The 56,504-nt window shown below is 58.2% G+C and carries 55 protein-coding genes and 1 CRISPR repeat array (1 of these 56 running past the window's edge); of the genes, 16 read left to right on the top strand and 39 right to left on the bottom strand.

Annotated features, from left to right (window positions below; all coding sequences use genetic code 11):
• Positions 1 to 1,304: direct repeats of the CRISPR family, unit length 36 nt; unit sequence GCTTCAATGGGGCCGCGATCAATTGATCGCGGAAAC; it reaches 7,058 nt to the left of the window's first position.
• A gap of 185 nt (positions 1,305 to 1,489) precedes the next feature.
• From cas1 to LAP85_05050, 7 genes are all read right to left on the bottom strand, one after another.
• Positions 1,490 to 3,268 (bottom strand): CRISPR-associated endonuclease Cas1, encoded by a 1,779-nt coding sequence (cas1, locus tag LAP85_05080; GenBank protein MBZ5495754.1) that lies wholly within the window; start codon positions 3,266 to 3,268, stop codon positions 1,490 to 1,492.
• Between the two features lie 4 nt (positions 3,269 to 3,272).
• The gene (cas2, locus tag LAP85_05075) at positions 3,273 to 3,563 is read right to left on the bottom strand and encodes a CRISPR-associated endonuclease Cas2 (protein MBZ5495753.1); all 291 of its coding nucleotides are present in this window, start codon (positions 3,561 to 3,563) and stop codon (positions 3,273 to 3,275) included.
• Positions 3,564 to 3,666: 103 nt separating this feature from the next.
• Complete coding sequence (locus LAP85_05070) at positions 3,667 to 3,900, bottom strand: hypothetical protein (protein ID MBZ5495752.1); 234 nt, start codon at positions 3,898 to 3,900, stop codon at positions 3,667 to 3,669.
• Positions 3,901 to 4,130: 230 nt separating this feature from the next.
• Positions 4,131 to 4,565: a type II toxin-antitoxin system HicB family antitoxin gene (locus LAP85_05065; protein ID MBZ5495751.1), complete on the bottom strand. Its 435-nt coding sequence runs from the start codon at positions 4,563 to 4,565 to the stop codon at positions 4,131 to 4,133.
• 11 nt (positions 4,566 to 4,576) lie between these two features.
• Entirely contained in the window at positions 4,577 to 4,747 is a 171-nt protein-coding gene (locus LAP85_05060; protein MBZ5495750.1) for a type II toxin-antitoxin system HicA family toxin, read from the bottom strand.
• 143 nt (positions 4,748 to 4,890) lie between these two features.
• Positions 4,891 to 5,157, bottom strand: coding sequence for a BrnA antitoxin family protein (locus tag LAP85_05055; GenBank protein MBZ5495749.1), 267 nt, complete (start codon positions 5,155 to 5,157; stop codon positions 4,891 to 4,893).
• A complete protein-coding gene (locus tag LAP85_05050) occupies positions 5,129 to 5,422 on the bottom strand; it encodes a BrnT family toxin (GenBank protein MBZ5495748.1) in 294 nt (97 codons plus the stop codon). Before LAP85_05050 ends, LAP85_05055 begins: the two co-directional genes overlap by 29 nt.
• Before the next feature lie 88 nt (positions 5,423 to 5,510).
• Between LAP85_05050 and LAP85_05045 the strand changes: the two genes are divergently transcribed.
• The 3 genes from LAP85_05045 (at position 5,511) to LAP85_05035 (ending at position 6,752) form a co-directional block, all read left to right on the top strand.
• Positions 5,511 to 5,804: a hypothetical protein gene (locus LAP85_05045; GenBank protein MBZ5495747.1), complete on the top strand. Its 294-nt coding sequence runs from the start codon at positions 5,511 to 5,513 to the stop codon at positions 5,802 to 5,804.
• Positions 5,805 to 6,174: 370 nt separating this feature from the next.
• Positions 6,175 to 6,492 carry a type II toxin-antitoxin system RelE/ParE family toxin gene (locus tag LAP85_05040; GenBank protein ID MBZ5495746.1) on the top strand — a complete coding sequence of 106 codons (318 nt, stop codon included), beginning with the start codon at positions 6,175 to 6,177 and terminating at the stop codon, positions 6,490 to 6,492.
• Entirely contained in the window at positions 6,489 to 6,752 is a 264-nt protein-coding gene (locus tag LAP85_05035) for a type II toxin-antitoxin system Phd/YefM family antitoxin (protein ID MBZ5495745.1), read from the top strand. Before LAP85_05040 ends, LAP85_05035 begins: the two co-directional genes overlap by 4 nt.
• Positions 6,753 to 7,158: 406 nt before the next feature.
• Here the strand turns inward: LAP85_05035 and csx3 are convergent, their stop codons facing one another.
• The 14 genes from csx3 to LAP85_04965 all read right to left on the bottom strand — a co-directional run bounded on the left by csx3 (position 7,159) and on the right by LAP85_04965 (position 23,246).
• Entirely contained in the window at positions 7,159 to 7,437 is a 279-nt protein-coding gene (gene csx3, locus LAP85_05030; protein MBZ5495744.1) for a CRISPR-associated protein Csx3, read from the bottom strand.
• Positions 7,438 to 7,447: 10 nt separating this feature from the next.
• Entirely contained in the window at positions 7,448 to 8,647 is a 1,200-nt protein-coding gene (locus LAP85_05025; protein ID MBZ5495743.1) for a DUF1887 family protein, read from the bottom strand.
• Positions 8,644 to 9,756, bottom strand: a complete 1,113-nt coding sequence (gene cmr6, locus LAP85_05020) for a type III-B CRISPR module RAMP protein Cmr6 (protein ID MBZ5495742.1) — start codon at positions 9,754 to 9,756, stop codon at positions 8,644 to 8,646. Before cmr6 ends, LAP85_05025 begins: the two co-directional genes overlap by 4 nt.
• Positions 9,740 to 10,114 (bottom strand): type III-B CRISPR module-associated protein Cmr5, encoded by a 375-nt coding sequence (cmr5, locus tag LAP85_05015; protein MBZ5495741.1) that lies wholly within the window; start codon positions 10,112 to 10,114, stop codon positions 9,740 to 9,742. The genes cmr6 and cmr5 overlap by 17 nt, the downstream gene beginning before the upstream one ends.
• 27 nt (positions 10,115 to 10,141) lie before the next feature.
• Entirely contained in the window at positions 10,142 to 11,062 is a 921-nt protein-coding gene (gene cmr4, locus LAP85_05010) for a type III-B CRISPR module RAMP protein Cmr4 (protein MBZ5495740.1), read from the bottom strand.
• A gap of 5 nt (positions 11,063 to 11,067) precedes the next feature.
• Positions 11,068 to 12,273: a type III-B CRISPR module-associated protein Cmr3 gene (locus tag LAP85_05005; GenBank protein ID MBZ5495739.1), complete on the bottom strand. Its 1,206-nt coding sequence runs from the start codon at positions 12,271 to 12,273 to the stop codon at positions 11,068 to 11,070.
• A 3-nt stretch (positions 12,274 to 12,276) separates the two neighbouring features.
• Positions 12,277 to 14,058 (bottom strand): type III-B CRISPR-associated protein Cas10/Cmr2, encoded by a 1,782-nt coding sequence (cas10, locus tag LAP85_05000; protein ID MBZ5495738.1) that lies wholly within the window; start codon positions 14,056 to 14,058, stop codon positions 12,277 to 12,279.
• Positions 14,055 to 15,374, bottom strand: coding sequence for a type III-B CRISPR module RAMP protein Cmr1 (cmr1, locus tag LAP85_04995; protein MBZ5495737.1), 1,320 nt, complete (start codon positions 15,372 to 15,374; stop codon positions 14,055 to 14,057). The genes cas10 and cmr1 overlap by 4 nt, the downstream gene beginning before the upstream one ends.
• Before the next feature lie 726 nt (positions 15,375 to 16,100).
• Positions 16,101 to 16,850 carry a type I-U CRISPR-associated protein Cas5/Cas6 gene (gene cas5u6u, locus LAP85_04990; GenBank protein MBZ5495736.1) on the bottom strand — a complete coding sequence of 250 codons (750 nt, stop codon included), beginning with the start codon at positions 16,848 to 16,850 and terminating at the stop codon, positions 16,101 to 16,103.
• A complete protein-coding gene (gene cas3, locus LAP85_04985) occupies positions 16,847 to 19,159 on the bottom strand; it encodes a CRISPR-associated helicase Cas3' (protein ID MBZ5495735.1) in 2,313 nt (770 codons plus the stop codon). The genes cas5u6u and cas3 overlap by 4 nt, the downstream gene beginning before the upstream one ends.
• On the bottom strand, positions 19,134 to 19,850 hold the full coding sequence (gene cas5b / locus LAP85_04980) for a type I-B CRISPR-associated protein Cas5b (GenBank protein MBZ5495734.1): 717 nt from the start codon (positions 19,848 to 19,850) through the stop codon (positions 19,134 to 19,136). Before cas5b ends, cas3 begins: the two co-directional genes overlap by 26 nt.
• Before the next feature lies 1 nt (position 19,851).
• Positions 19,852 to 20,919 carry a type I-B CRISPR-associated protein Cas7/Csh2 gene (cas7b, locus tag LAP85_04975; protein MBZ5495733.1) on the bottom strand — a complete coding sequence of 356 codons (1,068 nt, stop codon included), beginning with the start codon at positions 20,917 to 20,919 and terminating at the stop codon, positions 19,852 to 19,854.
• A gap of 52 nt (positions 20,920 to 20,971) precedes the next feature.
• Positions 20,972 to 22,891, bottom strand: coding sequence for a TM1802 family CRISPR-associated protein (locus tag LAP85_04970; GenBank protein MBZ5495732.1), 1,920 nt, complete (start codon positions 22,889 to 22,891; stop codon positions 20,972 to 20,974).
• 136 nt (positions 22,892 to 23,027) lie between these two features.
• Positions 23,028 to 23,246 (bottom strand): hypothetical protein, encoded by a 219-nt coding sequence (locus LAP85_04965; protein MBZ5495731.1) that lies wholly within the window; start codon positions 23,244 to 23,246, stop codon positions 23,028 to 23,030.
• A 381-nt stretch (positions 23,247 to 23,627) separates the two neighbouring features.
• Between LAP85_04965 and LAP85_04960 the strand changes: the two genes are divergently transcribed.
• From LAP85_04960 to LAP85_04950, 3 genes are all read left to right on the top strand, one after another.
• Complete coding sequence (locus LAP85_04960; GenBank protein MBZ5495730.1) at positions 23,628 to 23,828, top strand: type II toxin-antitoxin system HicB family antitoxin; 201 nt, start codon at positions 23,628 to 23,630, stop codon at positions 23,826 to 23,828.
• Positions 23,829 to 24,165: 337 nt separating this feature from the next.
• Positions 24,166 to 24,372, top strand: a complete 207-nt coding sequence (locus LAP85_04955; GenBank protein MBZ5495729.1) for a hypothetical protein — start codon at positions 24,166 to 24,168, stop codon at positions 24,370 to 24,372.
• Positions 24,369 to 24,641 (top strand): hypothetical protein, encoded by a 273-nt coding sequence (locus tag LAP85_04950; GenBank protein MBZ5495728.1) that lies wholly within the window; start codon positions 24,369 to 24,371, stop codon positions 24,639 to 24,641. The genes LAP85_04955 and LAP85_04950 overlap by 4 nt, the downstream gene beginning before the upstream one ends.
• A gap of 249 nt (positions 24,642 to 24,890) precedes the next feature.
• Here the strand turns inward: LAP85_04950 and LAP85_04945 are convergent, their stop codons facing one another.
• From LAP85_04945 to LAP85_04925, 5 genes are all read right to left on the bottom strand, one after another.
• Positions 24,891 to 25,112 carry a hypothetical protein gene (locus LAP85_04945; protein ID MBZ5495727.1) on the bottom strand — a complete coding sequence of 74 codons (222 nt, stop codon included), beginning with the start codon at positions 25,110 to 25,112 and terminating at the stop codon, positions 24,891 to 24,893.
• Positions 25,113 to 25,161: 49 nt separating this feature from the next.
• Positions 25,162 to 25,422, bottom strand: a complete 261-nt coding sequence (locus tag LAP85_04940; GenBank protein ID MBZ5495726.1) for a hypothetical protein — start codon at positions 25,420 to 25,422, stop codon at positions 25,162 to 25,164.
• 201 nt (positions 25,423 to 25,623) lie between these two features.
• The gene (locus LAP85_04935; GenBank protein ID MBZ5495725.1) at positions 25,624 to 25,869 is read right to left on the bottom strand and encodes a hypothetical protein; all 246 of its coding nucleotides are present in this window, start codon (positions 25,867 to 25,869) and stop codon (positions 25,624 to 25,626) included.
• Positions 25,870 to 25,951: 82 nt separating this feature from the next.
• Positions 25,952 to 26,161, bottom strand: coding sequence for a DUF2283 domain-containing protein (locus tag LAP85_04930; protein MBZ5495724.1), 210 nt, complete (start codon positions 26,159 to 26,161; stop codon positions 25,952 to 25,954).
• A gap of 441 nt (positions 26,162 to 26,602) precedes the next feature.
• Positions 26,603 to 27,967 carry a TIGR02584 family CRISPR-associated protein gene (locus LAP85_04925; GenBank protein MBZ5495723.1) on the bottom strand — a complete coding sequence of 455 codons (1,365 nt, stop codon included), beginning with the start codon at positions 27,965 to 27,967 and terminating at the stop codon, positions 26,603 to 26,605.
• A 216-nt stretch (positions 27,968 to 28,183) separates the two neighbouring features.
• On the opposite strand from LAP85_04925, the gene LAP85_04920 reads away from it, so the two are divergent.
• Positions 28,184 to 28,411 carry a hypothetical protein gene (locus tag LAP85_04920; GenBank protein ID MBZ5495722.1) on the top strand — a complete coding sequence of 76 codons (228 nt, stop codon included), beginning with the start codon at positions 28,184 to 28,186 and terminating at the stop codon, positions 28,409 to 28,411.
• Complete coding sequence (locus tag LAP85_04915) at positions 28,387 to 28,821, top strand: type II toxin-antitoxin system VapC family toxin (protein MBZ5495721.1); 435 nt, start codon at positions 28,387 to 28,389, stop codon at positions 28,819 to 28,821. Before LAP85_04920 ends, LAP85_04915 begins: the two co-directional genes overlap by 25 nt.
• 182 nt (positions 28,822 to 29,003) lie before the next feature.
• On the opposite strand, the gene LAP85_04910 is transcribed toward LAP85_04915, so the two are convergent.
• From LAP85_04910 to LAP85_04880, 7 genes are all read right to left on the bottom strand, one after another.
• A complete protein-coding gene (locus LAP85_04910; GenBank protein ID MBZ5495720.1) occupies positions 29,004 to 30,014 on the bottom strand; it encodes a WYL domain-containing protein in 1,011 nt (336 codons plus the stop codon).
• A gap of 609 nt (positions 30,015 to 30,623) precedes the next feature.
• Positions 30,624 to 30,974 (bottom strand): type II toxin-antitoxin system PemK/MazF family toxin, encoded by a 351-nt coding sequence (locus LAP85_04905; protein ID MBZ5495719.1) that lies wholly within the window; start codon positions 30,972 to 30,974, stop codon positions 30,624 to 30,626.
• Positions 30,971 to 31,201, bottom strand: coding sequence for a ribbon-helix-helix domain-containing protein (locus LAP85_04900; protein MBZ5495718.1), 231 nt, complete (start codon positions 31,199 to 31,201; stop codon positions 30,971 to 30,973). The genes LAP85_04905 and LAP85_04900 overlap by 4 nt, the downstream gene beginning before the upstream one ends.
• Before the next feature lie 410 nt (positions 31,202 to 31,611).
• The gene (locus LAP85_04895; protein MBZ5495717.1) at positions 31,612 to 31,941 is read right to left on the bottom strand and encodes a type II toxin-antitoxin system PemK/MazF family toxin; all 330 of its coding nucleotides are present in this window, start codon (positions 31,939 to 31,941) and stop codon (positions 31,612 to 31,614) included.
• Entirely contained in the window at positions 31,938 to 32,177 is a 240-nt protein-coding gene (locus tag LAP85_04890) for a hypothetical protein (GenBank protein ID MBZ5495716.1), read from the bottom strand. Before LAP85_04890 ends, LAP85_04895 begins: the two co-directional genes overlap by 4 nt.
• A 78-nt stretch (positions 32,178 to 32,255) precedes the next feature.
• The gene (locus tag LAP85_04885) at positions 32,256 to 32,666 is read right to left on the bottom strand and encodes a type II toxin-antitoxin system VapC family toxin (GenBank protein ID MBZ5495715.1); all 411 of its coding nucleotides are present in this window, start codon (positions 32,664 to 32,666) and stop codon (positions 32,256 to 32,258) included.
• Positions 32,659 to 32,910: a type II toxin-antitoxin system PrlF family antitoxin gene (locus tag LAP85_04880; protein MBZ5495714.1), complete on the bottom strand. Its 252-nt coding sequence runs from the start codon at positions 32,908 to 32,910 to the stop codon at positions 32,659 to 32,661. The genes LAP85_04885 and LAP85_04880 overlap by 8 nt, the downstream gene beginning before the upstream one ends.
• A 300-nt stretch (positions 32,911 to 33,210) precedes the next feature.
• On the opposite strand from LAP85_04880, the gene LAP85_04875 reads away from it, so the two are divergent.
• Positions 33,211 to 34,692, top strand: coding sequence for an SEC-C domain-containing protein (locus LAP85_04875; GenBank protein ID MBZ5495713.1), 1,482 nt, complete (start codon positions 33,211 to 33,213; stop codon positions 34,690 to 34,692).
• A 254-nt stretch (positions 34,693 to 34,946) separates the two neighbouring features.
• Here the strand turns inward: LAP85_04875 and LAP85_04870 are convergent, their stop codons facing one another.
• The 3 genes from LAP85_04870 to LAP85_04860 form a co-directional block, all read right to left on the bottom strand.
• Positions 34,947 to 35,687, bottom strand: a complete 741-nt coding sequence (locus LAP85_04870; GenBank protein ID MBZ5495712.1) for an outer membrane lipoprotein-sorting protein — start codon at positions 35,685 to 35,687, stop codon at positions 34,947 to 34,949.
• Positions 35,688 to 36,069: 382 nt separating this feature from the next.
• Positions 36,070 to 38,043, bottom strand: a complete 1,974-nt coding sequence (locus LAP85_04865) for a protein kinase (protein MBZ5495711.1) — start codon at positions 38,041 to 38,043, stop codon at positions 36,070 to 36,072.
• Positions 38,044 to 38,161: 118 nt separating this feature from the next.
• Positions 38,162 to 38,311, bottom strand: a complete 150-nt coding sequence (locus LAP85_04860; GenBank protein MBZ5495710.1) for a hypothetical protein — start codon at positions 38,309 to 38,311, stop codon at positions 38,162 to 38,164.
• Positions 38,312 to 38,764: 453 nt separating this feature from the next.
• Between LAP85_04860 and LAP85_04855 the strand changes: the two genes are divergently transcribed.
• The gene (locus LAP85_04855; protein ID MBZ5495709.1) at positions 38,765 to 41,467 is read left to right on the top strand and encodes a PAS domain S-box protein; all 2,703 of its coding nucleotides are present in this window, start codon (positions 38,765 to 38,767) and stop codon (positions 41,465 to 41,467) included.
• 71 nt (positions 41,468 to 41,538) lie between these two features.
• On the opposite strand, the gene LAP85_04850 is transcribed toward LAP85_04855, so the two are convergent.
• Complete coding sequence (locus LAP85_04850; protein ID MBZ5495708.1) at positions 41,539 to 42,312, bottom strand: response regulator; 774 nt, start codon at positions 42,310 to 42,312, stop codon at positions 41,539 to 41,541.
• A 381-nt stretch (positions 42,313 to 42,693) separates the two neighbouring features.
• Here LAP85_04850 and LAP85_04845 point away from each other — a divergent pair, with 381 nt between their 5' ends.
• The 6 genes from LAP85_04845 to LAP85_04820 all read left to right on the top strand — a co-directional run bounded on the left by LAP85_04845 (position 42,694) and on the right by LAP85_04820 (position 51,176).
• On the top strand, positions 42,694 to 44,703 hold the full coding sequence (locus LAP85_04845) for a PAS domain S-box protein (protein MBZ5495707.1): 2,010 nt from the start codon (positions 42,694 to 42,696) through the stop codon (positions 44,701 to 44,703).
• A 22-nt stretch (positions 44,704 to 44,725) separates the two neighbouring features.
• Entirely contained in the window at positions 44,726 to 45,940 is a 1,215-nt protein-coding gene (locus tag LAP85_04840) for an HDOD domain-containing protein (protein MBZ5495706.1), read from the top strand.
• Positions 45,937 to 47,142: a response regulator gene (locus LAP85_04835; GenBank protein ID MBZ5495705.1), complete on the top strand. Its 1,206-nt coding sequence runs from the start codon at positions 45,937 to 45,939 to the stop codon at positions 47,140 to 47,142. The genes LAP85_04840 and LAP85_04835 overlap by 4 nt, the downstream gene beginning before the upstream one ends.
• Complete coding sequence (locus tag LAP85_04830) at positions 47,139 to 47,699, top strand: response regulator (GenBank protein MBZ5495704.1); 561 nt, start codon at positions 47,139 to 47,141, stop codon at positions 47,697 to 47,699. The genes LAP85_04835 and LAP85_04830 overlap by 4 nt, the downstream gene beginning before the upstream one ends.
• A gap of 357 nt (positions 47,700 to 48,056) precedes the next feature.
• Complete coding sequence (locus LAP85_04825; GenBank protein MBZ5495703.1) at positions 48,057 to 49,334, top strand: aminotransferase class V-fold PLP-dependent enzyme; 1,278 nt, start codon at positions 48,057 to 48,059, stop codon at positions 49,332 to 49,334.
• Between the two features lie 201 nt (positions 49,335 to 49,535).
• Positions 49,536 to 51,176, top strand: a complete 1,641-nt coding sequence (locus LAP85_04820; GenBank protein ID MBZ5495702.1) for a DUF2817 domain-containing protein — start codon at positions 49,536 to 49,538, stop codon at positions 51,174 to 51,176.
• Positions 51,177 to 51,948: 772 nt separating this feature from the next.
• On the opposite strand, the gene LAP85_04815 is transcribed toward LAP85_04820, so the two are convergent.
• Positions 51,949 to 53,826, bottom strand: coding sequence for an ABC transporter permease (locus tag LAP85_04815; protein MBZ5495701.1), 1,878 nt, complete (start codon positions 53,824 to 53,826; stop codon positions 51,949 to 51,951).
• A 59-nt stretch (positions 53,827 to 53,885) separates the two neighbouring features.
• Positions 53,886 to 56,285 (bottom strand): hypothetical protein, encoded by a 2,400-nt coding sequence (locus tag LAP85_04810; GenBank protein ID MBZ5495700.1) that lies wholly within the window; start codon positions 56,283 to 56,285, stop codon positions 53,886 to 53,888.
• Between the last annotated feature and the right edge of the window lie 219 nt (positions 56,286 to 56,504).

The following is a 56,504-nucleotide window of genomic DNA, read 5'->3' as shown; positions in this document are numbered from 1 at the left end:
TCGTGGCGGGGATTGGGATAAAATGTCTGAGGAAGCTTCAATGGGGCCGCGATCAATTGATCGCGGAAACCGAAGCCCAGGCTTTTGACTTGCTCGATTTGGTCGCGCTTCAATGGGGCCGCGATCAATTGATCGCGGAAACCTCTAAGACAACTTGCCGATATCTTGGTTGATGCGGCTTCAATGGGGCCGCGATCAATTGATCGCGGAAACTTGCAAACCTCCCTTTGATCCAAATGAAGCCAGAAAAGCTTCAATGGGGCCGCGATCAATTGATCGCGGAAACTTGGGAATCGGTAGCACAGGCACGTTGGGGCCATTCGGGCTTCAATGGGGCCGCGATCAATTGATCGCGGAAACCCGTCAGCGCCTTGCCGCTCCTGATCATGCCTGACGTGCTTCAATGGGGCCGCGATCAATTGATCGCGGAAACCCGGCTATGCCGTCGCAACTCCAGCACGACACCGTTAAGCTTCAATGGGGCCGCGATCAATTGATCGCGGAAACCCGTCGGAGGAATGCGCGAGATAGCCAACTCCGCCAAGCTTCAATGGGGCCGCGATCAATTGATCGCGGAAACTATATAGCCAAAACCTGACAGGCTCGACCAGAGAGAGCTTCAATGGGGCCGCGATCAATTGATCGCGGAAACGTCCAAGGCCGAAGCTGGATCTCTAATACTTGATTAGCTTCAATGGGGCCGCGATCAATTGATCGCGGAAACTCGCGGCGGGAGAGGCTCCTGGCGTGAGATGTATGACGCTTCAATGGGGCCGCGATCAATTGATCGCGGAAACTCAAGGATTGCTATTTGCGGTCGCAGACGGCTGTCGAGCTTCAATGGGGCCGCGATCAATTGATCGCGGAAACAAGCCCCTACCACATCGGAACTCAATTACGGGCTGAAGCTTCAATGGGGCCGCGATCAATTGATCGCGGAAACGTGGGACATGATAGCGGGAACGGAGACGCCGTTTCCGCTTCAATGGGGCCGCGATCAATTGATCGCGGAAACAAGAGCGCACAGGCGGCGCTTGACAAGGGGCGCAATGCTTCAATGGGGCCGCGATCAATTGATCGCGGAAACCGGTCCCGGTTGCCTGAATCGTTTACGGTGCGACTATGCTTCAATGGGGCCGCGATCAATTGATCGCGGAAACAACCGGCAATGCGGGAACGCTGGTCCTGGCTGGCAAGCTTCAATGGGGCCGCGATCAATTGATCGCGGAAACCACGCACCTGGGCCGCCGCCTGAATACGAAAATCCTGCTTCAATGGGGCCGCGATCAATTGATCGCGGAAACAGCATCTCGCGCAAAGCTCGAATTGTCAAGGATCTGAGTTCTGGGTTCCGAGCAGGGCCTTCGACCGCAGCAGAAACCTGCTTCCAGATCGCTCGTAGGTCGCATAATCCTTTGATTTCCCATACAAATCCGGGGTGCGAGCGCCCCCGCCTGTTTCTTCGACACCCCGCCGCTCGCATCGGATCTCAGCGGGTTACAAAAACAGGATACGCGCCGATCTCACCCTGCAAAAACCGCGCCAGCAAGCGCGCCTGAATCTCCAGCAACCGCCGATAACTTACCCGGTAATCGAAAATCGGGTGGGTTACCAGGCTATCCATCCTCAACTCGTATGCCTGGAGCAACCCTTTCCGTCCCGCAGCAGTGAGCGAAACTGCCGGTCCCGCTGCCACGAAATCTTTTGGCCGGACCATACGATTGTTGATCGCGCTCAGGACTACCGACTCGCCGATCAGCGGCCGGAATGGCTCCATGAGATCCAGCGCCAGAGCCGGCCGTCCGAAGCGAGGCTGGTGATAAAACCCCAGCATTGGATCAAAGCCCACGGCGTAGCAGGCAATCGTACAATCCTTCGCAAGAAGGCTGTATGTGAACGATAACAGCGCGTTTACAGCATCGCGCGGCGGCCGGCGGTTTCTCTGCGAAAAGTCGAACTTGAACTGGCTGGGGACGTCAGGGTCGTCCTCAGCCTTGATCATGCCCGCGAAATCACCGAAGTAGAGGCGCGCACCGTTGCCCTCGATCCCCAACAATTCTTCGATATTCTCGGCTACTTCCGCCCTTTCTGCCATCGATTTCATCTGCTGGAGCGTGACCGCCTTGGGCTCGATGTGATTCCTCTGCAGCATGATTCTCTGGTTACGAATTTTGCCGGCCACCAGCTTCCGGGCCAATGCCAGCACAAACCATTCCTGCTCCGCAAGGCTGTACTGGGCTTTGCGCAGGAAGACGTTTTTTGTGTTCAGCCCGGTGGTGATGCCGTAAAACCAGCCGCCCTGGGAAAAGTAGCAGACGGGAACATCGGCATAGCAAAGCGTCTGGATCGCCTGCGTGGAAAGCTGGATGTTGCCCATCAGATTGAGCTGCGAAATCTCGCCGATCCGGATCTCCTGTTTGAGGGCATCCTTCTCCCGCACCTGAAGCACTTCTCCGGACTTTCCCACGCGCATCCCCTGCGTGTTCAGATACGCCGGCCGGAGATCGTCCCTGGGGGCGATTAACCGGCGTATTGCGGGACTATCGGAGGCATGGACCGCTGCCAGCCCGCCGCCTCCGAACAACAGGAGCTGGGTCCCATTGCCAGGCTGCAGGGAGGTGGACAGGCCGATGGTTTCATCGGGCAGGCAGATCCCAGCCAGCGAGCAGCCCTGGCATTTCGGCGAATCCTCAAGGGGCGGCGGAATGCGCCCGTTCGCAGCTGCCGCGCGCGCTTCTCCGATGAGGCGTACGGTCTCAGCCATCAACGCCTCGTCGAAGGCGACACGCACCCTCTGTTTCGTCTTGAAGTAATAAACGAGGCCTTCTTCGCAGCGGTAACCGTTGTCGCGCAGGACCAGTCCCTGCGCCGCCAGCTGGATCTTGTCGGCAGGCCACAGTTCAATGCCTTGGGCGGTTTCGCGCGGGGTGCCGTGCTTGTAGTCGACCGGCGTGACCAGCCCGCCTGCGGCTTCGACCAGGTCCATGCGCGCGATCACGCCATTGCTTTCGCTCGACAGCGTGACCGACCGCGAGCGGAGCGTGTCATCGCCCAGATCCTCCGGCACAGGGAGCCCCGTAGCCTTTTCGTCCACATGCCTGTGCTGGTTCTTGCCCTCGATGGTATCGACGCTCTCCTCAAAGATACCGTCGACCCATTCATAGAAGAACAGCCGCGGGCAATAAGAGAATTCGTTGAGCATGCGCGCCGGCAGATAGTCAGGCAACGCGCTCCGGCTGCTTTCCCCGCGCTCTGCAGGCGATTCCATGGCGTCACACCACGATACAGGGGCTGTCGATGGCGGTATACGGCTTGCCGAGGGCGGTGATCACACGCTCGCCGCGCCCTTCGGCCGGGCCAAGGTTCACGAACAGCACCTGATCTTCCTTATGATCGATGATCGCGTTGAGGTCTGCCCGGCATTTCGCCAGGTCGATCGGCGTCATCTGGCACTCAAACACCGAAAACTGGAGGTGATCCCCGTAGGCGCGCATTTTCTTGAATACCATGCGCAAACGCTTGTCATCGCAGATGTCATAGCAGACCAGGTAACTTGCGCGCATATACGGTTTATCGGCATTTCTCGCGCTTTGAATTGCACTATTAAGAAGGATTTGGTTCGAGCCGGGCACACCACAGGCCTAGATCGGTCGTGTGCCTGTCGACTCAATGGATCGGGATGATTTCTCCCGCCCAGAGCCGGCGGAGGAACTCCGCCCAGGGGAGAATTTCGATTCCGTCCTCGGTATTCCGCGCGCGCGGCGCCCGGCGGACGACAATGGACCGCTTCAATCGAGTTTCCTCCTTGAGCGCCCTGAGCCCCCGCAGGTGGTTCGAAGACGGCCGCTCCGTCGATTTGGCTTCCACGGCAACTGCCCCGTCGGCAATGACGAAGTCCACCTCAAAGCCCGACGCCGTTCTCCAGTACGCGATTGGATAATGAAGCCCGGAATAGCTCGCATGGCAGCCGATAAATCCATTGTCTGTTAATCATGTATATCGAAACTGCCGCTTTCGATTATCATATGGGCAAGCGGTAATGCCATGCAGGCTCTCCGATCTTATTTCCCGACTCCTCTCCCGTTCCCAATCTCGATCGCCTGCCGGGAATGATGTGGGCCCGAAGATGATCAGGCAGCTCGATAGCCCACGATCAGTTGCCTGCCCAAAGCTTCCAGAGCGCCTTCGATCCGGTCGATCCGGGAGTTGTGCCGCGGATCTAACATGCGCCGAACCTCCTTCTCATCGCACTTCAACCGTTTTGCCAACTGCACTTTTGTCAGGCCCGTCTCCTTCATGGCGAGGAACATCGCAGCCTTGGCGGCCATGAGGGCTGGCACCGGGATTGGATACTCTCCCTTGCGCATCCTGGAGGGTTCGGGAATCGACTCCTCCAGCCTGATTCTCCCGGCAATGGCTTCCGCGATACAATCGGCGGCCTGTGCGACTGCGTCGGCAACATCTTCGCCTTGAGTGACCGCTTCGGGAAGATCACGAAAGGTAACCGTGAACCCCCCGGCCTTCCGGTCCGGTTTCAGGGTTGCGGGATAAGTGAAGCTTCTCATGACATGTCTCCCTAAAACAGGTCGGATTCTTCTATGCCCAACTGCCTGAGCATGGCATGAAGAGTGCCGGCCTTGAGTTCGTCCTTGAGGTTCCGAATGATTGTTCTCCGGATTCCGAGATAGATCGTGCCATGGCTTCCCTTGCCTCGTTCCGCGATGTAATGGCAAGGCACATCATTCATCCGTGCATGCCTCCGCAATGGGCGGAGAAATTCGGAGCTTTTCCTTTGTGCCTTGGCGGACACAGGTGTTCGATTGTCAAGGAAGAGAATAGGGTGTCGGTGTCGGGCGGATATTTGAGCGCGAAATCCTCGAGGCTGTGAATCTACAATGCCCTTTGTAAGAGGGCTTCGTTGATGATGGTCTGATAGCCGACCCGTCGTTTACGGGCTTCTCGCCGCGCCCACGCGAGCACCTTCGGGTGCAGGCGGATGGTGGTGGGCTGGTACTTTTCCGCATCCGCCTTCGGCGGCCTGCCCCGGGTTTGTCTCAGGACGCCGGTCTTTTCCTCGATCGCTTTGCGCGCGGCAGCCAGTTCGCGGGGCGTTACGCGCCTCGCCTTTTCAAAGGGGAATTCTTTTGTATTCTTCATGACGCCCCCTCTCCCGCCTGCTTGCGCGCCGAGCGCTGATTCTCCTGCGGACACGGTCGTGTTCCCGTCTGGTGAATACAACTACGAGAATGCCATCATCCGATTCGCCGATAAGCCACTCCCTGCACTCGCCGGCCGTGGAGTGCTTCTCGTCGCAGGCGACCAATCCGTACGGGTCATCAAAAGCGGTGATTGCCTGGTCAAAGGTGACACCATGCTTTCCCGCGTTGAGTCGCGCTTTCGCGTCATCCCACTCAAATCGCATATTTATTGTATGTACTGAAAGTACGCGCCGTCAAGCAAAGACGGCCTCAGAAGATCCGCTGCTGTCACCGGATCGGGCAAAGCCGAACATGGCGGCATGCGCAGCAGGAATCGTCGTTTGTTGCCGGCCGCCCCCTTCCATCCGGAAGCGGGGGCAAAGGCTGGTGCCGGTCCCGCTCTGGCTGGCGCCGCGCCTCGCCCTCTATGTCGCCATGCGCGAGCGGCGTATCGGCAATAGCGCACTGGCACGGAGACTGGGGTGCAGCGAAACCGTCGTACGGCGCATGCTCGATCCCGAGCATCATAGGAAACCGGAAAAGCTCCAGGCTGCCCTGGAGGTGCTGGGCAAGCGGCTCACCATGGCAGTCGGAGACGCCTCCTGACGCAAAAGCACAGCCCCCTGCAATCGGAATGACCTCATTGGAGCTTCTTCGAGCTCTTTGAGCGTTTGAGCTCACTCTGTCCCGAGCCGCATTGCCTCATTGTTGTTCTCCAGGATCCGGCGGTCTCATGGGCATGGGTCGTATGACGGGCTTGTGCATTGACTGAAAGGCCTCGATATGTGCCCGCGGTTTGACGGATCCCTCGAGATCCCATGTTGTTGCCTCGAATTGCCTTCAGGGCTGGCCGTCCGACGGATAAACCGTTCGGTGAATGCGGAACAGTGCCCCGCAACCCTTTTTCCCGGGCATTATGGCCGCCGTAAGTTTCCTGCAATTGACAGGAGCTCGATCCATGACCATAATTATAGTCATGGCGACGCGATACGAGCTGGTGTACGCCGAAGCGGCGCTCAGACATCTGGCTGCCATTGAGCGCCGGCATCACTCGCTCATCCGGCGCGCCATCGAGCAACAGCTTCGATACGAACCGGATGTTCGCACTCTAAATCGGAAGCCACTGATCAAGCCATCCCGATTTGGAGAGGCATGGGAGCTTCGCTGCGGGCCGGATAACCGGTTCCGCATTTTCTATCGGGTCGAGGAGGATTCGTCCCGCGTGCGCATCTTGGCGATTGGGCTGAAAGCCCGCGCGAAGCTGTACATCGGCGGAGAGGAGTTTGCAACATGACTATAGCTTCGTTGGCGGAGGTCAAGGCCCGCCTCAGCGCCTATGTCGAATCGTCGAAGAAGGCCCCGGTCGTTGTGACCAAGAATGGGAAGCCGGCAGCCGTGCTGATATCCATCAGCGACGACGAAGAGCTTGAAAGCATCCTGTTGGCCTGCTCGCGGCGTTTTCAGCGCCTGCTGGAACGGTCGAACCGGCAGATCGACAAGGGCAAAGGGCTGCCCCATGACGAGTTCTGGCGGCGTGTACGGAAGGGGGAGTGAGGCGTTGTTGCGAGGATCGTCCCTTTGCCGCCGGTCCTCCTGCACGACGGTCAGGCGTTGGAAACGCCGGATTAAAACGCCCCCATGCCACAGGTCTTTTCCTCAATCGCTTTGCGGGCGACGTAACGCGGCGAAATGACCCATGGGGATCGGAGCGTTTCCCATGGTTGGCCGGGTATGAGGGTGACCTTTGGAATCGACAAATCGCAGAAGACGCCGCAGCAGGCAAACTGGACTGGTTCGTCAGAAATTGGTCGCAGCATCAAGGCACCCGACGAACCTGCACGCAATTCGTTAAGGTCTTGCAGATTCGGGTGACAGGATACGCAATTCCCGGATTCACGTCGTCGAATATGCTCGTTCTTGCCGGCAATTCGGCTGCTGCGTAGCTGGTCCCCTGGACTTCCTATGACAGATCGGGCGGGTGCGTATCCACAACCTGTCCCTCGCGATATTCGGGGTCATGCGACGCGACGACGACGGCGCCGAGGCGCGGATCGTAGACCGCAACTGCCGCCGCAGGCGATCCGTGCAGCCGATGCAAAGCCATGCCATAGCGCCAGATCGGCGCCCTCCCCTCGATCACCACGACGGCGCCTTTCGAAATCTCCGGCAGCGGCGGCAGCGGTTCGTCAGGGCGAATCGGGTGGTCAACGCCGATCGAATAAAAAACGATCTCAGCCATGGCGCATTCCTCAATTTTCTTCCTGGGGATCGAAAAAGAACCGGCGTGTTAACTCAGAGTCGGGATTGCCGGCCAGTTGCCGGATCTGATCAGCTACAAGAACCCGACAACCATAGAGATCGGCCCGGTTGCGGATCGCGGGTTTGAGCTTGCCCGCTTCCAATACGTTCGCGGACGTCGTTGCGAGGTAAGAGCGCACGCGCAGCGCCCTGAACTGGCGCACCGCCGCTTCGATTTTGTATAAGGCGCCCGCGTCGGGATCGTGTTCCTGCGCGCCGGACTTACATTCGATCATGGCGAGGCCGTATTCCCGCATAAAGGTGATATCGAATTCGTTGTCCGCTGATGCTCCCACCTTCCCCGGGCAAATCCCAAGACGGATATCCCAGCAATTCAACGCTGGGGCATGACGTTCGAGCAGACCAAAAAGGAAGGCCTCGAGCCAGCCGCCGGTTAAAAACTCGACGGCATGTTTGTCCAACCTGCCTTTGAGCGCATTGCCGGCGAATTGCAGATCGAAGCAGGCCCGGACGGCGTCGCAAACCTCGGGAGCGGCGGGGCCAAATTGTTCGGGGAGCATATCCAGCCCTTTGTCACGCGCGCGATTCCATTGCTTTCTTTTTTCTTCGGGCGAGCCGCTGAAATGAAGCAGCCTCGGTGCGGGATCGGAAGCGGCGATCAGTCGGGCGCAATCCCACCACATGCGGGCACGGTTTTCGGATTGCCTCACCGCTTCATCCGCCTTGCGGGATTCGAATCCATACCCTGCCAGGAACTCCTTGATGGGTGGACGATAGATACAGGTTTCCGCGACCTGTCCGTCAAGCCCCAGGAAGACGTTCGGCGCCGGGAGATTTACATAGATAAGACGGGCGCCGACCGCGTTGAAGAACTCGTAAGCGGCGATCGACATGGGCTTGTTGCCGCCGGTAAGATTAGCGATCCATTCTTCGCCCGGGCATCTTGCGAACGCTTGTCGCAAGGCATGGCGTATCGCGGCCAGGTCATCCTCTCGTTCGAGTTGCTGGACATAGCAATTATCCCCAAAATCAAGTCCGCCAAGCTTCAAAGCTGTAAGGAAGTAATTCGATGTCTGCTTCCGCTTCATCACGGCGGATTCCACCAGGACAAGCCTGTCGGGCCGAAAGTGGTGCACCGACAGCAGGTTCGGCACATGCTGATCGGAAAGGAGACAGAGAAGCACTTTCATCGGCGGCTCCCTCTTTCTCCTCTGGAGGAGCGCCCTTGTTTCGGCGCCGGCTTTCTCAGGGTCAGCATGTAGGTATCCGCTCCGACATTCGCCACCCATACCTCGACGGATTCGCCGACTGCCGCATTCGGTGGAAATTCCGGCTTGCCAAAGTGGCCGATCGTACCATCCTCTGCTTGGAACCGGACCTTGCCACGACCGGCTATGTCTTCTATGCGTTTGACCCGGATTCGATCGCCGCGCTTGTAGCGAATTGCCGCCGGTTTGCTGTTCGGCTTTTGCGGAATGTAACTCGCTGCTTCTCCTGAAAGCTGTGCCGTTGACGGACGAAGTCGTCCATAACCGCTCGACGTCTTCCCCCCTACGCCCCAGTTCGCAAGCGCCTCCTGCAAAAGATCGAGAGCGAGTTGTGCCCACTTCAGCCCATCCTCGCTATCCACATCGGCAGCAACAGCAAAATGGAAATTGCCTGATACGGACAGGAATTGGATTGGGTTCGGATCGTCGAAGTCGCTGGGAGGGTGATTCTTTCCTGAGTAGTATTCGCCATGATGTGGAGTCATTACATCGAGAACAAGCCCGAGATTGTCCCGGCATGTTAACGAGGCAGGATCGATCCAGGCGTCATAAAAGATGATATGCCCCGAGTCAAGTTCCGCGCCAAAGAGGATTTTGTAGGATTCCCCCCGCTTGTTAAATTTCGATTCGGCCTCTCCCCACACCTGGTCGCAATAATGTGCGGCAAGACCTTTAAGTGCGGAGCCGGGGATGAGAGGCACTCCATAGGTGTGGTGTAGCGTGATGCCGGTTTCCAGCACGTTGTCAGCGCCAAGCCCAATGATCAGTCGCCCCTGAACGGAAAGGACGGTCCGCCGCGTCGACGGCGGCAGGTTATCATGCCATTGCTGAAAGAAATGCTGATACAGCCGACCGGCTGTCGCGGCTGCCTGTCGAGTGTCGTCCAGAAGTTTGCGCTTGTCGTCTTGATGATCTGTCTTGTCCTGACCTGAGTTGCCGATCCGCAGGTAGCGACTCAGAAGCAGGCCTGGGTGAGATACTCTGGGGTTCCCTCGGTTCACATCGACGACGGCGTTACGACAGGCTTGCATCGGCGCCTCCGTTCTCGCTGTCCAGCAACGCTTCGGCATATCGTTTCAGCCACCCTGCCGCCTGAAGAGCCCTGCGGCTGAGGCGCAGGTATTCCGGCACGGGCGCCTTCCGACTGCGCTCGCCAAGGCCGCTCTCGCCCAGCACGGTTTCGAGATCACCCACAAATCCGGTGTGCTTCTTGGCGACTGCGAATGCAAGGGCCTGCGCCAGTCCGCAGGCATGGATCAGTGAGGGGAAGCGCTTGGCAAAGCTGCAATACTCACCGCGGCCGGATTCGTCTCTACCGCGATTGCTGATGCACTGGTAAGCTCGTTCAGCCCATTCCTGGCTGCATGTCTTTATTTGCCTGCTTTCCATGGATCCAGCTCCTTCTCGATATCGAGTTCACGCACAGAATACGCAGCGCACCTGCCCGCGCCCGACGGTGGCCTTGCCTCCAATTTGAAGAGGCGGCTTTTCCACCGTGGAACAAAACCTGTCCAGCAGGTCTATGGGAGCTGGGATTTGGCCGCCGTTCGACCCGAACACGCGGTCGCACCAAACCAGCCCGCAGAGAATCGATTCGGCGGGCAGCGCTTCTTCATACCAGAGGGCGCCGCTCTTCACCGTCTTGGTTTCTTCGTTGATGCGCACCCGGGCCGCAACCTCGGTGCCGGTCTCACAAAGGAAATTAAACACGTTATCCGGAACGACGGCGAAACGGGCCTCAAAGATCTTCTGCCAGTCGGCATCGGTGAAGAGCCATTGGGAAAGCTTGCTTGACCAGGCTTTCGTTACGGGACAGTCGCGGGCCCGGAAGTCCAGGTCTTCGAAGAATACCCGATCCTGCCCGTCCGTAAGTTCGGAACCCGCGACCAGAGGCAAATGGACATGGTCATCGGCAGGGTCGATGGGAGCCTGCAGTTCCTCGTCCTCTTTCCCGGCCGCTTCGATGTCCCGGTACAAACGTCTGAGCGCCATGGGCGAGCTGCACCAGGCGAAGGTCCCGTAAAGGCTCCGCACCGGCAGGCACACCAGACGGGCGTCCGTGAAAACCAGTGAGCCGGAGTTCGATCCTCCCTCGGACCTTTCACCCGGATCGGCAATTCCGAAAGCCGCTCGGTAGAGGTGGTCATCTAGTCGTTTCTTTTCGGTCGCATTGTGGTGATCGGCTATCACGCCCTTGACCGTGGAACCGGGAACAAGCGGCCAGTTTGTGACTTTCTCCCGCATGATCGGAAGGTCGATGTAGCCGAGACCGCGTCCGGCGCCGACGTGCAACGGCGTCAAAGCGTGCAGCCAGTACAGACGAGTGTTATTTGCCATAATTGTTACGCTCCTGATTTCGGCGCCGGCGTTCGTTCCCAGACTCCCCAGAGAGTCAGGCCGAACCCGTCGCGTCGGTCCTGTTCATCGTCACAGACAGACTGCAGCCAAAGGCGGGACAAATCGCTTGCCGCGCCTCCGATGATTTTGAAGAAATAGACGCTGCCGGCCGGCACCGCCCGGCGGACGGGCTTGGGGCCGACGCGGCCAGCTTCGAGTGACCAACCGGAGATGGCTTTCCAGCGTTCGATAACCGCACTGACAAGACGAAGCCGCAGAGTCGAATTGGGAGGACTGCCCTCGAGACCGTCCGGGCCGTCGTTGAGCCATCCCGGCTTCCACCCCTGTGCAAAGATCGCCGGAGTTGCGATAACCATGCGTACCTTGCGGCTTTCGGCAAGAGCTCTGTTGATTTCGACAGGGCAGTCCCACAGCCTGGCTGCGTGCTTTTCATCGGAATGCAGCCAGCGAACGAGCCGGCGCTCGCCGCCGAGTGGGTGGAGTGAGTCCAAACCATCCAGAAATCGACGCCAACTCTGATCGGCAATCACACGGACCGCCAGAGGCCATGGTTCCGCGGATCCGCGCCGGGTCAGGTCGAGACCCGCGGAAACAAAGATTCTCTCCTCGCATCCCACACCTTTGCCGGAGTCCATTTGGACGTGAATACGTTCGTCTCGTTCCGCGGCATTGAGAAATCCGTCACATGAATCCGTACCCGGAGAATCTGGCGGAAAATCGAAATTCCGGCCGCCAGGATCGAGCAACCATTGCTTCAAACGAGCCGTCGACCAGAATGCCGGCGCGTTCCCCGGTTTGAAATCCTCACCATCGTAATCAAGCATCGCGGGGGATAGCCCCTGGGGGAGGTTGCATCCTTCTCCATCAGCCGGATCCGCCGGTCGCATGGCGAGTGCTTTGCGCCGGCCTTCCTGTTCCTGCACAAGACTATCCAGGGGCCGCGGGCAGAACAGCTCGTTGCCGATCAGAGGCATCGGGCCCGCGATGGAAATCTGTTTTAGACCGTCAACCATGACAGGGTCGAAGACGCCGCCCGCTTCTTTACCCAGCATGGTGCGGAGGGAACCAGCCAGAACTGAGGGATAGAGCCAACTCAGCGATCGCATGCGGTTCCCCTGGCGTATTCCGAAGGGACGGCCGTCCCGGGCAACCACAGGATCGCGGGGAGTCAATGTAAGGAAGTTAGCCATGCATCACCTCGTCCCTTCTTCCATCCGAGCGGATTCCAGATTTGGCTCGGCGAGATTTTGGGCGACAAGCAACTCTGCGGAAAAGCGCAACAGGCCCTCCGCATCTGTTGCAGCCCGCAGTTGCGCCAACAGTAACTCCTGTTCTGCTTTCCAAACCTGTTTATGGCTCAGCAGCCTGGCGCAGTCTGCCTGAAGCGCATTGGAAAGGGTATCTTTTGACGACCAGGACTTGTAAGTCGAAGCCAGCTCTCGAACATCGTAGGGCAGTTTTTGGGGCAGGCGGCGCGTCTGGAATAGCCCGGCCCATCGATCCAACCGTCGTTCCAGCGACGAGTCGCCCTCCTGCCAGCGCTCCCTGACTCCGAAGAAAACACCACCGCGGGGATGTACGTGCACGGCCAGCCCGTTGCGTCCGCCGAAGTGCTCGTTGCCCGGAGCCCTCGAGGTAGCTCTCTTGGCGGCCAATTCGGCACCCCTGGCGTAAGCTCTCAAATCCTCGAGCGGCTCCATGAAGTGGGCAATGGCAATCCCGACCGAGATATTCGGCGGGCCGCCGCTGACAGGGCCAAGCAATTCTTCGAACCGATCCCGAAGCGTGCGGGCACACTTCAGACATTGATCCAGCGGGAGAAATGCCAGGACGTCGTCGCCGCCCGCATATATGCAGACGCCGCGTAAATCTTTGACAATCGAGCGAGCCGCGGCTGCGAATTTCGAGAGCTGTCGCGATAAAACCCTGTGCTCGTCGGGAGTCCTAAGCCTGGAGAGGATTGCTCCGATGCGATCGCCGTCGGCCACGACGACGGCAAGGTATGGATCCGGTTTGCCAAAGCCGTCCTTCACCCGGGATTTGGTGAGATCGCCCACGATTCTGGTGAGTTCCGAAAGTCGAGCCCTTTCGACGCCAGCCTCAACCGCGATGGATGCGTGACGGTCTATATAGACTGCCGTGCCTTCGTATGGGAAATCCGAATAAACGGGGTCTTGAACCCGGCTGAGAATGCCAGGTGCGAGCTTCTCACACTCGGCCGCCAGTTGTTGTTTCGGCAGATCAGCCAAACGGCGAAGCCACGGATCGGCGGCGATGCGCGCGACCGAGGGGTAGGATTGGACGCCGGCTGCGAGCCGTTTGGCAAGTCCGATCGCATCCAATTGCTCCCCCTTGGAGAGTCGAAGACGGGCGGAACCTTCCACTCCTTTTTTCAGCACGGTTTCGCGAGCGCCGTCGAGGGAAGACTTGGGAACCCGGCGCATTTCCGCACTCAGCCGCGGCTGCTGAAAGTCGCGACAGGATTTGCGGGCCGAGAGCAGCCGCATGACGCGAGCGCGAGCCCTGGCATAGTCACCGCCGAGCGGAAAAGGAACCCATGCCGAATAGAACTCGATGACATCATCAAGCTGGTCGTTCCAGATATCGCCTCGAACCAGGTCGGCCACCTGACGGCGGGCATCTTCGGCAAATTCGCGCCAGCGCGCACCGGCGGCGCACTTGGCCTGGGCGGCCGCCTCGCACGGATCTATCCCCTGCGGAATGAGCGCCAGGATTACGTTCGCCACAAGGAGCTTCGAATCTGCACCATCGGGTGTCGGCTGCAAATCCGTTTCATTATCCGGGGCCGGAAAGATAAGTGCATCCATGCCGGCGATCTCCTGAATTGCCAGCGCCGCTGCCTTGCTGACTTCCGAAAGCATGTGGGACCCAAACCACAGGTCCCGAGTCCGCCTCGCCGCGGCAATAAAGTCCTGCACTGGCCCGATGTTGATTGCAAGGAGGTGTCCGGTCATAGCTCAACCTCCTTGTAGCCATTCTCCCCGGCATAAGCCAGAAACGCCTCTATTGCTGAGCCATCGTTCGAACGAGCCGCCATTCCGGCCCGGGGCGGCCCCATGGGAGAGTTTGGATAAGTTGCGAATTCTGCATTGCATATTGAGGTTCGAGGAAACGTGCCGATCGATGCCGCATCCGAAACCAATTGCACTGCAGATGGTCGAGGCGCATTCAGCAAAAGGATGAGTGGGAACGCCTGGTCGGGATCGATAGCGAGGGGCTTGAGAATGAGAGGGCTCGCCATTCGAGTTTTGGGATTTTCACCTACGGTTGGGTGAATCTCGGTGTCTGTCGGATCGAGAGGGGCCAGTTCACGTGACGAGAGCCTTGAATCCTTGCGCGGGCCGTCCTTGAAATGAAAGACGATCGGCATTCCGAATTCAGCCCGCGGAAACGCCTCATTCGGCATTTGGTTGGCCGACTGGTGACGGCGACTGCGGCATCGTGTCGCATTACGGATGGATTCCGCCTCGGGCCAACGAGATCTTCCGGGCCGGTTTGCCTCAGTTCCGGGATTTCTCCCAGTACCAGGGCCCTGCCTGAAGTCGCGCAGAAGTCTGATGATGTCGTTCCAGACTTCAAATGGAGAAGAAGACTTAGGTCCGATCCAAAACCGGCCCAGTTTTGCCCACAATGGCGGGATGGTGGGCCCGGTCGCCTTATGCTTCGCACAACTTTCTTTGAGCCATTCCAGGATATCGGTCCTGTTCGCATCTGGTGGGCTTACCTGCGCGCACCAGAGTGCTCCGCATCCCCGGCGAGTGCGAGCCCCGATGCCCCCAAAGTTCATCCAGGCCCAGATCGAAGCCTCCAGATCATCCTTCACCTCCGCCGGGAAAGTGAACCGCAGCATGAATCGGGCATCGTGGACGCCTTTGCCGATGCCGCGCTCAGCACTTTGGAATGGGAACAGAGCATACGCTGGATAGCCGGGCCGAGACCGAGGGCATGGTTCTACCCTGCCTTTATCTCGAAGTGAGACTTCCACGATAATCGGGCTGGGATGCTCGGTGTCTCCCCAGACTCCAACCTCACGCTGATGAAGATCCGGCGGCTCAGTGAAGCCGGCACCGCGGCACGCCCGCCACCAGAAGCGCAGCTGGCCGCGAATTGTCGGTGGCCGGATCAATGTCACGGGATCCGCTTCCCCAGGGATGACACCTCCGCCGAACATGGGGGTAACGAGGGTAATATCGTATTCGAGCCGATCCAATCCCCGCCATGCGTTGCGGTCTTGGGGCGGCGTCGGACATGCAGCAATCTTACGTGTCATCGTGCATCTTCCTTCAGAGTTGGTTTAATGCAAGGATTTCGAATGACCGTGAATCACTTCACGGCCAGTTCTGGTACCACCTCATGAACCGCTCGAGTCCGCGCTCGTGCGGATTTCTCTGATGGACGCGAAGGTTCGAGCACCGAAATCACATCTGGCCAATGCGGCGCGTGGTAGGTGCGGAGATAATCGTGGTTGAGAGCGAGCTTGGCCCAACTGGGCCACCATTCGGCGGACATCCGGTCTCTCACGATCCAATGATGCGCATCGTTGGGCACCCGCTGCACGAACCCGTGCTTCTCCCCCCAGCCTCTGACTGAACCTTCAGAATGCAATGTCAGCTTCATCCTCCGTTCGCGCCGTCGCCGCTTAAAGTCATCGGGCGCGAGCGCAGGTCGGTTGCGCTTGCGGAGACGAGAATGATCCTTCATGTCGTTGCCAATTGATTCTTAAGATATCAAATACATCCGCTGACGCCCTTTATTATGTCACCAAACCGGCATACCCCATCAGCCGGCCAGCCGCGCACTGACAATCCCAGGTTGATTACCGCGCGGCGCTGCTGTGCTCAGCGCTTGTATCCGTGGGGCTGACGCGGACCCTTCAGCTCTGTCGCGATAAGTCATCCCTCGATATCTGCACAAGCCCGGGCATTAGCGAGCCCAGCGTCGTTGATTTGGAGTCTGATCATGATGGCCTGTACCCGGGTCCGCTATCGGTTTCTGTTCATTGTTCATCCGCCGAAAGCGTGACTGGCACAAACAGGCCGAGGCCGAAGTGGCAGGAGTGCCCGAGGGCGACGGGCCCGCAGATTGGCTTTTCCGTATGCAACTTGCCGGTAAACGCCAGTCGATTGGACAGCGAAAGCCCGTTGTTCGCGTTCCGTCTAGCCATCCGCACGCGAATGTCACCCCAGCGAGCGAGATGTATGTCCCCGGGCTCGCAATTTGCGACCTGTTCTAATTCCTGGCGAAGCTGGTTTTCTGGAGCTAGATGACGCTTCCCATGTGTTCCCCAAAATCGACGCAGCGGTACATAGGGCGTTGCGCTAACCCACCGGGACGCAAGTTGCCGGAAACACTGGTCATCGGCATCAGAAAGTTCCAGGCAAATCCTGGTGGAAGGACCGTTCCACTGAAGTGCCCTCACAATTCTCAGTGCCTCCAACTCTTCCCCGGAAAAGCGCAGATATGGGCTCACGACAACAATTCCGATAAGTGCTCCGTCCGTAGTTGGTTGAGGCAAGTAGTAGGCGTGATGATGGCCCTTGTCAGGTTGGCCATTTGGTTGATGGCCCGCCAACAGGAACGAGTCCCTGCTCCCGGTAATTGCATGAAAAGCGGACAATGCTGCCGCGCGGAATGCTTCAGCCACCGCGACGGTGGAACACACCGGTGGTCGTCCCCTAGTAAAGGTAAAACGAATTATGTGACCCGAGGGCTGGGTGAATTCTGTAGCAGGTTTGAGAAGGCTCATCGGTTTCTCTTCCATCCGGTCGTTGTGTCGTAATAATCGGACGAAACTGACTGTGGGACGTAAACATAACCAGACCGGTCATCTGGTTCGGTTTGATATGTGTGTTGCCGCGGAATTTCCACCACCCGTTGAGCCAGCTCATTGCGCAGCGTCCGCAGCCGCTTTCGCCGGGCAATTAAGTCAGGCAGTTGAAGGGCCGCTGTCTGTTGCTTCCATACGCGTTCATCCGATTCGTCAGTTTCCACAAAGTGGGCGATTCGGTTTGGAGCGTCGTAGATAAGTTGTACGGCTTTGGCGTCCCGATCTTTGTCTTCACCTTCTCCGCGCAAAGCCGCAAACTGCATCATCCGCACAGCCTCCAGGATCTTTTTAGCTGCGTCGTGGCCCAAACGGTTCTCCAACCTCTCAAAATACTGGTTCACGAGATTGCGCAGGTCTGGCTCGCGAAACGACGTTCTGTCCTGGAAAACTTCTCGTGCTAGGCAAATGTGAACGCGCCCATAAACGATAACTCCGCTGTTGCCCTCTAAATCGAAAACATGGACTATCCCGCGACGGCCATTGCCATGCCGGTTGCATCGTCCTGCTGCTTGGACGATCGCATCGAGCGGAGCCAAGGCCCGGAATACGACATCAAACGACAGGTCTACGCCGGCTTCGACCACTTGGGTGGCCACGAGAATATGAGGCTGGCGGCAAGTGTTCAGCTGTTTCAGAATTTCAGTTCGGTCCTTAGGGCGTAAATTGGTGGAAAGGTGAAAGAGCCGATATTCACGAAGATTGGGCGCCTTCGCCAATGAAGCGTACAGTTCGAGAGCCTCTCTTACGGTGTTTAGAATGATCAAACATGAACCATTATCGTTCTTGCACAACTCGGTGGCAATCTGACGCGCTAAGTCTTCCACGGTCAGCGGAATAGTGGCATCGACATACACGTCATAGCGGTCAAAGACCGTCACAAACTCCGGCGACTCAACACCGATTTCTTCTCTCTCCAATTGCGAGAAAAGCGCTGGCTGGGTGGCAGTAACCAAGAGAATGTCTGTTTGAAACCGTTGGCTGAGCGACTGAAGCGCTACCCTCAATACCGGCCATAGCTCGGCTGGAAATGCTTGGACCTCATCCAGAATTAGGATTGACCCGGCCAACTTGTTAAACCGCCGGGCATTAGCGGACGTGGCATGGAACATTGCACCAACGATCTGTACGAAGGTCGTGCAGATGATGTCGGCGCGCCAACCTTCAACCCAACTTCGAGCCAGTGATGCCTCGCCACCTCGTTCAATCTGTCCCGGCTCAGCAAGATGGTGATGGACTGCAAGCGAGCTCTCATCGACCGTACCATCGCCCCAGAGCTTGAGGATAACCGCCACGTTCTGGTCAATGATGCTCGTGAACGGGAGCGCGTAGATAATCGGGCAACTCCTCAGACCCTTCTTCGCGCGAGCTTGCCGACGGGCCAATGCCCAGCCCAGTGCGGCGAGTGTCTTTCCTGCCCCAGTGGGAACGGTCAGAGTCCAAAGGTGACCCAAATTCGCCGGACGATCATGGACGTGGGCGACCGCTGACGTATAAACTCGGTTCCTTGCAGCCGCAACCACAGGTTCCGTCGTCGCACCAAAATTCCCGCGGCAGCGGAATGCGGCAAGATGTTCTAATGAGAGTTGTGGCGGAGCGTCGAAGCTTCCAGCGGCATATTTGGCCGCCGAATCACGGTCGGCTTCGATGAGGCGGCCAAAGTCGCGAATCGCCGTTTGAAAACGCACCATCGCCTCGACATCGGGACAGGGCTGACGCAGCGCATTTTTCGTTTTCACTCGAAGCTCAGTCAGGCTATGACTGTCCAGAACGGGACGGGATATCGACCCGCCAAGACGTTTCACCAACCAACCTGCGATTCCCTCAACGTCCATCGATCCTAGTTGCTTGTGCAACCTGTCTAGAGTGCGCTGATCAGGGAGGGTTATTCCATCGAACAGGTCGTCCAGACTCCCATGGTGGCGACGGACAAAGAGAATAGCCAGCGCCGCCTCCACAGGTGTCATACCTCTCCCTGAGGCAACGATCGGCTTTATAACCTCCATCAACCAAAACGCTCCGATTTCGGCATGACGGCTTAGCTCCGGAGGGATCTTCTTTCCATGTAGGTATTCGTTGAAAAAGCTCGTAGCCTTACCGACATCATGGAACAAACCTGCGCATGCGAGCCAATGCGCATCGTCAAGACCGAGCCTGTTCCTCACGTCCAGCAGATGATCGATTAACAATCGCCCGGGGTGAGATTCACAATGCAGAAAAGCAAGTACCATCAACTAATCTCCAATACGTCGTCAACGACGCCTGGATGGAACGTCCCGAGGTATCAATCACGTAAGCCTCGTATCGAGTCACTTGGCGGTTGGGTTGCATAACAGCTGGCAGACGTATCCGCTGGTAAACCCCTTCCGTGTTCCAACGGATTTCGTCTTGCAAGTCATCCGAGCGCACAGGCGAGACGAATTCCCGATGCTCCTTGTCGTTGGAGACTTCCTGCGCCTCTACAATTTGGACCTCATCTCCGAACCAAGCGATCATCCAGGCAAGTCCCAGACAGGGGGTGTAACACGACTCGCCCTGGTTCAGCGATGCCGCCAATTGATGACCGAGCGTGGGATGGCTGAACATCACCCGGTAGCGAGGCTGCCGCACGACCTCATATCGCATCGTTGTGCGAGGATTCACAGCTTTGAGCCGAAAGGTCGGGTTTTGTTTCGTATCCACCAGATTGATGGAGACCTGTCCTGTGCGAAGAGGGTTCAGGATCTGCAATCCGAACACCGCTTCGCTATCTTGGAAGTGTTCTAGTGACTCGTTCTTTGGCAAGCCAAGAATTGCCCCGACTAGTCCACACAGCGCCGTCCGTGGCGGAATGGGATACGTCAGAGCGGTAGTGATCGCGTATTGCCGCCGAAAGTGCGCCATGTCGGACGCCACATCGAAAACCACAAAGTCTCTACCCATCTCAATCAAACTCCAGCTTCTCTGCATTGCATCCCAGAAACGTCCATTTGGCGTCCTGTTCCTGTGGCTCCTGCGATAGCTTCAGAAGCTTGTTCCATGCGAACCGGATTCGCGCAATCCTTTCCTTTCGACCCGACAGAACCTTGCCCAACTCTGTGATGTCAAGCGTGACTTGGGTGACATCACGGAGCGCTTCATCGCGGATTTCGCAATCCCCGTTCGCACTCGGCTCGCCAATGGTCACCCCGCCATCTTTTCCCCGTTTCAAGTCTAAGAACTGGTCGAGACGCCCGACATAGTGCTTTGAATGGCCATCATCGTACTCCACGAGCACCAGTAACAAAGGGCGCTGCCCGATTTTTGACCGAGTGATCAGGCTCTTCGTCCCGTACCAGATCGCCTCGTAGAGTCTTTCCGCGTCCTCGCTCGTGAGCTTCGTGGTTTCTGCTGCCTTCTGGTTCACAATTCCATAGATCGCGATCAAGCCATACGGCAGGTTATATTCCTCGCGAAATGTCTTCTGTTGTGCGCCTTGGCCGGAAGCGAACGCACCCGTTCCCTTGATGAACCGCGGCTCAACGCGATGCAACGTTGTTCCCATGGCAAATTGCACAGCGCCGGTGAGTGTAACGCTTGAGTCCTTTCCTTCCTTCTTGAGCCCCGATACCGGTATCGTGGCGCCAAAAAGACGGATGTCAATACACTGTGCGATGACTCCAGCCTCAATAAAGTCCCGTTTCTCGAGAACATTTTTGACGTCCTTTTTGGCGTCCTTCGAGAGTTGCTCAAAGAAGTCCTCTGCGCGGTCCTTGCCTTCTTGAATTGTGCCGTCGGCTTTCTCGATCTGGCGGCAAAAGATCTCTTCTCCGCAATAATCATGCAAATAGTCACGGATTGTCCGTTTCAGACGGACATCGGATACCTTGGCTCGCCCCGCCTCCAAGTCCATCCTGGGCCGGTTCTCGTCATTTGGATCGCCATTCGGATTGGCGTCGGCAATGTCATACACAAATAAGATCTCGGTACGTGTCGTGATGGGTTCTGGCTTCTCCGTTTTCGCCGCTTCCATGATGTTTGGTTCTCCTTTCATTGAGGTTAGCTGGTTTGGGGTTCGTAGGTATCTACGCAAACCGTGGTCGCAATGTATGGCCCAAGGCAAAAAAATAGGAAATCTCATCGGTAGATAACGGCCACTGGTCCGGGGTCGCTGCCAGTGCTGCCGCAGCAAACTCCAACAAGGCACTCACTTTCGGTTCCTGCTTTTCTCCGTATGCCTTCGCCTTATCCTTCGCCGCGACAAACAGCCCGCGAACGTCCGATTGATCGAGGCGAAACCCCTTCAGCTTTCCCGAAAACGGAGTCGCGCCACGCACATCCTTCTGTATTTGCTCAATCCCGCTGCAACATGCACCCACCAAGAATGCTGCTTGCGGCGCGGGATCGGTTCGCAGCTTGCCCGACCCCAGGTCGAGCACTTTGCGCACTCGCTCGGCCTGCTCGGAATCACCGTAATCGACTTGCATATCTTCTTGTCTCCTCTCTGTGTTTGGATCTGTCAACGTTTCGAAAAAGAGAATCGTGCGAAACAAATCAGCGAGACGAAATTGCCAGTCAGGTAACCTTTTCTTGTCGATAATGCGCACTCTGTTCTGTCGATAATCATCCTGAACCCATCGCATGCCGACTTGAAGCAGCCGACGCGTCGAAAGCGGTCGCAGTTCCAATGCCGCCCGTGTCGCAGCCAAGAAATCATCATCAAAAGTGCTACCCCCGTGTGCGGCTGGGAAAACGCTGCGGAGTGAACCAAAGGTGAATTGGCCTTTCGTGAATGAAACTGGACTTGTTTCATCGAGCCACGGATGGCTATCCACGACGTCTTTGGCGTCAAACAGCTTTCGGAACCGGGTCGGCAAAAGTCCTGAGACATACAAAGCAGGACGGAAAGACTGCGGATCGGGTTGATAGAACAGCAAATCTACTTGCAGGAGATTCTTTTCTTGGGATACCACGTAAAACAACTCGTCCTCTGCAGCAGTCAACCGGGATTTGGCGGTTTTGTTGATCCGTGCATTTATCAGACTGTCCAAGAACTCGTACGCCATGGTCAGCGTTGGCCGCAAAGGCGATGGCAAGAGCAAGTACTTGAAGCCGTAGTAGTCAAAAGCCAACTCCTTCTTCACGCGCTCCCCGGCAAAATCCACTTTGTCGCAGCACTCCCTGCAAGCTGGGAAGTTGCGCCATGCCGCGGACGGATCAAACCCCCCCGACACCGAGCCTGGCTTGTCCAACGTGTAAACTTTGAACTGCTGGATTTGAAGCAACCCTGAAACTTCAGTGTTCGCCTTCCCGCAGATACTGCATTGCCCGATTCCCTGCACGGCACCCTTGATACCCTTCTTGCTTGTGGCGGACTCCTTCCCTGATCGCACCAACGACTGCTGAAACGCGGAATAGTCGCCGACACGTTTTAACTCCTTGTTACCTTCCTGCCACGCAACCGAAATGATTGCGGGCAGGGAAACAACGGATGTTTTTTTCGCCACAGGCGGGTTGCATTGTTCAATCTTCTCCCGTAGGGCGACACGATTCTCCATGTTTGGCTTGCCTTCCCCGGCTGCAATTTTCAACCAATCCCGAATCTTCCCAAGATGACTGATCTCTGATTCAGGCAGATCCACGCCCCTATCAACCGCATCCCGGATGCTTTCCGACAAACGGAATAGTTTCTTTCTGATCTCTTCCAGGAGTGCCGCCTGATACTCCTTATCGCCGTGTCCCTTCACACCCCGCAATCCGGACGTTGGTGTCGCATCCCAGCCATTGGGTGGCCCTTCGCGGTAGAGGTAGGTTCGGCGTTTCACCGCATCGCATTCCTCGACCTGAATCCGTTCGAAGCCTTTGTCGCAGAAAATCAAGAGAAGCACGGTCTTCGTCCGGAATTTCGCGACCGGGTCACGCAAGTATTGCGCAACAGAATCACTAGGCCGGAGTCCCTCTCGGTCCCTGTAAAACACACCGAGTTCGGCAAACTGATGGATCATGTTAACGGCCTCCTAAGGATTACCGCACCCGCACATTGCCGCGTCAAACGATCGACTCTCAGCCGCATCTTGAAGCAGGCTGAGATCTGCTTCGCTCTACCATCTCGGCGCCCAGATCATCCGAGGCGCCAGGACCTCACATATCAAACAGATCCGACATCATTTTCCGCGCGGTTTCCTCATCGAGTTCCTGCAGCTGCGGGAACCAGAGATCTTCGAGAGCAGCGGCGGACTCGGCCCATTTCTTGAGGTAGGAGCGCGCCGCGTCCAGCTGCCGGGAATATATCTCGGTGCTTTCACTCACTTCTGGGCCGGCTATGACAGATTCGCGTTTGGAACGCTCCCGTTTGCTCATTATGCTCCGTACTCCGGATATCCTGGCGCGATGACTATATTATCGCGCAGAACGTCTTCGTTTAGTCCTCCATTGTGTCCGTAGAGGCTTTTCACTGTTGCGAGCCTGTCTCTCTCGGATTTCAGGCTTGTTCGACCGAGTCCACCGCGGAAGTCGGGAAATGAGGCCGATGAGATCCTCGTGATTTCGGATCCCGCAGTCCGGAGAGTCAAAAGGATTTCCCTCTCACGATATTTAAAAAATGGCAAAAACCCAGCTCGAACAACTCCTTCGAGCTGTTGTAGAATTTCGATGAACCGTTTCGATAGGGCAACGAAAAAACGCCTCCGCGACGAGCGGTCGCCGCCCGATTGAACATTGTTACAGCTGAGTAATCGCCGCATGCGCTTACGCATCATTTTGGAGCCCGCTGACGAAGGCGGATACACCGTTTTCGTTCCGTCCCTGCCCGGGTGCATATCCGAGGGGGACACCCTTCAAGAAGCACGCGACAACATCCGGGAAGCCATTGCTCTCTATCTGGAACCCGCGGAGGAACTGCCTGTGCCCGAAGGCGCAATGGTCGAGGAAATTGTACTGTAGTTCGACCCATTCCAGGGTTGCAGGCACTGCGGTTCGGTTTCCCCAATTTCTCCTCGATAATCCAATCTGGTACATCAGGTTTTTCAGATCGAGCTCTCGCCAAGAGCGCCGGCCGCGCCATCAGTCTAAAAAGCGGGAGTGACATCCGAGGTCATTGCCTTTTGCTTTTATTTTGAATGTCGACTGCGTGATACGGACAGATCCTGAATGTTACGGCTGACTGCCCCTCAGGGATCGGCAGTCCGAGTCTCCGGGCCAAACCCGTGCCCAGTGCGCGAGCATCGGCGCTGCAGGAAAGATTCCTGAGTCGATTGGGCATCGGGGATATTTTGGATCGATGCGAAACATCGAAGAAATCCAGGCCGAAATCGAAAGACTGGCGCCCGACGAGGTGGAGCGCCTGGCCGAATGGTTCGCCGAATACAGGGCGCGCGCCTGGGATAGCCAGATCGCTGAGGATGCACGGCCAGGTGGCCCGTTGCGCCGCTTGATCGACAAGGCCAAGTCCGACTTCCATGCAGGGAAAACCCGCCGCCTGCCGTGACCAGTCACGCGAACGAGACCTTCTGGGTAGCCAACAGAGCACTCACACCGCAAATCCGTACTCTGGCCCGCAAGCAGTACCGGCTTTGGCGCCGGAACCCCTTTCACCCGTCCCTTTATTTCAAGAAAGTCGCTGACGACATGTGGTCTTTACGGATCGGCAGGCGCCATCGGGCGCTCGCCGCCTGCAGCCTACCTGCTGTCGGTCTTGGCTCCGATTGCGTCCTGGACCTGACTGTCACCCTCGCCGCCTCCGCGGAAATCGCGTGATACTGAACTGCTAATCCGCCGCATAACGTTGGGGCTCGGTGCGCAACTTTTTGCACGTGCGTCCTCAACGGCTCCCAACGGCCAGCATCATTGGCGCTATGCGCAAAATAGGTAGTCGTATCAAGGGGCATCTGCCCAACCTTATTTCTAACGCCTCTCGTCTTGCTACTTCCCGGATTCGCGTAAAGGCACAATCAACTCTCTCGATCAGTTCCTGATCTGTTATCTTCAATAACTCCATTCGCTTGATTAGATGCTGGGCGCTATGTCCACTTCCAGTAAACCTCGGCCCTTTCCCGTCAGCCTGTACTTTTGCTTGCTGCTCCGGGGTTTGTCGGGGACGGTCATCTCGACGAGGCCCAGATCCAGTGACGGCTGGAGATATCGGACGCGGAAATTTGCCTGGCCCTTCAACCGGAGGGCGTCCTGAGCTTGAGAGCGAGTCAGGGGCGACGCTTGGAGGACCTCCAAAAGCCTCCTGACTTCATCCCCAACTTCACCTGTGACTTCACCCGCAACTTCACCTGTGACTTGGTCCTGGCATGGGCCCAAGTTGCGCCTTGAACGTAACTATCAGGCTCCCCGCCTCCTCGGAAAACGTGGGAGGTTCCACTCCGTAGCGGCGGCACTCATCAATGACGCGGTTGGTGCCGCGCCCCCAGATTTCGACCGCGCCCGTGCGGTGAAAGGCGTCGGCGATCAGGGGATTGCGCAGGCGCGACCCCGACAGCATCTCCACCGTCACTCCCTTCGGAAGCCTGCCCACACTGCGAATTTCCACGCGATCGTCAAAGACGGCGACGGCGACGTCCCTTCATTTCAAGAAAGTCGCTGCGGACACATGGTCTGTATGGATCGGCAGGCGTCATCGGGCGCTCGCCGCCCGGGTTGAAGAAATCCTGCTTTGGTCTTAGATCAGCAGGCAGCGTGTCCACGGAGTGAAAAACCGCCGGAGCGATTTCGCAAGCGTGCGGGGAAAGACTTACTTGCTTCTGGCAGCTTTCTTCCTTTGGCGATGGGCGATCCGGGTCAGAGCCCGGAGCGCCTCGTTCACAGTCTTGGAATCAGGAAACAGGTCCGCGACATCGGGGTCCAGAATAACGATGTTTGTCCCCTTGGCAAACTGCTTTGCGTATTTTCCCCGTTTGCCGCCTGAAAAGTCGAATTCAGCGCGCATCTCTGTGATTCCGGGAGCGCTTTTGCCTCTTCTCGTGGTCTCCACCTTCATGAGCTTTCCGCTCTTTAGCGGTGCCACGCTTGCGTCAGCTTCCGGGTAAGCGGGCTTGACTCATGGCGGCACCTCGCGCCGTTCAGACGACGGCGAATAGGGATTCCATGGAAACTTCCACGTCTTTTCTTTCGATCACTTTCGAAGCGTCGAGGATTTCGAGCTCCAGGGGCTGGCCTTTGGCCGAAAAGTGCACGATGATGCCTTCGGCGAGGTCCCTGGAGTCGGATATCTTTCCCTCCCGCAGTTGAATGGTCAAGACATCCGCTTCACGAGAATATTTGATCTTCACGCCGGCGCCCTCCCTCAAAACAACGCTCTGCAGAAGGATAGTATACCGTGATCACAATCGGCACCGATCCCTCATACTCATAAACAGCTCTTACCAGGTGGATCTCCGTAACGCCGGTGGGCGATGACGCGGCCGATGTCCCAACAACACTTCCTCTGGAAAAAGCAAGGCCCGCAACACTTTTCTCACCTGCAATCCCCATCGGGCGCACCGTTCCAACGCATGAAAAGTGAACAATAGGATCGCCGATTTTCTGCCCGAACCTCAAAAATCCGCCCCCTTGCATGCTCTCTGGTTCCGACGATCCAAAACCGCGCCTCTTCCATTGTCTCCTTTCGCCAGATAATAACAAGAGCGACAGGGCGACCTTGCAGCCTTCGGCCGCGTCACTTACAGTCCAGAAGATTCTGGACCGGCGGTTCTCAGCTTCTCTCACGACCTTCAGCGTAATTGCGCGCGGCGTGCAAACGCGAGCAAATCAACGTTGAGCCCTGCCTTCCCAACGTTGGCGAACCGGATCAGGGCCGGCGGGATGCGCAGGCCGCGACGCTTCCCGTTCTCTGTGCCAAGTTCGACGGCATCCGCAATCGACGCCAGTCGCGGGACGGCGTCGGCGTCCGCCGCGCGCAGATGCGATTTCAGCCGGCTGCGCGTTTGCCGTAACCATTCATCGAAATTCTGTGCGATTTCGCCCTTCCCGGTTTCATCCGCAAGCATCTGCATCAGGCCCCGGCCTCCGGCAGGCCGCGCCAGGAAATAAACCGCCTTCAACAAAGGCCGGTGCCGCGAATAAATCTCGCCGTCCGTGGGATGGCACCGCTCGCAAGCGGGACGGCGATTCCGTTCACAGGATTTGCACCTGCGGCGCAGGCCCGCATACATCGCGTACAGAGCGAATTCCTGGGGAGGGAGCCGAACAGCATCCGTTCCACAGCGCAGCGCCCGCCGCTCGAAATCGATTTCTACCGGAACCGGCCGGAAATTCCGGTTCGCGGCCTCCTCGATCTTCCTGGCGCGCAACGCAAGCTGCTCCGATCCAAGTCCGAGCGATTCCGCTACCGCTCCGAGGCGAATCATCGGAACCTCCGCCAGGTCGATCCGCGCCTTGCTTGAATCCACCGTTCGGCCGTCCACGGTGTACAGTCGCCGCAACCGGGGAGGATAGAAGAAGTCGGGAATCCGCTCGAACGGCTCGCTTACCAGGACGTGATACAGGCGGTCGCCGGTACGCGCGCAGGTCTGCAACGCAAGCGCGAGCAGCGCCGCCATCGTCTTCCTGCCTCCGGCAATCGAACAGCGGATCTCCACATTGGGATCAGAGTGAAGGTCCGCCAGAAGCCTGGACATCGCTTCTCCCGCATCGCGGCTGTCGGCGCTCGACCGGATGTCCGAAAGCGGCTTGCCGGATCGGGACCTGATCACAAATACGTCGTCGAGAGTGCATTGAAGCGACCCGGGCGGCAGCCGGTACTCCGATGCCAGCCGCCGAATCGCTCCCCGGGCGCCAAGAAGCGAGGCGACAACCTTCCCGTAGGCGTCTTCGGTTGTTACGATGCAGACACGGCGCGGAACTACCCGAGGGCGGCCCTTCACGGCAAGCGCGTATAGAGTCTCCGTTACGACTGCCGGCGACATCCCCGCCAGGCACACCATCATCGGATAGCGCCCGTGACCTCTGGGAGGCGAGATCACACGAGACCGGCGCGCTCCGGCGCCACCTTCCGCTTTCCCCAGCATTGAGTTGGTCCTGTCCGGCGATTTGCCGATCTGAAGCCTCCGGGCGTTGACAGGATCGTCACGTGGCATGAGTCAGCGTCCTGAAGCACACACTTGCTCAGCCGCTCGTTGGGGGAGGTACGAGTGGAATTCTTGGATGCCAACAAGATAATAGGAACTGGCAAGGAATTCAAACCATTTTCGGGGCGGTTCCCGTGAGCGCTCCGCAATGAATGCCGATGGCGGCCGGGCGATTCTTGCTCAACCGATCCATATTTGCTAGCATAATGACAGCAGGGAGGATGTATGCCGACGCTTACGGTCAGGAACGTGCCGCCAAAGGTCGTGCGGGAATTGAAATCGCGGGCGCGCCGGAACCATTGCTCCATGGAACAGGAGGTGCGAAATCTCCTGGCCCAATGCACCGGGGAACGGCGGTCGGTGCTGGAGCAGATCGAGGCCGCCTGGAGCCGGCAGACACGCCGGCCTACTTCAAAGGAAGTGCAGTCGTGGATCCGCGCCGGAAGGGAATAAGGGCTGTGGTGGATACTAATGTCGTCGCATACCACCTGCTCGGCACTCCTCCGTTTGCAGAGGAGGCCGGACGGTTCTTGCGCGCGGCAGGAGATCTCTGCGCACCGGCCCTTTGGGAGGCCGAACTGGCGAACGTGCTCTGGATGGCGGTCCGCAAAGGGATCCTGGAGACCGATGAGGCGATCTCGAGGCTTGGTCTCGCGGCACAGCTTGGCATCAGTTCGGTGCCGAGCCGGATCCTGTGGCAGGGCGCCCTCATGTGCGCTGTCCACTCCGGCGTTCCGATTTATGACACGCTGTTTGTCGAGCTTGCTCATCGCGAAGAGATCCCTCTGGCGACGTTTGATGCCCGTCTCTGCAAAACCTTTCCAGATATTGCGAAGCGGCCGCGAGATCTGGTTTCCGGGTAAGCCGCTGGTCCCCGGTGGCGGTACGCGGTAATTCCCGGCCGACAAAGAAGTCACTGGAGAGGCCGCCGCGGATGCAGAGTATCCGTTGGGTCGGCAGGATTCGCTGTCGGCATGCCTTCGGCCTCTCGCTTACAGACCACTTCTGCGCCCACCTTTCCCCGGCACGTCCCCCTGAAGCCACCCTACCTGCCGGGCGTGACATCCGAGGTCAAATCTTCTGCAGGTGCGGCGATTTTTTTCGCTTCGGCGCGCACGCGGGTGCGGAGGCCCGACGGCGACACGACGCGCACGCCGGCGCCGAAGCTCAGGATCCAGCCGACCAGCTCCGGGGTGTCGGCGACGCGCAAGCGCATGCGCAGGGCGCCGCCCTTGATCGGCTCGAGGCGCTGGCTGGGGTGCCATTCGCGGTCTTTGACCCAGGCGGCGGTCTTGCGGTCGAAGAGGAGTTCCACGTCCACCGGGCGGCCGCGCATCACCACCAGCGCGTCCTGCACATACGCCTCCAGGTCGAATCCGAGGGGGAGCTGGCAGGGGCGGTTCGTGATCGCCAGGGCGCGCACCCGATCCACCGCAAACATGCGCACCTCGCGGCGCGTGTGGCAGTGGCCGATCAAATAGAGCGCGCCGGCGGTATACCACAGGCGGTAGGGGTCGACCTCGCGGCGGCTGGTTGCGTTTCGCGACGCCGAGAAGTAGCGCATGTGCACCGTGCGCTTCGACTCGATCGCGCGTGAGAGCTGCTCGATAGTCTGCCGGTGCTCCTTGTAGGACTTGTGTGGGCCTGTCCCCACCGACAGCCAGCCCCGCATCCGGCGGACATAGTCCAGCGCCTCCTGCGGCAGCGCCGCCGTGACCTTGTTCAATGCGGCGTCCAGCGATTCCTTCACGTGCGTGCCGGCCAGCGGCTTCATCAGGTCCCGGCTGAAAACCAGCGACATCAACTCCGTCGGGGAAAACGCGAGCGCGGGCGCCTTGAAACCTTCCACGAATCGCCAGCGAGTACGACCGTCGATGCGCTCCGGGTAGAGCGGGAAATAAGCCTCGATCGCCTCCAGATCGCGGCGCACCGTGCGGGCATTGCATTTGTGGTCCGGGGGCAGCGAAGCGACAAGCTCCTCCAGCGACACGCCGCGCGAGCCTGCGAGCCTCGCGATCAGAAACCACTGGCGTTTCACCTGGTCGTTGCGCGCCATGGCCCACCGCCTCCGGATGCAGACCGACGCCGCTCGTTGGGGGATTACGAGTGAGGAAATGAAGCGGACTCAGGATAGCGCAAGGGGAATTAGATATCAATGGACTTGGGTCAGTTTCGAGGACACCCATTGAGCGGGTGTCCCGAATGGCGCTTAAATAAGGGTGATTTGAATCGTCTTGAGCGTACCAGGAGCAAGGGCTTAAGCCCCAAAATGGGCGTCCGCAGCCCAGGGCGTGAGCCCTGGGAATGGAGGGCCATTAACAAACAGAGCCCTGTAAGGGCGATGCAAGGTCCTTGTAATCGGGGCATTGCAGGCGTTTCTGCATCGCCCCTACAGGGCTCATCCATCATTTGCGTCTTATCCCAGGGCTTGCGCCCTGGGCTGAAAACTACGGCCGCCCTTTCAGGGCTTGCGCCCTGGGCTGAAAACTACGGCCGCCCTTTCAGGGCTTGCGGCCACCAACGGCTTCGGAGCTTGTGGCCACCAACGGCTTCGGAGCTTGCGGCCACCAATGGTTCGCTGGAATGGCTGAGCCCGCCAGGGTCGCACCCTGTTTCCTTAATTAAGCGCCATTCGCGGGTGTCCCCGAAATTCCATGTCACAATCTCACGCGCTCAAGCCCAGGCTGATGTGGAGGGCGGAATTGACTTCAGCAATGCGGGCTTGGGAGAGAACTCCCAGTTTCTTTTTCAGACGGGTCTTGTCCAGAGTGAGAATCTGAGCCAGATTCACCATCGACGGTTGCTTGAGTCCTCCTTCGTTCCGATCCAAGACGACGGTCACTGGATATTTCCTGATTGTGGTCGTGATTGCCGCCACAATGGTGGTCGAGGCATATTGGTTGCCGACATCATTCTGGACGATGAGAGCTGGACGCATTCCTGTCTGTTCACTGCCGCGGCCAGGATTCAAATCCACCATCCAGATATCTCCGCGGCTGCAGGCGGGGCCGGTCATTTGATGACCTCATAGCCGGAGGTCAGATTCTCCTCTGCGACCTTCAGGTCCTCGTCGGCCATGTTTCTGTAACCTTCTTTGAGCTCCTGCTCGAGCCTGATCCTTTTCCAGGTCCGAATGGCGTTCTCTACCAGATTACTCCTGCTTCCATGAATGCTCTTGGCCTCCCGATCGAGTTCTCGGACAAGCTCTTCCTCAATGGTCACCGTGATCTTCTCCTTACTCATTCGCCCCCCATTCAGTATGACAACATATAAGATAACTGTGCTTACTTGTCAACGGGAAATTGGTGTCGGCCCTGCGGAGACTCCTGAATCTCCTGGCGACGATCCAAAACTGAATTGGGCGCTTGCATTGCAGGCGGTTTCGGCAAAACGCAGGCAGAAGCAGAAAACGACGGGAAGCGGACTCTCGAAATAAATGACCCCCCTAAAATCCGTCCAGCCTGATTTTCTCCGTCCTGCGGAGACGGTCTACTCGTCCGGAAGCCCTTGGCGAAACGGATCCGTTCGGATTCTCCCGCCGGCACTGCACGGTTATTTTGCGGCAACCCGTGGCCCGGCTGATCATCCAGCCCGGCGCTTGGCGATGAGCTCGCGCACTAGGGTCACCAGTTCAAGTTGAACAAGAGGCTGAATCAGAGCACTTTGAGTTCGGGCCAGTCAAGAGCATAGCCCAGGGCGCGTTTCACTTCGCGCTCCCGGTTCCTCGGCAGGGCGCCGATACGGCCGGTCAGAAGAGCTTTGGAAACGACGTGCACATTATCCAGGTTCACTACCGACGGTCGCGGCAGCCCTTCACTCTTCCCCAGAGCGACCTCTTCCGGAATGCCGCGGACGGTCGATGCCACCTCGGCAACGATGATCTTGTTCAGGTAGGCGTAGGCGGGATTGCGGCTAAGCAGGAACACGGGCCGGCGCCCTATTGGCTCCGGCAGGTTGGCCCAGCGGATTTCATACTGTCTCATCTCCGCGTTCTCCTGCGAGCCGGCCGCGGCTCCCAGACAATCGCGTCGAGACGCGCGTCGGCTGCCGAATCGGGATGCCTGCGGTATGCTTCCGCGGTCGCCTGTTCCTCAAGCTCCCAGAGCGCCCGGCGGATCGCCATCCGAATGAATTCCGAACGCCGGCGCGCTCGTCCCGGCGCGACCTGCTCGAGCTTCGCCGCAACGTCATCTTCGATCTCGATCAGCACCTGTTTCATATGCTGCATTATATAAACGTTTATAAGCACTTTCAAGGAACTTGAGAGGCGGCGCTGGGTTTGGGGCCTGTCAAGGAACTAGAGATCAGCGATTTCGATCCAGGGGAAGCGCCCGAAGTGTTTTCGATCATAGGTGGCAATCCGCGCCAGCCCCAGGTCCCTCATGTAAAAAACATGGTAGGCATCGATGTAATCGATGTTTTCGTGAACATACGCATCGAGCGCCTGGAGAATGCGCGCGCTGTCGTCGCATTCGAGGTTGGGAGTGTTCAAAATCTTCTCAACGGTTTCCGCAATTTGCGATTTAGGCAGGCCGTAGAATGATTCAAGGGTCCAAACCATTTCGGCAATCACGAGCGCACTGGTTCTCAGGGTGACGCGGCCGCTGACGGCATCGTGGAACAACCTGCCGGCCCGCGCGGCCCTGCCGGAGTCGTCATTCGTCAGATATCTCAGGAAGACATTGGTATCGACGAAAACGCTAGCCATTTCCGGCGATCCTCTTTGATACCTCGCGCCTGACCGATTTGCGGATGGCTTCGTAATCTTCCGGATGCGCCCGGGGCTTGACCGAACCTCTGAGATCCAGGATGCTGCCTCGAATTACCTTGAGCACTACTTCCTCGCCCCGAAGGACGAAAACCACCCTCTCTCCTTCCTTCACTCCAAGACGGTCTCTGATCGCCTTCGGAATTGTGATCTGACCTTTTCGCGTTACTGTCGATTCGAGCATTCTTACTCCCTGGTTACCGGTACTACCAATGACAATATAGCATTACTTGTGATGCTAGTCCATACCGGGGTCCGGCATTCCCTCCAAGTGGAGGTGTCAGGCCTGGAAAATGGACTCTTCTGCTCGCGATGGGCGCTCGCCTTTTTGCCAAATAGCAGACTTTCCAGACCTGGCACCGGCACGTGACCGGCTCGTCGAGGAAGCGCCGGAGGTGTGCCGCCGGCGTTGTGGGCGGGCGCGGTGGTCATGGAAGGAATTTGATCGGTTTGCTCCCCGCGGGCCCCATGTTATAAGGAAGGCATGACAAATCAAGTCGGGAGAAGTCAACCCTGCCCCTGTGGGAGCGGGCGCAAATATAAGAACTGCTGTTATCGCCGGGATGCGGAGGCCGCCGGCGGCCGCGCCCGGCTCTTTTCGGATCCCGAATGGCTGCTGATGCGCAAGACCGAGGGCGAGATTGTAGAGGCGGTCGCGCGGTTTCTCAAATCCCGATTTGGCGAGGACGCCATGGATCGCGCCCTGGACCAATTCACTGCCGGCAGCACGATCCCGGAAAAGCAACTGGTCGATTCGATCTTCATCCCGTGGCTCGTGTTCAATTGGCGTCCTGCGCCTCCCAGGCGACGGCTCGATTCGCGCCCGCCGGAGGCGGAATCGCCGGCGCTGGCCTTCCTCTCAGAGCACGGATCGCAGCTCGACGACTATCAAAAGTCGTTCATCCGCGCAGCCTGCGGCGAACCCTTCACGTTTTTCGTCGTTATCGCCGTCGAGCCGCGCCGCAGCCTCACGCTGCGCGACCTCCTGCTCGAGCGCGAGGTCACCGTCAAGGAACGGCAGGCGACGGAAACCCTCAAACGCGGCAACGTCATCTACGCGCGCAGCGTGTCGCTCGCGGGCCAGTCGATCCTCCTGGGCGTGGGACCCGTTCCGTTGCCGCCCGAGGCTCAAGGCTGGCTCCTTGATTTCCGGGAGGATTTGAAGAAGATCGCCGGCAAAAAGGGAGGGCTCGATCCGGCACACCTCCGGTCCGAGGACGATTCCCTGCGCTCCTTCTACTTCGAGGTTGCCGATCGGGTTTTGAACCCTCCGCCTCCGGTTCTCCAGAACACCGACGGCGATCCGCTCGTGATCATGCGGCTCAAGTATGAGCTGCTGTGCCCTCCCGAAGAGGCGGTGGAGAAACTGAAGTCGCTGGCCCTTCCGGAATGTCAGCAGGGAATCCTTGATGGCGCCGATTTCGACGGCTCGAGGCGTCTCGTCCAGGCCTCCATCACCTGGCAGAAGAGAGGAAATCGCATGCATCCCGAATGGGACAATACCTCGCTGGGAACGATCGGTATCCGGCGCGGTGTCCTGGAGATCGAGGTCAACTCCGAGAAACGGGCGAAAACAATCCGGCAGGAGATTCAGAATCGCCTGGGCGGCCAATGCAAGTTTGTGAGCGAGGAGCGCCAAAGCGCAGATGCCCTGCTTCACGCCCAAGAGGCCCATGGCAGAACTGTGAAGAGAGGCCGGCCGCGGCAGGATGAGGGCGAGCCCATGCCGCCGGAAGTTCGCGCTCTACTGGGAGAGAAGATGAAGGCTCACTGGGATGCATGGCTCGACATCCCCATCCCCGCACTCAGGGGCCAATCGCCGCGGGAGGCCACGCGCACACCGCAAGGCCGGGAAAGGCTGGAAGCGCTGCTGATGGAGTTTGAATACAGGAACGCATCCATCATCCAGCCCGAGCTGCGCCCCGATGTGGCCGAGCTCCGCAGGAAACTGGGCCTGCCGGCCTAGTTGATCGCCCCCGGCTGCTCCATTCCGCTCACGACTCCGCGCGCCAACCTGGAGGCGACTGCAGAAGCCGCCCGCCGGCCCCGATCCCGCCCCCGGAATTCATAGGTGATGCGGATATTACCTCAAGGTCGGAGTCGCACAACCCGATCAGCGCCGCTATCGTCTGTGCCTCCGAACGGCATCCAGCGATTCGAAGTATTTACCCTCATGCTCTTTGTTTTTGACGTACTTGATATGTGGCTTGAAGCCGCCTCTCACTTTTTGACCGGCATCTTGAAAATGCTGTCGTCCATGGGCGTGTCGATCTCGATCTTCTCGATGTCCATCTGCCCTAAGGAGCGGCCACCGACTTTCTGAGCGATGGAGTGAGCGAACATGATGCCGCCGACTTTCTTATAGTTGCTGGGGAAGCCCTCGACTTCAACATCCTGTCCCATCTGGGAGATCTTGCTCACTATCTTGATGGGCAGGAAAGTCCCGGTATCGAGGAAATAGGTCATGATGGGACCGCTCTTGAGAGTAACCTTGACCTTGTAGGCAGGCGAGCCATCGACATCTTCCTTGCCGAGCAGTTCGACGGTGTGGCCGGCTGCCTTGAGGCCGCTGAGCGAGCCGAGGGAGTTGTTCATGTCGGAAGTGGAGAGACTGGCGGTCGTCTTGTCGTCCATCTTCTGCGGCTCCGAGGAGCCCGTAAGCGGGTTGATCATCCAACCGGTGGTGCCGTCGTACGCCGAGACGACACTTTGCCCCTGGATGGTCATTTCTGTGCGCACGCAGCTGGGGCGCTTGGTCGACACGGTCATGAGCATTTCCTGACCGCTTACCGTCATCTTTGCAGTCATCTTGAGGGTCTGGACTTTGCTGATGGCTTCAGCGCCGCCGATCGCGTCCTCAGCTTTTTTGAGGACCTGGTCGAGCGTGAGATCCTGGGCCAACGCGGCGACACTCATGAGCGCCACAACTGCGATAGCGCTGAAAACGCGTCTGATCAACATGAATCCTCCCGATTCTGATAAGGGGTACCGATTATATGGTACGTGACTGCGCTCCCGTCGGTTGACGAGGATGCGCACAGATTTTGAATACCACACTGCCGGCGGACAAACCAGGATGGACTCCCTCAACGAATCGTTCCAGAAGCTCTTGCAGGAGAAAGCCAAAACGCTGCCTCCCGTGAAGATGCCGGCCAGGAAGAAATAGGTTCAATCCGGTTATTCATGAGTGATTGGCAAAAGTCGATCTCTGGACGCGTACAAGCACCGGGAACAGGAATGTCAACGCGTGTTGTTTCCCTGCGCGGCGCGAATTGAGCGGAGCCGGTCGTGCGCGCCCCGATTGATTCTTCGAGGCCACCCATCGTCGCGATGCCGGCTGAATTCACCGCTTCGGCTCATTCTGCGGAATTCGACAGAAGCTGGCCACAGGCAGCTTTCGGTCCTCGACGACTCTCTGGAACCGGGGATCCTCGCGGATGGTATCGAAGTCGGGCCAGTCCTTGTAATTGCAGCGGGGGGGCTGAGCCAAGGGGTCCATTTCGATGGCCTTGCGCATGAGGGCCTCCCCTTCGCCGCCGGGCTCCAACATCAGAAGAAGGCCTGAGTATTCGGCAAGAGCGGTGGAATCGGCGGGATCCAGTTCCACCGCGCGCCGCCGGGAAGCGAGCGCACCTCGGGGGTTGCGCTCCGCCCACTGCAGGCCGCCCTTGGCCAGATGGGCCCAGGAGTAGTTGGGGTCCAGAGCCATGGCCGTCTCCACTTCCTTCTGGATCCTCGGATAGTAATCCCAATAAGGGGCGAACCCCCACCCCGCGAGGGTTTGGAGTGCGTTGGCCAGCCCGGCATGGGCCTCTACGGACTGGGGATCCAGGGTGACGGCCTTTTCGAACAAGGCAATGGCACGACGGAAGGCATCCGGGTCTCCGCCGCTCTTGATGAGGGAAAAGCCCTGGAGCACCAGATCATAAGCTTCTGGCTTCACTTTCCGTCGCTGCGGCAGGCGGCCGGCATCCTCGGGGCCGAGGGCTGTATGAACCTGTGCCGCGATGGTTTGGGCGATCTCACTGTCAAGGGCGAGGACATCCTCCTCCTGGCGATCAAAGTTATCTCCCCACAGGTGTTCCTGCGTGGAAGCCCGAATGAGATGGGCCGTCACACGCACTCGGCCGCCTCCGCGCATCACCGACCCCTCGACAATCCCCTCGACGCCGAGCTGTCTGGCGATTTCCGGCAGGGCCTTGTCACTCTTTTTGAACCGCATGCTCGAGGTCCGTGCGATGACTTTGAGCGAGCGGATCCTTGCCAGCTCCGTGATCAACGCTTCTGTCATCCCGTCGGCGAAGTATTCCTGGGTTGAGTCGCCCGTCATGTTTGCCAGAGGAAGCACCGCGATCGATGACAGCGATTTCGCATCGACGGGCCGCCAGGGGCCGAGGCGCAGCACTCCGTAAGTCCCAGCCGACAGGAGCAGCAGCGACGCGCCGATCGCTGCGCGCCGCCACCGGAAGGGTTGAGCCGGAGCGCGCGCCGTGGCTTCCGCAGGTGTGCGCAGCGCCGCTTCGCCGCTGCCGTACTCCAGGTCCCGCTTCATGTTCCCCAGGTCGACCCGCAGATCGCGTGCCGACTGGTAACGCCGCTCCCGATCCTTCTCGAGGCACTTGCGCACGATGCGATCGAACTCTTCCGGCACCTCGTAATTGAACCGTGCGATCGCTGCCGGCTGGCTGTGCAGGATCCGGTCCGTGATCTCCGCTGCATTCTCCCCGCCGAATGGCCGGTTCCCGGTCGCCATCTCGTAGATCACCGCACCCAGGCTGAAAATATCCGACCGGCCGTCCACCTCGCGGCCCATCGCCTGCTCCGGACTCATGTACGGCACCGTCCCCAGCGCCGTTCCTTCCCGGGTCGCAAGTGTGGTTTCGGCGGCGGACGCCGCCTCCCGCTTTTCCATCCTCGCGAGGCCGAAGTCGAGCACCTTGACGTGCCCGCGCGGCGTGATCATGATGTTGCCGGGCTTGATGTCGCGGTGCGTGATCCCGCGCGCGTGGGCCTCTTCGAGCGCTCCCGCGGTTTGGAGCGCGATATCCACGATGTCACGCGCGGCGAGCGGGCGGCCCCCGATGTGCGCGCTCAGCGGCTGCCCTTCGATCAGCTCCATCGCGATGAAGGCGCGGCCTTCGGATTCACCGAATTCGTAAATGGTAGCCACATTCGGGTGGGAAAGCGCCGAGGCCGCCCGCGCCTCGCGCGCAAACCGGTGGCGCCGCTCCTGGTCCGAGGTCGCCTCCGGAGGCAGCACTTTGATCGCCACCTCGCGTCCCAGCCGCGTGTCGCGCGCCCGATAGACCTCTCCCATACCTCCCGCTGCAAGGGGGGACAGGATCTCATAAGGACCTAAACACGTGCCCGAAGCCAGTGTCACTGGAATAACCCGAGTATTGCCGCGCAGTATACCCTAAGGGCGCGGCATCGGGCTACCCCCTTTCGATTTCCGGATCAATCGATTCTTCCTTGAGCCAGACCGTGATCTGTTCGGGTGTGACGTTGGAAATGCCGTAGGTAGTTTGCTGGGGCGTCTCTGAACGCACGGTGAATTCCGTGGTGGTTTTGGGTTTGACTTCCATTTTTTTGGATATATCCCTGACCGGCCTGGAAGCTCGCTTAATCAACGTCTTTGCCAGACAGCTTTCGGTCCATTCCGGTCTTGGAACTTGCCCCAACCCGCGTTGTAAGATCCATCTGCGAAAATTTCGAGTAGGCGATTTTCACTGCTTTACGTTCTTGTATATGGTTGGGTGTAGTGTGTTTGCTCTGGGAAGGTCTGGCGGCTTTCCTGCTAGGCAACCGTCAGCGGGGATTTAGGAGGCGGCGCCGATCTAAGAATCGCAAGAGGGATCCGTTCAGCCTCGAAGATTGATTGAAAGGATTCATTCCTGAGAGCTTCGACGGCTCTGGCGGTGCGACTATCAAGAAATTAAGGGCGCGGCAAGATTGGAGGCCTCATGGAACCATCGCGTACCGTAACTCAGCCTATTAATGAAAGCGCCCCTTTTCGGCCCTTCAGGAGCAGATATTCTGTGGCGCTTCAATACATCGGGGCAGTCCTGGTTGTGGCTTTCGCGCTCCAACTCACGCTTCTCCTGCGACCCCTGATGGAGCAAAACGTTTTCCTCCTGTTTTTTGCGGCCGTCGTGGTGGTTGCTTGGCACGGGAGTCCGGGGCCTACCCTGTTGGCGGCGATATCATCGGCTCTCATCGTTAATTATTTCTTTTTTCACCGGACCCGTTTTCCAAACTTGGACTTGGCAGACCTGCCCCAGCTAGGCATCTTCATGATTGTATCGCTTGTGATCAGCTTGCTGAGCGCACGGCGCGGGCGGGCGGAGGGTGAACTGAGCAGCGCCCACAAAGAACTGGAAACGAAGATCCGAAAACGCACTGCAGAATTGGCCACAGCCAACGAGGCCATGCAATCTGAGATTGCCGAACGCAAGCGCTCTGAGGAGGCCCTGCGGGCCACCGAGGATCGATATCGGGAGTTGTTCAGGCAGATCAAGAGCGCGGTCGCCGTCTATGAGGCATGCGCGGATGGTGAAGATTTCGTCTTCAAGGATTTCAATCCGGCTGGGGAGCAAATCGAAAAGGTAAGAACTGATGATCTTATCGGGAAACGTGTCACGCAGGTTTTCCCCGGCATTCGGAAAATGGGATTGTTGGAGGTATTTCAGCGCGTGTGGAGGACCGGAATGCCTGAGCATCACCCGACTTCGATTTACGAAGATGGACATATTTCCGGGTGGAGGGAAAATTCCGTCTATAAGCTGCGGACAGGCGAAATTGTGGCTGTGTACGACGACGTCACCGAGCGCTGGCGGGCCGAAGAGGCCCTGCGGGAAAGTGAGGAACGATTCTCCGTGTTCATGGCTAATCTTCCTGCCGGCGCGTTCATCAAAGACGCGGCCGGGCGGATTTTGTTCGCCAACAGATATCTCCAAGAGTTGCTTGGCTTCCAGGATTGGGAGGGCCAAACCACGCTGGGACTGGTATCGGGAGAAGCGGGGCTCCGAATGACAGAGGATGACCGGCAAGCGCTCGAGCACGGCCCGGTGGTTGCCCAAGAAACAGTTGTGGATTGCCGCGGGATCAGCCGCACATTCGAAACCTACAAATTCCCGATCCGGATCGAAAGGAAGCCGGTTCTGCTGGCCGGAATTGCGGTGGACGTCACGGGGCGCACGCTGGCGGAGGAAGCGCAGCGGCAAGCGGAACAGAAGTATCGGAGCCTCTTTGAGCACGCTGTTGAGGGCATTTTTCAGAGCTCCCCGGAAGGGCGATTCTTTACAGTCAACCCTGCCCTGGCGCGGACCCTGGGCTATTCCTCTCCAGAGGAAGTCATATCCACCGTCCAGGATATTGCGCACCAACTCTATGTTGATCCTGAACGGCGGCGGGAGTATGCGCGTTTGCTCGAAGAACAGGGCTTCGTAATCGGATTTGAGTGTCAATCATACCGCAAGGACAAGAGCATTATCTGGGTTTCGTTTTCTACCCGAGCCATCCGCAGCCCTGAGGGCAAGGTGCTTCGTTATGAAGGTACGGTCGAAGACATCACAGAGCGCAAGCGTCTGGAAGCTCAGTTCAGGCAAGCACAAAAGATGGAGGCCATCGGGATTCTCGCGGGCGGTGTGGCCCATGACTTCAACAATCTGCTCACGGTGATCAATGGTTATACCGATTCCTTACTGAGCGAGGTTGCGAAAGACGATCCCAAGCGCGGCGACCTTGAGCAGATCAAGCAAGCCGGAGAGCGCGCCGTCTCCCTGACATCCCAGCTCCTAGCCTTCAGCCGCAGGCAGATACTCCAACCAAGGATTCTGGATTTAAATGATGCGGTTGCTGAGACGAGCTCGATCATTCGCCGGCTGATCGGCGAGGATGTCGACCTGAATGCCGTTGCCCGACCGGACCTGGGACTGGTTAAGGCCGATCCTGGACAAATTCAGCAGATCATCATGAATCTCGCCGTGAATGCTCGTGAGGCGATGCCCCAAGGGGGCCGACTAACCATTGAAACTGCCAACGCCGATCTCGACGAAGAGTATGTTCGTAGACGTGCCGTGGTGCCGGCGGGTCGATATGTAATGCTGGCGATCAGCGACAATGGGATTGGCATGGACGCGGAGACCCAGTCCCGTATATTTGAGCCCTTTTTTACCACCAAAGGACCGGGCAAAGGCACAGGCTTGGGTTTGTCCACCGTTTATGGAATCGTCAAGCAAAGCGGTGGTTTCATCTGGGTTTACAGCGAGCCGGGCAGTGGGACCACGTTCAAGATCTATCTCCCGCGCGTGGAGGGGAAAGCTATTACGCTCGCCGGCGATGAAAAAGCGCAGCCTGCTCTCCGCGGGATCGAAACAGTGCTCGTGGTTGAAGACGACTCGGCGGCGCGGACGTTGATCATGCGGGTTCTGCGCGAGCGAGGCTACACCGTGATTGAGGCGTCAGATAGCCGGGAAGCCTTGCGTATAGCTCAAGAGTATGCTCGGGAGATCCATCTGCTACTAACCGATGTCGTCATGCCAGAAACAAGTGGGAAAGCGTTGGCTTCTCAAATTGAGGCCGCCCGCCCAGGCATCAAGGTTCTCTTTGTTTCCGGATACACAAGCGACGCGATCGTCCATCATGGGGTATTGGACTCAAGCGTTGCCTTCCTCTCAAAACCCTTCAAAGCCGATGCTCTCGCGCGCAAGGTTCGGGAGGTGCTCGATTCAATCGCATAGTCTGCGGTGGAGGCCGTGATCACTTCATGACCGCTGCACTCCAGGGCCCTGCGCAACATCCCGATCATCCCTTAATAACCCGGAGTTCCCATATCCATGACGTTGCCTTCATAGCAGAGCACGTTCCCTCTGGAATCGCGAACCGCGCGCACCCTTCCTGATACCCAAATCGTGCTCCCGTCCTTACGGTACGCCTGCAGTTCGAAGTTTTTCGTGCCGCTTGGATTCTGGCATACTGGCGCGAGCTCCTGGCCGGGATTGAGATCGACCTTAAGCACTTGCACTACGTTTTTGGCCGCGGCAAGCAAATCTTCCACGGACTCGTAGCCCAGCATGCGGACGAGAGCCTGGTTTGCTTGAAGGAATTGCCCATCGACCCTGGCTTGGAACATGCCCGCCACGGCATCATAAAACTGCGACCGGAATCTCTTTTCCGCTTCCTGCAGGGTCCGGTCCGCTCGCCTGCGATTGGCCTGGTGCTGCGACAGAGCAATCTCAATCGTGGCACGCAGGTCCCTGGGCCTGAACGGCTTCACGATGTACCCGAAAGGCTCGGCGGTCTTGGCGCGCGCCAGAGTCTTGTCGTCCTCAGCAGCCGTGAGGAAGACCACCGGGATATCCAGGTTGAGGCGTATCTCCTTGGCCGCTTCTATGCCGTCCATAGCCCCTTTCAATCCTATGTCCATCAGAACCAAATCCGGCTTGTCTTCTCGGGAAGTCCGAATTGCATCTTCACCAGACCGTGCCGTGAAAGCAACTTCATAACCGAGATTGCTCAGGGTTTTCTCAGTGAGGTTTGCGATTGCCTCTTCATCTTCGACGAGCAAGATTCTATCTCTTGGCATCGTTCTCTCTTGAGATTTCAACGCGGCGACCGAGGTCACCCCGGGATCGCCTATCCCATCTATCGGCGAGAAAACGCAGATACTCCAGTCTGCATGCAAATTAAAGCGGGTCAGCGATGTTTAGGATTGGAGGCCGTCGGGCGTCTCGCAGGGGCGTGGCCCATGACCTCAACAATCTACTCGCGGTGGTCGCCGGCCACATTGAGGTACATAGAGAATCGGGGTGCGGAACTTCTTTCCAGATTCCTCTCTCCCGCGCAGACGAGCCCGCCCTGTCCTGACGGGCTGAGCTGGAATGATAACTTTGGTATCCATGATCGGGCGCCGATAAGAAACCTGGATCATAGCGGAGTGGAGGAGTATCGAACGAGGGAATCGAAGATGACGAAAGCAAAGATCCTGATTGTCGAGGACGATTCTGTCGTAGGAGTCTACATCCAGAAGTGCCTGGAAAAGGCAGGTTTTGTGGTGGTTGCGGTCGTCTCCAGCGCGGAGCAGGCGGTTGCGGCGGCGAGATCGGAGACTCCCGATCTGGCGCTGATGGATATCACCCTGCCAGGTGATATGGACGGCGTGGAGGCAGCCAGACAGATAAGGTTCCAGCTGAATATTCCGGTAGTCTATTTGACGGGCTCCGCGGATGAGAAAACACTGGAGCGGGCCAAGGTTGCGGAACCTCTCGGGTACCTCCTCAAGCCGTTCAACGAGCGAGAACTGCAGACAACAATAGAGAGTGCCCTCCACCAGTATCACGCTTCGACCATGAGAACGCAGGAAACCCTGCGACAGGCGGAAGAGAAATACCACGCCATGTTCGAAAACTTGCCTGTAGGCATCTACCGAACCACGCCTGCCGGCCAGATGCTGACTGCCAATCCCGCAATGGCTCACATCTTGGGCTACGAAACACCCGCGGAGTTGATCGCAGCGGCATCTGACGTGGGATCAAGCGTATATGCCAAACCCGAACATCGGAGAGAACTTCTAGGAGTGCTCGGCCAGTACGGCATTGTCAGGAACTTTGAAACAAGACTCCGCCGCAGAAGCGGCGATCAGATCTGGGTCAGTATCAGTGCGCGAGCGGTGAAGGATACGGATGGGAGAGATCTCTGCTACGAAGGCAGCATCCAGGATATCACCGAGCGCAAGCGGGCCGAGGACGCGCTCCGCGAGAGCGAAGCAAGGCTGACGTGTGTTGTCAACTCTGCTCAAGATGGGATCGTGATGATGGATGATGAGGGCTTGGTCACCCTATGGAGCCCTGCTGCGGAACGCATCACCGGATACACCGCTGAAGAGATTGTCGGAAGAAACCTCCATGACCTGATTGCCCCTGCGCGGCTGCGCGACAAACATCACTCCGCCCTTCAGTCGTGGCGGGAATCCGGACAGGGCAATGCCATAGGCCAGACGTCAGAAGTACCATGCCTCCGAAAGGACGGAGCGGAGATAATTACCGAACTATCTTTGTCTTCGGTAAGACTACGCGGGCGCTGGACCGCGGTCGGGATAATCAGGGACATCGCGGAGCGCAAGCGGGCGCAAAAAGAGCGTGACCGGATGGAAGTCATGCTGCGCCAGTCGCAGAAGCTCGAATCGGTCGGGCAACTGGCCGCGGGCATTGCGCACGAGATCAACACTCCCACCCAATACGTCGGCGACAACACCCGCTTTTTAAAGGATGCTTTTGGGGACCTGCAGAGCGCATTGCAGGCCTATTGGGGGTTGCTTGCCGCCTGCAAAGAGGGAAACGTGACCCCTGAGCTCGTCCAGGAGGTGGAGTCGGGAGTCCAAGCGGCGGACGTGGAATACCTTTCGGAGGAGATTCCCAAGGCCATCGGGCAAACCCTGGAGGGAGTCGACCGCGTCGCCACGATTGTGCGTGCCATGAAGGATTTTTCCCATCCCGGCACGAGAGAGAAAACGCCCACCAACATCCACAAGGCCATCGAGAGCACCCTCATTGTGTGCCGCCATGAGTACAAATACGTGGCCGAGGTGGTGACGGATTTCGATTCCTCGATGCCGCTGGTGCCGTGCTTTCCGGGTGACTTCAACCAGGTCATTCTAAATCTTGTCATCAATGCCGCCCATGCAATCGCAGACCGCCTCGGCTCCGAACCGCAGTCGAAGGGGAAGATTACAGTCAAGACGGTCCGAGATGGGAACGGTGCGGAGATCCGTGTCTCGGACACGGGCACGGGCATTCCCGAATCCGCGCGCCCCAGGATCTTCGATCCGTTTTTCACCACCAAGGAGGTGGGCAAAGGAACAGGACAGGGCTTGGCTATTTGCCATGCGGTTGTGGTCGGCAAGCACGGCGGCATGATCACTTTTGAAACCGAGATCGGCAAAGGGACGACATTCATCGTTCGTTTGCCACTCGATTGACGGGTAAGCAGCGCAAACCGGCATGAAAAAGAGCATCCTTTTCGTCGATGATGAACCGAATGTTCTCGAAGGATTGGGCCGGATGCTGCGCGTCATGCGAGCTGAGTGGGACATGCGTTTTGCGACCGGAGGGCCGGAGGCTCTGGAAATAATGGCCACAGTGCCGGTCGACCTCGTGGTCTCGGACATGCGTATGCCGGTCATGAACGGGCTCCAGTTTTTGACCGAGGTCAGGACGAAATATCCGAATGTGATCCGCGTGATTTTGTCGGGATATGCCGACCAGTTGCTGATCATGCGTTCGGTTGGCGTCACCCATCAGTACCTTTCGAAGCCTTGCGATGCGGAGATGCTCCGATCTACGATCGCCCGTGCTATTAACCTGCGGGCGCTGTTGGCCAATGAGAAGATCAGGCTTCTGGTCGGCCAGATGAGTACTCTGCCCAGTCTCCCCTCCCTCTATCTGGAGATCGTGCGGGAGTTGCAGTCTCCCGAGGCTTCGATTCGACGCGTCGGTGAAATCATTGCGAAGGACCTGGGAATGACAGCGAAGATTCTTCAGCTGGTGAACTCCGCCTTTTTTGGGATTCAGCGCCAGGTCTCCAATCCCATGGAGGCAGCCGCCTACCTCGGTTTGGATACCATCCAGTCCCTCGTGCTGTCGCTAAATGCGTTCTCCAAGTTTGATGGGTGCCGCACGCCGGGGTGCTCGATGGATTACATCTGGAGTCACAGCATGGCAACCGGCGCCCTTTCGAAACGGATCGCAGAGGGGGAGCATGCAAGCAAGGGCACAGTGAATGAGGCGTTCACCGCGGGTTTGCTCCACGATCTGGGAAAGCTGGTGCTCGCCTTTAACCGGCCCAGGCAATACGGCGAAGTGATCGCGCTTTCCGCGCAAGGCGGGGCTGGGCTGTGTGATGCGGAGAGAGAAGTTCTCGGTTCCACGCACGCCGAAGTAGGCGCATACATGCTGGGCCTCTGGGGCCTGCCTGATCCCATCATCGAAGCGATCGCCCTGCACCATCGCCCGGGCGACTGCGCCGAGAAAGTCTTTGGCACACTGTCCGCCGTGCATGCCGCGGATGCCTTGGCATTCGAACTTCAGGCCAGCCAGCCGCATACGGGAGCGGCCAAGCTCGACCTCGACTACATCGAAGCGATCGGCAAGACTGACAGGCTCGGTGACTGGCATCACTGGTGCCTGAATGCTTTGGCGCCAGGGGAAGGCGGATGAAAGACAAGATTCTGTGCGTCGACGACGATCAGAATATCCTTTTGGCCTATCAGCGCCAGCTGCGCAAGCAGTTCCAAATCGATACCGCCTTGGGCGGCGCGGAGGGACTCCAAGCGCTCGAGAATGACGGGCCGTTTGCGGTCGTGGTCTCCGATCTGCGCATGCCCGGCATGAATGGGATTGAGTTTCTAACCAAGGTCAAGGAGCGTTCCCCCGATACCGTGCGCATCATGCTTACGGGCAACGCCGATACACGCGCGGCGATCGAAGCCGTGAACGAAGGCAACATCTTCCGCTTTTTGACCAAACCATGTCTTCCCCAGGACCTCGCTCAGACGCTTCAAGCGGGCATCGACCGTTACCGGCTGATCTCAGCCGAGCGCGATCTGCTCCAGAACACCCTAAACGGGAGCATTCGAGTTCTGACCGAGATCCTCTCCATCGTCGATCCACAGTCGTTCGGCCGCGCCCGCATGCTGCGCGAATCAATGCGAATCCTTTCCGGCGCGCTCAAAATTGCCGACTCGTGGGAGCTCGAGCTGGCGGCCATGCTCTCTCAGATTGGACACGTCACGGTCCCGCCAGAGATCATCATCAAGGAAAAATCGGGGCAGCCTTTGTCTGACATCGAGAAGGAGATACTGTCGAACATACCTCAGATCGGTCACACTCTCCTGGCTCACATCCCGCGCTTGGAATCTGTGGCCAGGATTGTGCTCTACCAAAACAAACGCTTCGACGGGTCGGGCTTTCCGAAAGACACGGTAGGGGGGGCGCGTATCCCTCTGGGAGCGAGAATGCTGAAAGTACTCACAGACCTCGCCCAGGTTGAGACCGAGGGGATTGCCAGGGCCAAGGCCCTGGAGGTACAGAGAAAGCGCGAGGGGTGGTATGATCCTGCCATCCTCGATGCCGCGTTCCTGTGCTTCGCCTCGCCACCCAAGCTCAAACAGGCCGTGGAGCGCTCGGTCCATTCCATGGCGCTCAAAGACTTGAAGGTCGGCCAGATTCTGCTGTCGGATGTCGTAACCTGCAACGGCGCGCTCCTGATCACGGCGGGGAACTGGGTCTCGGAAACGATGCTCGAGCGCATCAAGAACTTCGCGAAGCTTAAAGGCGTCAAAGAACCAATCCAGGTCGAAGTCATCCGGGATGCGGAATCAGATTCCGACGTTCGCGCATCGAGGGAGGCTAAGTTATGAAACCGACGGTTATGCTGGTAGACGACGACGCTAACGTGCTGGCAGGCCTGTGCCGTGCGTTGCACAAGGAGCCATATGATATCGTGAAGGCAGGGTCTGCAGCCGAAGCACTTGAGATCCTGCGTGCCCGGCCGGTGGATGTCGTTGTTTCCGACGAAGAGATGCCCGCGATGTCCGGGACCGTATTCCTGCGTCAGGTGCGCGAAAAGTATCCGGACACCATCCGTTTCATCCTGACGGGAAGAGCCACGCTTGACAACGCTATCGCCGCCATTAACGACGGCGGTGTTACCCGGTTTTTCATCAAGCCATGTGACCACCTGGACCTGGCCGCTTCGATCCGCCAGGGCCTGCAACAGAGAGAACTGATGCTTGCCGCGCGCAGGTTGCTGCACAAGGTAAAACGGCAATCCGCGATGATTAAGCAGTTGGAAAGGGCGTACCCGAACATCACCAAAGTCAAGCGTGACGGCGACGGCGCCATTCTCCTCGAGGATTGGAATGGCGACATCAATCAGCTGATGCGTGACATCTGCAGCCATCTGGACCACGACTAACCTTCAGCATGACGTTAAGCGCCGTCACGCGCCCGGAGTTCACCTGGATATCCACGATCCGGGCTTCAAAGAAGCCCGGCATATCGGCCACCAACCGGTAGGTTCCCGGCGTCACGGCGATCTTGCCTGGTTTTCGCGACGCTCCCGCCTGCGGGAGGTCGCAACTCCAGCCCCGCCCCCGGCGGAGAAACGATCGAATCCGGACCGGTGAGGATTCCACAAGCGCTTGTTCCGCTGCCGGGTTCTGAGATACACTGCGACCCCGTGAAAAGATAACCACCGGATTGGTGATACCCCTGAGGAGTATCGGAGTGTTCCGCAGATTCGGTGGTTTGCTCCGCGTGATCGGGAGGAAATATGAAAGCAGTGGATCGCCGGGACTTTGCGAGACAGGCGTTCTCTGGGATCGCCGGCAGCGCCTTTCTGACTGCGGCTGCCAGGCATCGTCTCCTGGCTCAGGCAGGGTCCCAGATCTCAGACCTGTCGAGTCGTGAGGGCGGGGAACCGTATTGGGAGCTCGTCAGGAGCCAGTTCCCGCTGCTCCAGGGCCTTTATTATTTCAACAACGGGTCGCTCGGACCTTCCCCCTCTCTCGTGATCGATGCCACCGAAAAATTCCGGCGCACGCTGGACGGCTTCCCCTCCAAATACATGTGGGGCGGATGGAATTCAGACAAGGAGGGCGTGCGCGCCAAAGCTGCAGCGCTGCTCGGAGCCGCTCCCGACGAAATCGCCCTCATTCACAACACGACTGAAGGGATGAACGTCGTCGCGAGCAGTATCGATCTCAAGCCGGGGGACGAGGTGATCCTGGCTGACCATGAACATGCGAGCGGGACCGTCTGCTGGCAATACTGGCAGGAACCCAAAGGGGTGAAGCTGATCCGGCCGAAGCTCCCTATTTTGCCCGCCAGCCCCGCGGAGATTGTCGAGGTATACCGGCAAGCACTCAGCCCGCGCACCAGAGTGATATCGATGTGTCACGTGATCAATACCAACGGTATGATCCTGCCCGTGCGCGAGGTTTCCGAACTCGCCCACGCCCGCGGCATCCTGGTGGCCGTGGACGGCGCTCAGTCGGCGGGCATGTTCTGTTTTGACGTAAAACAGCTCGGCTGCGACTTTTACGCCGCCAGCGCCCACAAGTGGCTGTATGCTCCCAAGGGGGTCGGGATCTTCTATGCAAAGAGGGATGCCCAGAAATACATCCGCCCCCTGATCGTGGCCGCAGGGTGGGAAGACAAGTCCGTCAAGCGCTTCGAGAACTACAATACGAGGAATCTGCCGGAAGTGCTGGGACTCGGGACGGCGTTGGATTTTCGCAATCTCATCGACGCCGGGCGCATAGAAGGCCGCATACGAGAGCTCAAACAGTATTTCCGGGAACGCTTGTCGGGCAAACCCTACTACAAGTTCAAAACGCCCGCACCGGACAGCCTCTCCGCGGGCATCACTACGGTAGAGGTCGAAGGGTCCAAAGTGACCGAGTTAGGCCAGAAGCTTACCGCGCGCCAGATCGATTGCCGTGCGATGACCGAATTCGGGCTGAACGGGCTGCGCATCTCCCTGACCATTTACAATACGAAGTCAGATGTAGACCACCTTGTCCAATCTCTCGAGGAGCTCAGGATATAAGTCGAACACACGCCTTGGAGACAACTGAGGTTGTCCGTCAAGGTCTCCATTGCCTTTAGGCAGCTTGTTTTGTCAGTTCGGCCTGGACCGCCCAGGCCGGCTTGGTTCTCCTCAGTGAAGCGGCGGCCTGCTGCCGCCTTGTGGCTGAGCAATACCGGGCTCTTTCTCTTCAGGCATGACCGTGTCTTTTGGAGGTGCTTCATGACGTCCCGATCGTCCTGCTTTAAAATGCAAACCGCCCTGATCATTCTACTGCTGGCTGTGCCGCTCTGGGCTCAGTCACTGAAGACACCCGCCGAGGAATCGGGCTGGAGTCGCTACACGCAGTATGAGGATGTTTCCCGTTTTCTTCAGGCCGTCGACACGGCCTCCAGGGAGACTGTCGTCCAGATTGTCGGCAAGACTCTCGAGGCGAAGGAACTCCGCTCCGCCAACCTCTACCTGTGCATCATTACCGAGGAAGGCATTGACAATCCCAAGGCCCTGAATCGCAACAAGCCGACGGTCATGATTGTGGCTTCGCAGCACGGCAACGAACAATCGGCCAAAGAAGCGGCGCTGATGCTCATACGCGACCTGGCCGTGGGCGAGCGCAAGCCGCTGTTGAAGCAACTCAACTTCCTCTTCATTGCACAGGCAAATCCCTACGGCAACTTCGTCAACCGGCGCGAAAACGAGCAGGGCCTGGACCTCAATCGCGATCATGTGAAGCTCGAGTCGCCCGAGACCCGGGCGATCCACATGGTGTTTCGCGCGTGGATGCCCGAAGTGACGCTCGACCTCCATGAAAAAGGGGATGACTACTACCGGGTATCAACAGGGTGCGTTTCGAATCTGAACATCAATCCCGGCCTCGAGCGCTATTCGAGAGAAAAGATCTTTCCGGCGATCGAAAAGAAGGTGGCCGCGGACGGCTTCACCTGGCATGAGTACCTGGTCTCGGAAACGGTGGGCAGCAACCAGGCCGCGGGCGCGCCTGACCGTCCGGCGCAGGGCCAGCCGCGCGAGATTCAGATGAGGCCGAGCACCACGGACCTGAATGACGGCAGGAACAGTCTCGGCATCTATGACAGCCTCTCGTTTATTCAGGAGTGTTCCTCGCGCCGTGACACGCAGACTTTGCAGGAGAGGTCGCGCTGGCAGTATTCCGGAATAACCGGCCTGCTCGAAGCAGTGGCGGGCGACAGTAAAAAGGTGCTTTCGCTGGTGCGCGGCAGCCGTGCGGATCTGGCTCGGAGAGCAGGCAAGCCTTCGCCCGACAATGCCGTACATCTCAAGATGGACTATGTCCGCGATCCCAAGGAGCCCGAGCTTGCGCTGAAAGCCTTTGCGCGTGCGGCCGGGGCGCGCGGGAATCCTGCTCAAAATCCCACCGTCGAAACGCAGGTGGTGAAAAACTGGCTTCCCAAGGTCGAGTCCCGGCTGGCAGTGCCTCGGCCGCTCGGCTACATCATTCCGGCGGAACACCAGGATGTAGTCAAGACGTTGCTGGATCACGGGATCAGCGTCGGCGTCTTCAGCAAGAGCACGGCTGTCACCGCTCAGACCTATCAGATCAGGGAGATCGTTCCGGCTAAGGTGGATTACGTGGCCCCGGAGAGAATCGATGTTGAAGTAAAGCCCGGCAAAGTCACGACACAGAAGGGCGATTTCTATGTCTCTGTTGAGCAGCCTGCCGCCAATCTCATTTCGTGCCTGCTCGAGCCGCAGTCCGAATATGGCCTGATCCGCTACCAGATGTACAAGCTCGTGCCGCAAAAAGGTTCCTCTTTCCCATTCGTTCGGGTCGTCAACGGCAAGCCGGCAGTAGTGCCGTACGGTGCGCCGGCGGCCAAACGATAGCAAAGAGGATCGCCAGGAACTCGAGACACGGTCCCCTGACGAGAGAACACCTGCGGGGCGGCAAAAGTTCTTGGACGCCGACAAGATCAAAACTGTCGGCGTCCAGAGATCTATTCTTGCCATTCACTCATGAATAATACGGATTAAGCCTTGCCCTGCACATGGTCTGCAAATGTTCAATGGGGAGAATAACTATGGGATTAATATGACGCTGAGTTTATTGAACCCTCCTGCAGACAGGCGACTCTATGTATATACGTGGTTCCATAACAGTGCGACGGCGGTGACCTGTATTCTCTGATCGTCACCGTGATCGCGATCTTTTCAGGCAGAAAGCATGGTGGAGGGTGCCTTGTATGAACAAGCGTTGGATCCTGTCCCTGGTTTTCTTTTCGATGATCTGCTGTGTGCTTCCCGCCCAGGAGAAGGGAAAGGTGGGATTAAACATAGGATTCCCGACCTATGGAATGACCTGGAATTTAACCGAACGATTTGCCCTCAGACCTGAAATTACATTTTCAAGGTCAACTGCAAACTCAAGAGCACTAGCGGTCCCTCCTTCCGTCGCTCCTTCACCCCTCGAATCAAAGTCATACTCGATCTCAGGGGGTATCAGCGGGCTTCTCTACATGCATAAATGGGAAGATCTGAGCGTCTACGTCAGCCCTCGCTATCTGTACTCGTGGTCGAAGTCTCAGTCTAATCAGACAACCGGAACTATTCTCAGTGACGCCAAGAGCCCCTTCCATAGCATTTCCGGCGCTCTCGGAGCTCAATACACCCTTAACAAGAGATTCGGCCTGTTCGGCGAAGCCGGGTTGGGATATGGCTGGGGACATAGTTCCTCCAACTCTTCCTCCGCTTCTTTTTCTGTACGGAGTGAGTCACATAGCCTAAGCCCCAGGGGCAGCGTTGGATTGATCTTATACCTGAAATAGTGAGACGAACTGATAATGGTCTCGAAGTAACGGGGGCCCACCGCATTCAGATCGACGTACTTCTGGTCATCGGGCTGCCACTGGTATCCTTCGGCAGTGAAGTCCTGGTTCCAGCGGGTACCGCTGAGCGGCGTGATGAACGCCAGGCTCAGCGACTGCACGCCCGGGAGTGTTTCCACGCCGGCGCGCAGCCGCTCATAAAAATCGCGCAGCCGCTGGCCTTTGTACCCGTTCCGGCTCGGGTCCACAAACACGATCACCGTGTGATCACTGCGGAACCCGGAATCGATCGCGCGCAGATTGCCGAGGCTGCGAATGAAGAGGCCAGCCCCGATCAGCAACATCAGTGAGAGCGCGACCTGTGCGACGACCAGCGCATTACGCAACGTCAGCCGTGAAGGGCCCGTCGAGCCCGGCACTTCGTCCTTAAGCATGGGAACCAGGTCGGGGCGGGTGCAGCGCAATGCGGGGGCGATGCCGGATAAGACACCCGTAATCAGAGAAACCGTGAAGGTGAATCCCAGGAGCCGGAGGTCCGGCGACACGTTCAGGACAACTTGATTTGACCCCAGCTGAGGAACGAATCCGAGCAGCAGGCGCACGCCGAAATAGGAAAACAGCAGTCCGGCCGCGCCACCCAGCAATGCGATGATAATGCTCTCGATGAGCAGTTGGCCCGTCAGACGCGACCGGGTTGCTCCAATCGCTAACCGGACAGCCATTTCGCGTTGCCGGGTCGCTCCGCGTGCCAGCATCAGGTTGGCCACATTGGCACAGGCAATGAGCAAGACCAGGCCGACCACAGCCATCAGGACGAGCAACGGCCTTTCCAGCCGGTTCCGCACAAAAGAGTATCCACGTGCAGCGGGCTTCAGCACGATCGGTTTCGCTTGCTGGACACGTGAATTCGGCGCGTCGCGTCGTTCTGCCGCCTCCTGTTGGCGATAAACGCCGTACAGCTCGGTTTCCGCCTGCTGGATGGTCGCTCCGGGTTTCAACCGGCCCACCGCCTGCATCCACCAGTAGTGCCGATTGTTCCAGCGCGTAAACGGATCCCCCGTCACTTCACTCCGCATCATGAGAGGAATGAAAAGATTCGGAGAGGCGGTTACATCCGTGCCCCGGAACCCTCGGCGTGCAACACCGACGATAGTAAACGGGAAACCATTCAGCAGCAGCTTGCGGCCGACCACGCCCGCATCGGCATTGAACCGGCTCCGCCAATATTCAAAGCTGAGGACCACATAGGGAGAAGCGCCCGGCTTGCGATCATCCTCGGCATCGAACAGCCGGCCGACGGCAGGCCGGACGCCGAGCACGCCGAAGTAGTTTCCGGAAACGGTGAGCGAATACGCGAGCTCGGTGTTATCGCCCGAGCCTCCGTTGCCCGCCTGCATTCCCAGCGGCTGCACTCCGGTGCTGTACGCCGCCAGACCACTGAAACTGTGGTTGTGATCGCGAAACGCCGTGTAATCCGGATAGTTCCATGAGGTATTCGTACCGGTCGTCACCAGGTACAGTTCCTGCGGCGACCTGACGGGCAGCCACTTCAGCAGCACCGTATCGACCAGGGAGAAAATCGCCGTGTTCGCTCCAATCCCCAGCGCCAGCGACAAAACCGCTATCGTCGAGATGCCCGGCGTCTTCCAGATCATGCGCAGCGCATAGCGAAACTCCGCCGCGCGGTTATCGATCCATACCGGCAGGTTCACCTGGCCTCCTCATTTAGGACGTTAGACGTTCCTGGAAGCCAAATAGTCGGCCGCCTCGATTATTTTTCGTGGAGAGGATATTTGTTTTGGCGGGGGACCACACCTTTATGAAATCTGATGAGTTTGTCCCACTGTGTGTCTGCCGGAAAATCGAGTCCAAAACCCGGGTCGGAATAGAGATCCTGATATGCAAGATTCGGGGGCAACGGGAAATAGATGGAAAGCCCGTGGCTCCCCGAATTTGCCGGACCATGACCCTCTGCAAGAACACAAGCGTTCAGACTCTCCTGAGCCTTCCGGATCAGCGTTTTTATTTCGGCTCGGGTTTCCAGCGCACCGTACTTCTCGAGAAAATCGTACAAATCGATGCTGAAGTAGTCGTTGTAGTTCTGGACAGAACTCCAGATGGCATCGATCCGGTCATTCATTGCCAGAGGTTGAGCCAGGAGCGCCGTGCTGAGCGCGTTCAGGTCCGCGACCAATTGGCTTATCGCCCTGGTGTCAATCGCGCTCATGGTGTAACTGCCTCCGATGCCGGTTCCAAATCTTGATTGAATGGCGGGCATGTTTTTGACGATGGAGTCCACAATGCTGCGGCCGAGCTCTTTATTGCCGATTACCGGATCCGCTTCCAGTGTGCTGCGGATGAACTGAATCGTGCCAAACCAGATGTAGGCGCTCAGGTCTTCGCTGCCGACGTATACGTCCGTCCAATCCCGGAGCTCATAAACGGACTCCAGCTCGCCCATCAGACAGGGTGCGGTAAATAGAGCCAGATCCACGCCCCCGGCCCGGCTGATGGCGCGCTGCATTTCATCCATGCTCAGGATGTCGCTGCTGCTCTGATCGATGCAACAGCCTTGCCAGCCTTGACCATGGTCATAGAATGCCAGGACGTACCGTTCCGCAGGAAAGTCTGTCTTCGCCTTCATGATGAAGTCATACAGAGTGTTTGAATCCCCCATGTTCTTTTCATCGGGAGGGTCGATCACGGCCAAGGATCGGTTCGGATTGACATAGTAAAGGGTTGTGGGTCTGTCCGCGGTCCCCTCGAGGATGAGCACATCCAGATTGGGTCCCGAGTAGGCTTCCAGAGAAAAATCTCTGGTGGGAACGTAGGCGTTGGGGAATTTCGCATCGTCGTAGAAGAGAAGGGCCCAGCTCCTCAGCTTCGACGGACCTGCCAGTGCTTGTCCTCCGAAGAAGAGATGCCGGTCCTGCGCCTGGGTGCCGATGACATAAAGCGGCATGGGAACCGACTGACTGGTCTCTATCGAAAGCATGTCGAAGTCCCACGGGTTGAGGCCGAGCATCCTTTCCGGCAAGGCCGCATATTTCTGCCGGGGGCCGATCAGGACCTCGGCATTTGTCAGTTCCACTCCATCCCTATAGGCTCGGATGAGCGCGTTCGTGGACGATCCCGCGGGGTTCTGAATGGCGATCCCGAACCAGTCAAACCAACTCCTCATGGGATTGGGCAGGAACCATTTCCGGCTCGTGTCCCCATTCGCGAAGAACTCGCAGGAGGATTCAGACTCTCGATAGCGATAACTGAGTCTCACGGACAGTGCGCCTCTGCCGGTGATCAGGGCGGAACCGCTCCCAGGCAGCCGGCCATCCCGGCCGGTCGAAAAAGTGACTGAAGCTTTCGGCGGCATCTTTTGGGAGATGGTGTTGATCTCAGTCCCGGAGTCGTCATATTGGTGCAGACTGAAGGTGGCCGGGTCTGCTCCGAAATTGTAAATGACCACCTGGGTGCTCCAGAGATCTCCGCCGATATGCGGCACGAAGAACCGTCTTTCGCCTGCCGCGCCGCCGACCCGGTCGCCGGCGAGGAAAAGATGCCGGCTTTGATCCGGCACCCCCGAGATCCCGAGAGGGGCCGGAATCGGTTTGTCCGATGTAACGAAAACGGCGTCCACCTCGCGCGACTCGAGGTTCCACAACTCCGCGCTCAATGCCAGTCGCTTCCGATTGGGTTTGAGAGGGAAGGAGGCGCTCTTCACTTCGACGCCGTCCTTGAAAGCGGTCATGGAGATTGAAGCCGTCTGCTTGCCGAGGTTAGCCACCACGACGCCGAACCATGAAAACAAATCTCCTCGTGAATTCGGGACCAACCATTGAGTGCCGTCGGCGTCGGGGTCCACGAAAAGCTCGCACAGCGATTGGCTGTATCCATACTGATAGCTCAGTTTAACCCGGATCTTATCCTCGTCGGTGCTGACGGCGGCTACGCCCCCGGCAAGCAGATCCTCTTGCGTCAGGGCAAGATGTCCGTGAGCCACTACTGTCCAGAGGGTTTCCGGGCCCTTGATGCCGGCGTCATTCCACTGCCGGAGCGTCGCGGTTGCCGCGCGGTCTCCCTCGTTGTAGAGCGTGATGGAGGTGATCCATCCGTCCCCGGCTATATGCGGGATTTGAAAGACGTGGTAAGCCGCCAATGGAGGGGAGATCCACAACCAGGCTCCTAATAGCAATCCCGTTCGTCTCATCACTAAGTAAGATGTTGGGTATGGACAATCAGTTCAAAACAAACAAAATATCAACGCAGTCTCCCATGCACCGGGGGTGCACCCAGGTGCATGAAAATGTTATTGTGCCCCGTAAGGCTTGCGATGGACGAAGGTCGTATTCTCTGTGATGCTTTCGAGCTCGAAACGCAGTCTGACCTGGTCGCC

The organism is Terriglobia bacterium (genome assembly GCA_020072565.1).
GTDB lineage: Bacteria > Acidobacteriota > UBA6911 > UBA6911 > UBA6911 > JAFNAG01.
Note: the sequence above shows the minus strand (reverse complement) of the source record. Positions and strands in the feature narration are given on the sequence as shown.

What these genes read in the sequence shown, in the direction of transcription:
- cas10 (MBZ5495738.1), bottom strand. Translation starts at nt 14,058, where the DNA reads ATGACCGGACACCTCCTTGCAATCAACATCGGGCCAGTGCAGGACTTT.
- LAP85_04900 (MBZ5495718.1), bottom strand. Translation starts at nt 31,201, where the DNA reads ATGAGTAAGGAGAAGATCACGGTGACCATTGAGGAAGAGCTTGTCCGA.
- cas1 (MBZ5495754.1), bottom strand. Translation starts at nt 3,268, where the DNA reads ATGGAATCGCCTGCAGAGCGCGGGGAAAGCAGCCGGAGCGCGTTGCCT.
- LAP85_04835 (MBZ5495705.1), top strand. Translation starts at nt 45,937, where the DNA reads ATGAAAGACAAGATTCTGTGCGTCGACGACGATCAGAATATCCTTTTG.
- LAP85_05025 (MBZ5495743.1), bottom strand. Translation starts at nt 8,647, where the DNA reads ATGAAAGTGCTTCTCTGTCTCCTTTCCGATCAGCATGTGCCGAACCTG.
- LAP85_04870 (MBZ5495712.1), bottom strand. Translation starts at nt 35,687, where the DNA reads ATGTTGATCAGACGCGTTTTCAGCGCTATCGCAGTTGTGGCGCTCATG.
- LAP85_04865 (MBZ5495711.1), bottom strand. Translation starts at nt 38,043, where the DNA reads ATGGGAGAGGTCTATCGGGCGCGCGACACGCGGCTGGGACGCGAGGTG.
- csx3 (MBZ5495744.1), bottom strand. Translation starts at nt 7,437, where the DNA reads ATGGCTGAGATCGTTTTTTATTCGATCGGCGTTGACCACCCGATTCGC.
- LAP85_04965 (MBZ5495731.1), bottom strand. Translation starts at nt 23,246, where the DNA reads ATGAGCAAACGGGAGCGTTCCAAACGCGAATCTGTCATAGCCGGCCCA.
- cmr4 (MBZ5495740.1), bottom strand. Translation starts at nt 11,062, where the DNA reads ATGGCAAATAACACTCGTCTGTACTGGCTGCACGCTTTGACGCCGTTG.
- LAP85_05060 (MBZ5495750.1), bottom strand. Translation starts at nt 4,747, where the DNA reads ATGAATGATGTGCCTTGCCATTACATCGCGGAACGAGGCAAGGGAAGC.
- LAP85_04895 (MBZ5495717.1), bottom strand. Translation starts at nt 31,941, where the DNA reads ATGAGACAGTATGAAATCCGCTGGGCCAACCTGCCGGAGCCAATAGGG.
- LAP85_05055 (MBZ5495749.1), bottom strand. Translation starts at nt 5,157, where the DNA reads ATGAAGAATACAAAAGAATTCCCCTTTGAAAAGGCGAGGCGCGTAACG.
- cmr6 (MBZ5495742.1), bottom strand. Translation starts at nt 9,756, where the DNA reads ATGCAAGCCTGTCGTAACGCCGTCGTCGATGTGAACCGAGGGAACCCC.
- LAP85_04840 (MBZ5495706.1), top strand. Translation starts at nt 44,726, where the DNA reads ATGAAAAAGAGCATCCTTTTCGTCGATGATGAACCGAATGTTCTCGAA.
- LAP85_04885 (MBZ5495715.1), bottom strand. Translation starts at nt 32,666, where the DNA reads ATGGCTAGCGTTTTCGTCGATACCAATGTCTTCCTGAGATATCTGACG.
- LAP85_04850 (MBZ5495708.1), bottom strand. Translation starts at nt 42,312, where the DNA reads ATGCCAAGAGATAGAATCTTGCTCGTCGAAGATGAAGAGGCAATCGCA.
- cas5u6u (MBZ5495736.1), bottom strand. Translation starts at nt 16,850, where the DNA reads ATGAGCCTTCTCAAACCTGCTACAGAATTCACCCAGCCCTCGGGTCAC.
- cas2 (MBZ5495753.1), bottom strand. Translation starts at nt 3,563, where the DNA reads ATGCGCGCAAGTTACCTGGTCTGCTATGACATCTGCGATGACAAGCGT.
- cmr5 (MBZ5495741.1), bottom strand. Translation starts at nt 10,114, where the DNA reads ATGGAAAGCAGGCAAATAAAGACATGCAGCCAGGAATGGGCTGAACGA.
- LAP85_04825 (MBZ5495703.1), top strand. Translation starts at nt 48,057, where the DNA reads ATGAAAGCAGTGGATCGCCGGGACTTTGCGAGACAGGCGTTCTCTGGG.
- cas3 (MBZ5495735.1), bottom strand. Translation starts at nt 19,159, where the DNA reads ATGGTACTTGCTTTTCTGCATTGTGAATCTCACCCCGGGCGATTGTTA.
- LAP85_05035 (MBZ5495745.1), top strand. Translation starts at nt 6,489, where the DNA reads ATGACTATAGCTTCGTTGGCGGAGGTCAAGGCCCGCCTCAGCGCCTAT.
- LAP85_04905 (MBZ5495719.1), bottom strand. Translation starts at nt 30,974, where the DNA reads ATGACCGGCCCCGCCTGCAGCCGCGGAGATATCTGGATGGTGGATTTG.
- LAP85_04890 (MBZ5495716.1), bottom strand. Translation starts at nt 32,177, where the DNA reads ATGAAACAGGTGCTGATCGAGATCGAAGATGACGTTGCGGCGAAGCTC.
- LAP85_04845 (MBZ5495707.1), top strand. Translation starts at nt 42,694, where the DNA reads ATGACGAAAGCAAAGATCCTGATTGTCGAGGACGATTCTGTCGTAGGA.
- LAP85_04920 (MBZ5495722.1), top strand. Translation starts at nt 28,184, where the DNA reads ATGCCGACGCTTACGGTCAGGAACGTGCCGCCAAAGGTCGTGCGGGAA.
- cas5b (MBZ5495734.1), bottom strand. Translation starts at nt 19,850, where the DNA reads ATGGGTAGAGACTTTGTGGTTTTCGATGTGGCGTCCGACATGGCGCAC.
- LAP85_04910 (MBZ5495720.1), bottom strand. Translation starts at nt 30,014, where the DNA reads ATGGCGCGCAACGACCAGGTGAAACGCCAGTGGTTTCTGATCGCGAGG.
- LAP85_05050 (MBZ5495748.1), bottom strand. Translation starts at nt 5,422, where the DNA reads ATGCGATTTGAGTGGGATGACGCGAAAGCGCGACTCAACGCGGGAAAG.
- LAP85_04880 (MBZ5495714.1), bottom strand. Translation starts at nt 32,910, where the DNA reads ATGCTCGAATCGACAGTAACGCGAAAAGGTCAGATCACAATTCCGAAG.
- LAP85_04875 (MBZ5495713.1), top strand. Translation starts at nt 33,211, where the DNA reads ATGACAAATCAAGTCGGGAGAAGTCAACCCTGCCCCTGTGGGAGCGGG.
- LAP85_05065 (MBZ5495751.1), bottom strand. Translation starts at nt 4,565, where the DNA reads ATGAGAAGCTTCACTTATCCCGCAACCCTGAAACCGGACCGGAAGGCC.
- LAP85_04935 (MBZ5495725.1), bottom strand. Translation starts at nt 25,869, where the DNA reads ATGAAGGTGGAGACCACGAGAAGAGGCAAAAGCGCTCCCGGAATCACA.
- LAP85_05005 (MBZ5495739.1), bottom strand. Translation starts at nt 12,273, where the DNA reads ATGGCTAACTTCCTTACATTGACTCCCCGCGATCCTGTGGTTGCCCGG.
- LAP85_04820 (MBZ5495702.1), top strand. Translation starts at nt 49,536, where the DNA reads ATGACGTCCCGATCGTCCTGCTTTAAAATGCAAACCGCCCTGATCATT.
- LAP85_04925 (MBZ5495723.1), bottom strand. Translation starts at nt 27,967, where the DNA reads ATGCCACGTGACGATCCTGTCAACGCCCGGAGGCTTCAGATCGGCAAA.
- LAP85_04830 (MBZ5495704.1), top strand. Translation starts at nt 47,139, where the DNA reads ATGAAACCGACGGTTATGCTGGTAGACGACGACGCTAACGTGCTGGCA.
- cas7b (MBZ5495733.1), bottom strand. Translation starts at nt 20,919, where the DNA reads ATGGAAGCGGCGAAAACGGAGAAGCCAGAACCCATCACGACACGTACC.
- cmr1 (MBZ5495737.1), bottom strand. Translation starts at nt 15,374, where the DNA reads ATGACACGTAAGATTGCTGCATGTCCGACGCCGCCCCAAGACCGCAAC.
- LAP85_04960 (MBZ5495730.1), top strand. Translation starts at nt 23,628, where the DNA reads ATGCGCTTACGCATCATTTTGGAGCCCGCTGACGAAGGCGGATACACC.
- LAP85_04970 (MBZ5495732.1), bottom strand. Translation starts at nt 22,891, where the DNA reads ATGATCCATCAGTTTGCCGAACTCGGTGTGTTTTACAGGGACCGAGAG.
- LAP85_04955 (MBZ5495729.1), top strand. Translation starts at nt 24,166, where the DNA reads ATGCGAAACATCGAAGAAATCCAGGCCGAAATCGAAAGACTGGCGCCC.
- LAP85_04860 (MBZ5495710.1), bottom strand. Translation starts at nt 38,311, where the DNA reads ATGGAAGTCAAACCCAAAACCACCACGGAATTCACCGTGCGTTCAGAG.
- LAP85_05040 (MBZ5495746.1), top strand. Translation starts at nt 6,175, where the DNA reads ATGGCGACGCGATACGAGCTGGTGTACGCCGAAGCGGCGCTCAGACAT.
- LAP85_05045 (MBZ5495747.1), top strand. Translation starts at nt 5,511, where the DNA reads ATGGCGGCATGCGCAGCAGGAATCGTCGTTTGTTGCCGGCCGCCCCCT.